At 61.8% G+C, this 57671-nt stretch carries 47 protein-coding genes and 1 pseudogene (2 of these 48 only partly in view); 17 read left to right on the top strand and 31 right to left on the bottom strand.

Annotated elements, in window-relative coordinates; all coding sequences use genetic code 11:
• Positions 1 to 227 carry the end of a C40 family peptidase gene (locus KHO53_RS04700; RefSeq protein ID WP_010221002.1) on the top strand. It extends 274 nt beyond the left edge of the window, so 227 of the gene's 501 nt are visible here — the last part of the coding sequence; the start codon falls outside the window, past its left edge; the stop codon is at positions 225 to 227.
• Here KHO53_RS04700 and KHO53_RS04695 read toward each other — a convergent pair.
• Positions 224 to 3358, bottom strand: a complete 3135-nt coding sequence (locus KHO53_RS04695; protein WP_213570036.1) for a transglycosylase domain-containing protein — start codon at positions 3356 to 3358, stop codon at positions 224 to 226. The genes KHO53_RS04700 and KHO53_RS04695 overlap by 4 nt on opposite strands.
• 437 nt (positions 3359 to 3795) lie before the next feature.
• On the opposite strand from KHO53_RS04695, the gene KHO53_RS04690 reads away from it, so the two are divergent.
• Positions 3796 to 5217, top strand: a complete 1422-nt coding sequence (locus KHO53_RS04690) for an amino acid permease (protein ID WP_010221004.1) — start codon at positions 3796 to 3798, stop codon at positions 5215 to 5217.
• Between the two features lie 63 nt (positions 5218 to 5280).
• On the opposite strand, the gene KHO53_RS04685 is transcribed toward KHO53_RS04690, so the two are convergent.
• Positions 5281 to 6405: an OpgC family protein gene (locus tag KHO53_RS04685; RefSeq protein WP_036996666.1), complete on the bottom strand. Its 1125-nt coding sequence runs from the start codon at positions 6403 to 6405 to the stop codon at positions 5281 to 5283.
• 263 nt (positions 6406 to 6668) lie between these two features.
• Here KHO53_RS04685 and KHO53_RS04680 point away from each other — a divergent pair, with 263 nt between their 5' ends.
• Genes KHO53_RS04680 through KHO53_RS04670 form a run of 3 tightly spaced genes read left to right on the top strand, consistent with a single transcriptional unit; the run spans position 6669 to position 9518 of the window.
• Entirely contained in the window at positions 6669 to 7043 is a 375-nt protein-coding gene (locus KHO53_RS04680; RefSeq protein WP_100782826.1) for a GtrA family protein, read from the top strand.
• Positions 7040 to 8005 carry a glycosyltransferase family 2 protein gene (locus KHO53_RS04675; RefSeq protein WP_213570035.1) on the top strand — a complete coding sequence of 322 codons (966 nt, stop codon included), beginning with the start codon at positions 7040 to 7042 and terminating at the stop codon, positions 8003 to 8005. Before KHO53_RS04680 ends, KHO53_RS04675 begins: the two co-directional genes overlap by 4 nt.
• The gene (locus KHO53_RS04670; RefSeq protein WP_223253869.1) at positions 7992 to 9518 is read left to right on the top strand and encodes a glucosyltransferase domain-containing protein; all 1527 of its coding nucleotides are present in this window, start codon (positions 7992 to 7994) and stop codon (positions 9516 to 9518) included. Before KHO53_RS04675 ends, KHO53_RS04670 begins: the two co-directional genes overlap by 14 nt.
• A 14-nt stretch (positions 9519 to 9532) precedes the next feature.
• Here the strand turns inward: KHO53_RS04670 and KHO53_RS04665 are convergent, their stop codons facing one another.
• Positions 9533 to 11152 (bottom strand): FMN-binding glutamate synthase family protein, encoded by a 1620-nt coding sequence (locus KHO53_RS04665; RefSeq protein ID WP_036996665.1) that lies wholly within the window; start codon positions 11150 to 11152, stop codon positions 9533 to 9535.
• 89 nt (positions 11153 to 11241) lie between these two features.
• Positions 11242 to 15543 (bottom strand): DEAD/DEAH box helicase, encoded by a 4302-nt coding sequence (locus KHO53_RS04660; RefSeq protein ID WP_213570034.1) that lies wholly within the window; start codon positions 15541 to 15543, stop codon positions 11242 to 11244.
• Positions 15544 to 15770: 227 nt separating this feature from the next.
• Between KHO53_RS04660 and KHO53_RS04655 the strand changes: the two genes are divergently transcribed.
• The gene (locus tag KHO53_RS04655) at positions 15771 to 16184 is read left to right on the top strand and encodes an NUDIX hydrolase (RefSeq protein ID WP_010221012.1); all 414 of its coding nucleotides are present in this window, start codon (positions 15771 to 15773) and stop codon (positions 16182 to 16184) included.
• Between the two features lie 22 nt (positions 16185 to 16206).
• The gene (locus KHO53_RS04650) at positions 16207 to 16845 is read left to right on the top strand and encodes a LysE family translocator (protein WP_010221013.1); all 639 of its coding nucleotides are present in this window, start codon (positions 16207 to 16209) and stop codon (positions 16843 to 16845) included.
• Between the two features lie 3 nt (positions 16846 to 16848).
• Here the strand turns inward: KHO53_RS04650 and metR are convergent, their stop codons facing one another.
• Positions 16849 to 17766: a transcriptional regulator MetR gene (gene metR, locus KHO53_RS04645; protein WP_010221014.1), complete on the bottom strand. Its 918-nt coding sequence runs from the start codon at positions 17764 to 17766 to the stop codon at positions 16849 to 16851.
• Positions 17767 to 17876: 110 nt separating this feature from the next.
• Between metR and metE the strand changes: the two genes are divergently transcribed.
• On the top strand, positions 17877 to 20186 hold the full coding sequence (gene metE / locus KHO53_RS04640; protein WP_213570033.1) for a 5-methyltetrahydropteroyltriglutamate--homocysteine S-methyltransferase: 2310 nt from the start codon (positions 17877 to 17879) through the stop codon (positions 20184 to 20186).
• 44 nt (positions 20187 to 20230) lie between these two features.
• On the opposite strand, the gene KHO53_RS04635 is transcribed toward metE, so the two are convergent.
• Entirely contained in the window at positions 20231 to 25831 is a 5601-nt protein-coding gene (locus KHO53_RS04635) for a hypothetical protein (protein WP_213570032.1), read from the bottom strand.
• A 200-nt stretch (positions 25832 to 26031) separates the two neighbouring features.
• Between KHO53_RS04635 and KHO53_RS04630 the strand changes: the two genes are divergently transcribed.
• Entirely contained in the window at positions 26032 to 27024 is a 993-nt protein-coding gene (locus KHO53_RS04630; protein WP_213570031.1) for an alpha/beta fold hydrolase, read from the top strand.
• A 96-nt stretch (positions 27025 to 27120) separates the two neighbouring features.
• Here KHO53_RS04630 and KHO53_RS04625 read toward each other — a convergent pair whose 3' ends face one another.
• The 11 genes from KHO53_RS04625 to KHO53_RS04575 all read right to left on the bottom strand — a co-directional run bounded on the left by KHO53_RS04625 (position 27121) and on the right by KHO53_RS04575 (position 39286).
• On the bottom strand, positions 27121 to 27447 hold the full coding sequence (locus KHO53_RS04625) for a GlpM family protein (protein ID WP_162471122.1): 327 nt from the start codon (positions 27445 to 27447) through the stop codon (positions 27121 to 27123).
• 33 nt (positions 27448 to 27480) lie between these two features.
• Positions 27481 to 28806: a two-component response regulator AauR gene (gene aauR, locus KHO53_RS04620; protein WP_010221019.1), complete on the bottom strand. Its 1326-nt coding sequence runs from the start codon at positions 28804 to 28806 to the stop codon at positions 27481 to 27483.
• Entirely contained in the window at positions 28803 to 30710 is a 1908-nt protein-coding gene (gene aauS, locus KHO53_RS04615) for a two-component sensor histidine kinase AauS (protein WP_159389076.1), read from the bottom strand. Before aauS ends, aauR begins: the two co-directional genes overlap by 4 nt.
• Before the next feature lie 65 nt (positions 30711 to 30775).
• A complete protein-coding gene (locus KHO53_RS04610; protein WP_010221022.1) occupies positions 30776 to 31510 on the bottom strand; it encodes an amino acid ABC transporter ATP-binding protein in 735 nt (244 codons plus the stop codon).
• Entirely contained in the window at positions 31507 to 32175 is a 669-nt protein-coding gene (locus tag KHO53_RS04605) for an ABC transporter permease subunit (protein WP_162471123.1), read from the bottom strand. Before KHO53_RS04605 ends, KHO53_RS04610 begins: the two co-directional genes overlap by 4 nt.
• Positions 32172 to 32918, bottom strand: coding sequence for an amino acid ABC transporter permease (locus KHO53_RS04600; RefSeq protein ID WP_010221024.1), 747 nt, complete (start codon positions 32916 to 32918; stop codon positions 32172 to 32174). Before KHO53_RS04600 ends, KHO53_RS04605 begins: the two co-directional genes overlap by 4 nt.
• Before the next feature lie 99 nt (positions 32919 to 33017).
• Positions 33018 to 33950, bottom strand: a complete 933-nt coding sequence (locus KHO53_RS04595; protein WP_010221025.1) for a glutamate/aspartate ABC transporter substrate-binding protein — start codon at positions 33948 to 33950, stop codon at positions 33018 to 33020.
• A gap of 313 nt (positions 33951 to 34263) precedes the next feature.
• Entirely contained in the window at positions 34264 to 35802 is a 1539-nt protein-coding gene (gene glpD / locus KHO53_RS04590; RefSeq protein ID WP_159389074.1) for a glycerol-3-phosphate dehydrogenase, read from the bottom strand.
• A 183-nt stretch (positions 35803 to 35985) separates the two neighbouring features.
• A complete protein-coding gene (locus tag KHO53_RS04585) occupies positions 35986 to 36741 on the bottom strand; it encodes a DeoR/GlpR family transcriptional regulator (protein WP_010221027.1) in 756 nt (251 codons plus the stop codon).
• 126 nt (positions 36742 to 36867) lie between these two features.
• Positions 36868 to 38367 (bottom strand): glycerol kinase GlpK, encoded by a 1500-nt coding sequence (gene glpK, locus KHO53_RS04580; RefSeq protein WP_010221028.1) that lies wholly within the window; start codon positions 38365 to 38367, stop codon positions 36868 to 36870.
• Positions 38368 to 38434: 67 nt separating this feature from the next.
• A complete protein-coding gene (locus tag KHO53_RS04575; protein WP_010221029.1) occupies positions 38435 to 39286 on the bottom strand; it encodes an MIP/aquaporin family protein in 852 nt (283 codons plus the stop codon).
• Positions 39287 to 39569: 283 nt separating this feature from the next.
• On the opposite strand from KHO53_RS04575, the gene ybaK reads away from it, so the two are divergent.
• Together ybaK and KHO53_RS04565 are read left to right on the top strand one after the other, a co-directional pair.
• Complete coding sequence (gene ybaK / locus KHO53_RS04570) at positions 39570 to 40040, top strand: Cys-tRNA(Pro) deacylase (RefSeq protein WP_010221030.1); 471 nt, start codon at positions 39570 to 39572, stop codon at positions 40038 to 40040.
• Between the two features lie 93 nt (positions 40041 to 40133).
• Complete coding sequence (locus tag KHO53_RS04565) at positions 40134 to 40913, top strand: PhzF family phenazine biosynthesis protein (protein WP_100782834.1); 780 nt, start codon at positions 40134 to 40136, stop codon at positions 40911 to 40913.
• A gap of 72 nt (positions 40914 to 40985) precedes the next feature.
• Here the strand turns inward: KHO53_RS04565 and KHO53_RS04560 are convergent, their stop codons facing one another.
• Positions 40986 to 42095, bottom strand: a complete 1110-nt coding sequence (locus tag KHO53_RS04560; RefSeq protein WP_010221032.1) for an ABC transporter ATP-binding protein — start codon at positions 42093 to 42095, stop codon at positions 40986 to 40988.
• Positions 42092 to 43012, bottom strand: a complete 921-nt coding sequence (gene argF, locus KHO53_RS04555) for an ornithine carbamoyltransferase (RefSeq protein WP_010221033.1) — start codon at positions 43010 to 43012, stop codon at positions 42092 to 42094. Before argF ends, KHO53_RS04560 begins: the two co-directional genes overlap by 4 nt.
• A gap of 377 nt (positions 43013 to 43389) precedes the next feature.
• On the opposite strand from argF, the gene KHO53_RS04550 reads away from it, so the two are divergent.
• Both KHO53_RS04550 and grxD read left to right on the top strand, forming a co-directional pair.
• Complete coding sequence (locus tag KHO53_RS04550; protein WP_213570030.1) at positions 43390 to 45498, top strand: molybdopterin oxidoreductase family protein; 2109 nt, start codon at positions 43390 to 43392, stop codon at positions 45496 to 45498.
• Between the two features lie 92 nt (positions 45499 to 45590).
• A complete protein-coding gene (grxD, locus tag KHO53_RS04545; protein WP_010221035.1) occupies positions 45591 to 45923 on the top strand; it encodes a Grx4 family monothiol glutaredoxin in 333 nt (110 codons plus the stop codon).
• A 68-nt stretch (positions 45924 to 45991) separates the two neighbouring features.
• On the opposite strand, the gene bfr is transcribed toward grxD, so the two are convergent.
• Positions 45992 to 46462: a bacterioferritin gene (bfr, locus tag KHO53_RS04540; RefSeq protein WP_010221036.1), complete on the bottom strand. Its 471-nt coding sequence runs from the start codon at positions 46460 to 46462 to the stop codon at positions 45992 to 45994.
• Between the two features lie 198 nt (positions 46463 to 46660).
• Positions 46661 to 46879 carry a bacterioferritin-associated ferredoxin gene (locus tag KHO53_RS04535; protein ID WP_010221037.1) on the bottom strand — a complete coding sequence of 73 codons (219 nt, stop codon included), beginning with the start codon at positions 46877 to 46879 and terminating at the stop codon, positions 46661 to 46663.
• Between the two features lie 234 nt (positions 46880 to 47113).
• Here KHO53_RS04535 and KHO53_RS04530 point away from each other — a divergent pair, with 234 nt between their 5' ends.
• Positions 47114 to 47716, top strand: coding sequence for a peroxiredoxin (locus KHO53_RS04530; protein ID WP_010221038.1), 603 nt, complete (start codon positions 47114 to 47116; stop codon positions 47714 to 47716).
• Positions 47717 to 47786: 70 nt separating this feature from the next.
• Here the strand turns inward: KHO53_RS04530 and rnt are convergent, their stop codons facing one another.
• Both rnt and pyrC read right to left on the bottom strand, forming a co-directional pair.
• Positions 47787 to 48398, bottom strand: a complete 612-nt coding sequence (rnt, locus tag KHO53_RS04525; RefSeq protein ID WP_249684437.1) for a ribonuclease T — start codon at positions 48396 to 48398, stop codon at positions 47787 to 47789.
• Positions 48399 to 48454: 56 nt separating this feature from the next.
• Positions 48455 to 49501, bottom strand: coding sequence for a dihydroorotase (gene pyrC, locus KHO53_RS04520; protein WP_010221040.1), 1047 nt, complete (start codon positions 49499 to 49501; stop codon positions 48455 to 48457).
• Between the two features lie 130 nt (positions 49502 to 49631).
• Here pyrC and KHO53_RS04515 point away from each other — a divergent pair, with 130 nt between their 5' ends.
• Both KHO53_RS04515 and KHO53_RS04510 read left to right on the top strand, forming a co-directional pair.
• Complete coding sequence (locus KHO53_RS04515) at positions 49632 to 50585, top strand: flagellar protein MotY (RefSeq protein ID WP_010221041.1); 954 nt, start codon at positions 49632 to 49634, stop codon at positions 50583 to 50585.
• Between the two features lie 129 nt (positions 50586 to 50714).
• Positions 50715 to 51932 carry an argininosuccinate synthase gene (locus tag KHO53_RS04510; protein ID WP_010221042.1) on the top strand — a complete coding sequence of 406 codons (1218 nt, stop codon included), beginning with the start codon at positions 50715 to 50717 and terminating at the stop codon, positions 51930 to 51932.
• Positions 51933 to 51996: 64 nt separating this feature from the next.
• Here the strand turns inward: KHO53_RS04510 and KHO53_RS25585 are convergent, their stop codons facing one another.
• Entirely contained in the window at positions 51997 to 52524 is a 528-nt protein-coding gene (locus KHO53_RS25585; protein WP_232531760.1) for a hypothetical protein, read from the bottom strand.
• A gap of 442 nt (positions 52525 to 52966) precedes the next feature.
• Here KHO53_RS25585 and KHO53_RS04500 point away from each other — a divergent pair, with 442 nt between their 5' ends.
• Positions 52967 to 53593, top strand: coding sequence for a response regulator transcription factor (locus tag KHO53_RS04500; protein ID WP_010221044.1), 627 nt, complete (start codon positions 52967 to 52969; stop codon positions 53591 to 53593).
• 62 nt (positions 53594 to 53655) lie between these two features.
• On the opposite strand, the gene KHO53_RS04495 is transcribed toward KHO53_RS04500, so the two are convergent.
• The 7 genes and pseudogenes from KHO53_RS04495 to KHO53_RS04465 all read right to left on the bottom strand — a co-directional run.
• On the bottom strand, positions 53656 to 53832 hold the full coding sequence (locus KHO53_RS04495; RefSeq protein ID WP_036996652.1) for a PA3496 family putative envelope integrity protein: 177 nt from the start codon (positions 53830 to 53832) through the stop codon (positions 53656 to 53658).
• 105 nt (positions 53833 to 53937) lie between these two features.
• A complete protein-coding gene (gene nth / locus KHO53_RS04490) occupies positions 53938 to 54576 on the bottom strand; it encodes an endonuclease III (protein WP_010221046.1) in 639 nt (212 codons plus the stop codon).
• A gap of 4 nt (positions 54577 to 54580) precedes the next feature.
• Complete coding sequence (locus KHO53_RS04485; RefSeq protein ID WP_213570029.1) at positions 54581 to 55105, bottom strand: Rnf-Nqr domain containing protein; 525 nt, start codon at positions 55103 to 55105, stop codon at positions 54581 to 54583.
• On the bottom strand, positions 55098 to 55715 hold the full coding sequence (locus KHO53_RS04480; protein WP_036996649.1) for an RnfABCDGE type electron transport complex subunit G: 618 nt from the start codon (positions 55713 to 55715) through the stop codon (positions 55098 to 55100). Before KHO53_RS04480 ends, KHO53_RS04485 begins: the two co-directional genes overlap by 8 nt.
• Complete coding sequence (locus tag KHO53_RS04475) at positions 55712 to 56698, bottom strand: RnfABCDGE type electron transport complex subunit D (protein ID WP_010221049.1); 987 nt, start codon at positions 56696 to 56698, stop codon at positions 55712 to 55714. Before KHO53_RS04475 ends, KHO53_RS04480 begins: the two co-directional genes overlap by 4 nt.
• Positions 56699 to 56702: 4 nt before the next feature.
• Positions 56703 to 57539: pseudogene (gene rsxB / locus KHO53_RS04470) on the bottom strand (electron transport complex subunit RsxB); the annotation flags it as partial.
• On the bottom strand, positions 57536 to 57671 hold the 3' portion of the coding sequence (locus KHO53_RS04465) for an Rnf-Nqr domain containing protein (protein WP_036996647.1). 446 nt of this gene lie beyond the right edge of the window; the window shows 136 of its 582 coding nt (coding positions 447-582); the start codon falls outside the window, past its right edge — the gene reads right to left on this strand; the stop codon is at positions 57536 to 57538. The pseudogene rsxB and the gene KHO53_RS04465, both read right to left, overlap by 4 nt.

The raw sequence follows: 57671 nt of genomic DNA, 5'->3' as shown, positions 1-57671 counted from the left end.
TGCTCCAGTCCGCTGCCCGGACCATCAGGCAGAGCCAGCTCAAGCGCGGTGATGCAGTATTCTTCAATCGCAACGGCCAGGGCCGGATCGGCCACGTTGGCCTGTATATCGGCGAAGGGCGTTTCATCCACGCCCCCCGCGCCGGCAAGAACATCCGTATCGATTCGCTGCGCAACATCTACTGGAGCAAAAGCTTCATGACCGCCAAGCGCTTTCACGGTGGCTAGCGCTGCACCATCCGCGGCGGTTTGCACAGGGTGTGACTGCCAGGCTCCAGGTACGGCATCAGGAGCGGCGCCATGCCCTTGAGCACCTGCACCGGCAGCGCCGAGGTAAAGCGGAAGGATTCCGCCGCTCTGCCGGGCACGAAGGCGGTGAGGGTGCCGAAGTGGTTTTCGCCGAGGAAAAACACAAAGGTCGCGGTGCGGTTCAACGAGCGTGAGCCAATCAGCCGTCCGCCGGCACCGAAGCTTTCGATGCGGTTGTCACCGGTGCCGGTCTTGCCGCCCATCACCAGCGGGGTGCCGTCGGCCAGTTTGAAGCTGCCCGACACCCGCCGCGCGGTACCGGCATCCACCACTTGCGAGAGGGCGCCGCGCAGAGCCCGGGCGACTTCTACCGAGAGCACCCGTTGGCCGAGGTCGGGGTCGCTGGTCAAGCGGGTTTCGTAAGGGGTATCGGCAGCAAAGTGCAGGGTATCGATGCGCAGCACCGGCAGGCGCACGCCATCGTTCTGGATGATGCCGATCAACTCGGCGAGGGCTGCCGGACGGTCGCCGGAGCTGCCGATGGCTGTGGCCAGCGATGGCACCAGGTGGTCAAAGGGGTAGCCGACGCGTTTCCAGCGTTGATGGATATCGAGGAAGGCTTCGATCTCCACCAGGGTGCGAATGCGGCTGTCGCGCGCACCCTTGTGTCGGCTTTTGAACAGCCAGCCATAGACTTCCTGGCGCTCGAAGTGGCTGGCATCGGCCGCTTGCTGGAAGGTGGCGCTGGGGTGTTGCAGCAGGTAGCCGAGCAGCCACAAATCCAACGGATGGACCTTGGCGATAAAGCCCTGGTCGGGCAGGTCGTAAGCGCCGGGCCGGTAGGCTTCGTACAGATCTTGCAGACGTTTCTCGGTAACGGTGTTCTGCTTGGTGGCCGGGGTCTTGTTTTCGATCCGGTCTTTTTTCAGGTGCGCCTGGACGAAGGCGTTGAAGGTGGCCTGGTCGGCCTCCGGAAACAGATAACGGTGCACCGCGGCCAAGCGGATCGGCGTGACCCGCAGGCTGTCGAGGAAGGTATCCAGACGCTGTTGGGACGTTTTGCGCTGGTACTTCTTCCAGAACCTGCGCATGTAATCGGTGCCTTCCTTGTCGGCAAAGCGTGCCAGGTATTCCTGGCGGCGCGGCTCGGCATCGTCCTTGAGCAGGCTGGCGCTATTACCCGGCTGCTGATAGGTGCTGTAACGCACCAGGTCGCGCATCAGACGAATGAACGGCAGGTTGATCGATTCACGCAGGGCGTCCTTGAGCGTCGGAATGCGGCCGTTGTCTTCCTTGCGAAAGTTGTTGAACACATGCAGGCCACCGCCGGTGAAAAAGGCTTCGCCGGGGCTGGCGGAGTACTTGCGCTCCAGCGCGGCGTTGAGCATGGCGCTGAGGTCGCGGTCCTTGTTCTGGATCAGGTAGTCGATGGCCCAGCGGGTGATGAAGTCCAATTCGGCCACCGGGACTTTCTTAAGCTCCGCAGCCGGGGTGTTGGCGTACTTGTCGTGCAGTTCGCCGATGATTTCCAGGTAGCTGGTCAGTACCCGCAGCTTGGCGGTCGAGCCCAGTTCCAGCTTGCTGCCTTCGTTGATGTCGAACGGTTGGTCGGTGCTGTCGGTCTGCACCCGCACCCTTGAGCCGTCGGCAGTGCGCTCGAGCAGGGTGAAGCTGTAGCGCACCTGGGTGGTACTGGTCGGGGTCAACAGGCGTTCGCCGAACAGGCCCATTTTTTCTGCAAAGGCCGGGTCGGCCAGGTCTTTCAGGTACTGACTGACCTGGCCCTGCAAGTCCGATTGCAGGGTGCTGGTGGCCGACAGATCGAGACGGTCCAGGTCGTACAGCGGTCGGCCGAGGGCCGAAGACAGACGGCTGCGGGCAACGCTGATGCCCTTGTTGGTGACGATCGGCTGAATGGTCGGCTGGGCCACCCAGTTGCGGTAAATGGTCTTGCTGGCCAGGGCGGCATCGGCCAATGGCTTGTCGATGATGTTGCTGGCCGAGAGGACGCGGATATGGCTGTCGGTCAGCAGCGCCAGCTCGGCACGGCCCTTGGATAAAAAGTGCGAGGGCCGGCGCTGGGCGATCATCAGCGACAGCACCTGGCGCAGGGCCAGACCACGGGCAGCCAGGCTTTGCGGATCACTTGCGGTGGACGACAGAGCCTGGTTGACCTGAGCAAAATCGGCGCCGTACCAGACCCGCAGGCCTTCGGCCATGCCATGCACTTCACCATGCCCGGGTACCGCCGACAGCGGCACGCTGTTGAGGTAATCGCGCACGATGCGCTGGCGTGCTTCCAGTGTCTGCGGGCCGCCTTGATAAGCGCGCACGCTGGCGGAAATCATCTGGCGGATCTTCTCGCTCCCCGAGGCCGTCAGGCCGTCGGGCGAATGCCGGTACTTTTCCAACTGGGTCGCCAGGGTGCTGCCGCCCGCCGACTGGCCGGGCAGGGCCAGGTACTTGGCGACCTGGGTGTAGGCCGCCTTGGCAAAGCGCGGCCAATCCACGGCAGGGTTGTTCAGCGGGTCGTTGGGATCAAGCAGGTCGCGGTTCTCGATGAACAGCAGGCTGTGGACGATGATGGGTGGAATCGAGGCGAAGTCCGGGTACAGGTATTGCGGATAGTGGAACTGATACAGCGCATCGCCTTTACAGTCGGTGATCGACAGACCGGCCTGGATCTTCTCGGCGTACGGTACGAAAAAACCGTGGTCAACATAGTCCATAAGCGCAGGCGAAAAGCGCGTCTGCTCGTTGATCACGTAGTCACGCTTCAGCAGGCGCGGTAGGAATTCACCCAGTGAGCTGTAGCCCAGGCGCTTGTCGAACGGGCCGTCGCCGGGGTAGCGGATGGCGTCGCTGGGGCCTGGCTGCATGGAATAACTGAGGGTCGCGGCAAATTGGCTGAATTCCCGTGATTGCAGGCGCGAGGTGTGCATTTCGGCGGTGGCGGCATACCCCAGGGCGATCATGGCGAGCAGCAGCACCAACCACAACAGCCGCCACCACAGACGGCGCTGGCGTGGGCTTTTCGGCAATGGCGAAGGATCGAGGTGTTCAGAGGGAGTTTCCGTACTGTCTGCTTCCGATTGCCACAATGCGCCCATAGTCTTCAGCTCGGCTACGTATTTTCGTCTTGCTTGCCTGAAGCTTAGACGGTGGCCGGGTTTGGTGAAAAATTTGTAGTCATATGGCAGGGATTTCCCAAAACCGTGTCAGAAATGCGCCTTTGGTGGAGCTTGAATTGCCCCGTTTTGGTGCTATGTTAGCCGCCTTGTTTCCTGCAGTGGTAAAAAGCACGGGGAATGCCCCTCCGTAGAAGCGGTTTTTGCCGAGAGTTCTCGCCAAATAACGGGCTTTATATAGTGAAATACCCTGCAGGGGCCTTTCTATACTGCTCGCCCCTTTCGCTCTGCCGGTTTGCACACCCGGCAGACGGGGCCGCTCACAAGGCGGTGCCCGGCGAGGCAGCGCATCCAGCCTATCGGCGGTGCCAGGCCTGCACGAATGGTCATATCCAATAACAAAATGAGGTTGTATTTCTATGCCAGTCGGCAACCACCCTTCTCATGGTGAGACCGCCCAAGGCGGCCCACTCAAGCGAGAACTCGGCGAACGCCACATTCGCCTGATGGCGCTGGGCGCCTGTATCGGTGTCGGCCTGTTCCTGGGTTCGGCCAAGGCCATCGAAATGGCCGGGCCAGCTATCATGCTGTCCTACATCATCGGCGGCCTGGCGATCCTGGTGATCATGCGCGCCCTTGGCGAAATGGCCGTGCACAACCCGGTAGCCGGCTCCTTCAGCCGCTACGCCCAAGACTACCTCGGCCCGTTGGCGGGTTTCCTCACCGGCTGGAACTACTGGTTCCTGTGGCTGGTGACCTGCGTGGCGGAAATCACCGCAGTGGCCATCTACATGGGCATCTGGTTCCCGGAAGTGCCGCGCTGGATCTGGGCCCTGGCAGCCCTGGGCAGCATGGGCGCGATCAACCTGATCGCGGTCAAGGCCTTTGGTGAGTTCGAGTTCTGGTTCGCCCTGATCAAGATCGTCACCATCATCGCCATGGTGTTGGGTGGCGTCGGCATCATCGCCTTCGGTTTTGGCAACGACGGCGTGGCCATGGGCATCTCCAACCTCTGGAGCAACGGTGGCTTCATGCCCAATGGCGTGACCGGCGTGCTGATGTCGCTGCAAATGGTGATGTTCGCCTACCTGGGCGTCGAGATGATCGGCCTGACCGCCGGTGAAGCGCGCAACCCGCAAAAGACCATTCCGCAGGCCATCGGCTCGGTGTTCTGGCGCATCCTGCTGTTCTACGTCGGTGCATTGTTCGTGATCCTGTCGATCTACCCGTGGAACGAAATCGGCAGCCAGGGCAGCCCGTTCGTGATGACCTTCGAGCGTCTGGGCATCAAGACCGCTGCGGGTATCATCAACTTCGTGGTGATCACCGCTGCGCTGTCGTCATGCAACGGCGGCATCTTCAGCACCGGGCGCATGCTTTATAGCCTGGCGCAGAACGGTCAGGCGCCGGCCACCTTCGCTCGTACCTCGAGCAACGGCGTACCGCGCAATGCCCTGCTGCTGTCGATCGCAGCCTTGCTGCTGGGCGTGCTGGCCAACTACCTGGTGCCAGAGAAAGTCTTCGTCTGGGTCACCGCCATTGCCACCTTCGGTGCGATCTGGACCTGGGTGATGATCCTGCTGGCCCAGCTGAAGTTCCGCGCCGGCCTGAGCAACGCCGAGCGTGCAGCCCTGAAATACCGCATGTGGCTGTGGCCGCTGAGCTCCTACCTGGCGCTGGCGTTCCTGATCCTGGTGGTCGGCCTGATGGCTTATTTCGAGGAAACCCGCGTGGCCCTGTACATCGGCCCGGCGTTCCTGGTGATGCTGACGGTGCTGTTCTACGTGTTCAAGCTGTCACCAAGCACCATGGAGCAGCGTGCCGCAGGTTCGGCGTCCTGATCTTCCCGCGATAAGTGAAAAGCCCGTATCTATGGATACGGGCTTTTTTTTTGCCTGCGGTTATCAGGTGGCAACCGCACGCATCGGCTGGGTCAGGCGTTTATTGAAGTCCAGCCAGGCACCGAGCAGGGCCATGATCGCGACGCCCACCAGCGCGGTGAAGATCTGCATGGCAAAGGCATCGCCGGCCATGGCATTGATCATGTCCGCCAAGGGCGCCAGCAGTACCCCCAGGCAAAACACTTCAAGCGAGTAGCGGCCCATGCGGCAGGTTTGCTGCGCCAGCCAGTTCTGCGTCCAGCCGCTGCCCGGCAGCAGCTTGGCCGTGACGTAGGCCAGGGCCAGGAAGTGCAGCAGGCGCACCGGCGACAGATCGGTCTTGCTGATCGGGTAGAGCAGGGTGTTGAGACTGGCCGGCATCAGTGCATCGTGAAGCTCTGGCCAGCGCCAGGACAGGGTAACGATGCCAGCCGCCAGCGAATAGGCGGCTGCCGCCAGAAACAGCGGTTGGCGCCGCAACGGCCGGGTTTGCGGCGGCCGAGCCCGTTGCCCGTAAAGCGCCGCGGCGCCGCCGAGCACAAACAGGAACTGCCAGGTAACCGGGTTGAAGTACCACACGCCATCGGAAAAATTCGCCAGGTTCCAGCCGAGTCCGGGTGCCACCAGGTACACCGCCATCGACACACCAACCACGGCCAGGGTGTTGCGCATCAGCAGCGGCAGCAGCAGAGACAAACCGGCCAGCAGCACGATGTACAGCGGTAGCGGGTCCATCAGGTTGGGTTTGAAGCGCAGCAACAGCTCGTCTGTCAGCGCTTGCTGGGGGTTGGTGATGAAATGCACCAGGCCCATTTCCTCAACCAGGTCGCGGGTCTGCACGTGGCTGTTGGCAAAGAACACGATGCCCATCAGCATCGCCAGCAGAAAGATATGCACCACATACAGCACCCAGGTACGCCGCAGGATCTTCACGCAGGCGATCAGGTAACCGTCTCGCTGCAGGACTTTGCCATAGGCCAGTACTGCGGCGTAGCCGGCGAGAAATACGAAGACTTCAGCGGCATCGCTAAAGCCGATGTTACGCAGGGTGACCTGGCCTAAAGGGTTGTGGGGGACGTGATCCCAGAAAATGAAGATCAACGCCAGGCCTCGAAAAAAATCGATGCGCGGGTCGCGTCCGTTAAACATGGCAGCGGGCTCTTGAACAGTGGGTTTAGTAATGACCGGCGGACGACGGCAATCGCTCGCGCCGCACCTCGGGCGGGGGGCAGGGTGGCGGTAATCGTTGGCAATTGCAAAGGGGGCTTATTACTGAATGTCTCTATTCGCCCGTTGCGCGGCAGACCGTTGATCGAAAATCACCCGTACCTGTCAGTTTGGGTAGTAGACGAATTTCGGCTTACGTGGCCTGCTTGGATTCAGCCGCAACAGCCATCGAGGCGCGACGCGCAATGGCCAACGTATGGAAAGGATTTTCCACCTATGCCGTGATCGGTATTGCCAATACCCTGGTCCATTGGCAGCTTTTTTTCGTGCTCAGGGTAGCGTTCGAGTTCAGCCAGGCCTTGAGTAATTTTCTGGCGTTTTGCGTGGCGGCGACGCTGTCCTTTTACGTCAATGCCCTCTACACCTTCGTCGTCCCGCCCTCGATCGGGCGCTATCTGTTGTTCATGTCCTGCCTGGGAGGTGTCAGCCTGGCAGTGGGGTGGCTGGGCGACCACTGGCGGCTGCACGGGATGATCACAGTCGTGAGCTTTTCCCTGATCAGCCTGACCTGCGGCTTCTTGCTGTCCAAGTGGGTGGTCTTTCACAGGTCCGAGCCATGAAGGTTTCACTGATCGTGCCAGTGTTCAACGAAGAGCAGGCCGTCAGCCTGTTTTACCAGGCGGTGCGTCAGGAGACCTCGTTGCAAGCCCACTGCATCGAAATCGTGTTCATCAACGATGGCAGCAGCGACGGCACGGCTGAAGTCGCCCGCTCCATCGCCCTGGCCGACAGTGACGTGGTGTTGATCAACTTCTCGCGTAACTTCGGCAAGGAACCGGCCCTGTTCGCCGGCCTGGAATATGCCAGCGGCGATGCCGTGGTACCCATGGATGTCGACCTGCAAGATCCGGTTGAAGTGATATCGCAACTGATCGAGCAATGGTGCAAGGGCGCTGATGTGGTATTGGCCAAACGCCGGGATCGCTCCAGCGATGGTTACCTGAAACGCCGCAGTGCCTCGCTGTTCTATCGCCTGCTCAATCGCATCGCCTATACCCATATAGAAGAAAACGTCGGCGATTTCCGCTTGATGGACCGCAAGGTGGTGGACGTGATCAAGACCCTGCCAGAACAGCAACTGTTCATGAAGGGCGTGCTGTCGTGGGCAGGGTTCAACGTTGCCATTGTTGAATACGACCGTGCGCCGAGGGTTGTGGGCCGCAGCAAGTTCAACGCTTGGCGGCTATGGAACCTGGCGCTGGACGGCATTACCTCGTTCAGCACCTTGCCCTTGCGCCTGTGGAGTTACCTCGGCGCGTGCATCTCGTTGCTGGCGTTGCTGTATGCCGGTTACCTGGTGCTGGACAAGATCCTGTTTGGCAATGATGTGCCCGGGTATCCGTCCTTGATGACAGCCATTCTGTTCCTCGGCGGGGTGCAACTGATCGGCATCGGCATATTGGGGGAATACATCGGCCGAATTTACATGGAGGCCAAACATCGGCCCCGCTACGTGGTGAAAGAGATCGTGAAGGCCAATGTCACGACCTATCGAAAGGAGACCAAGCGTGCAGGGGAATGAGCGGGCGTTAAGTCAGAGCCACGTGCTGTTGTTTTTTGTCGTTCTGTCCTTTGTTTACGTGTTCCCCATTGTTCGCGCCGATTATGCCTATGTGGATGATAATTGGCGGGCATTGCTCCAGGCTCAGGACGCCTGGCGCAACCAAGGCAGGATCTTGCTTGAGGGTCTGTACCGGGCGCTGACCTTCAGCGAGGCAACGATCAATATTTTCCCGCTGCCCTTGTTGATCAGCGTTTTTGCCCTGGCCTTGGCGATGGCGCGCCTGACCTTCTGGCTGTTTCCGCGTCCCGGGATTACCAGCTGCCTGGTGATCCTGCCGGTGTTATGCAACCCGTTTTTCCTCGGCAACCTGACCTACCAATATGATGGTCCAGGGATGGTGCTGGCGCTGGTCGCGGTCATTTGTGCAATCACCTGCCGGATTGAGCGGCGCTCTGTTCGCGGGTTGCTGGCGGCCCTGTTGATTGCCGTCGCGCTGAGCCTCTATCAGTTGACCATCAGCCTGTTTATCGGCTTGTGTATTGTCGAGTATGTCCGTGGCGTAAAAGACAAGGTTGCGGTCCAGGCATTGCTGGTGACGCTCGTGGAGCGTGTCGTGCAATTGATAGTCGGCGGCCTCATCTATTTTTTTACCGCTTACCAACTGGCTATCGATACGCGGGGCAACCACCTGCCTTTTGATCAGCAGTGGTTCGAAGTGGTGTGGCAGAAGTTCTGCTTCTCCATGCAGATGCTGGGCTTGCTGACAGCGTCTGCCGGCAATGGAGTCGCGGTTGCCCTGCTACTGGGCGCAAGTGCCGGGTTTGTTTTGCTGATGAGCAATATCCCTCAGATGCAAGGGCGGCTATCAGGCAAGCTTGGTGTTGCACTGCTTTACCTGCTCGGCCTGGTGGTGCTGGTCTGCAGCGTGCCGGGCATGATGCTGTTTGTCGCCGAGCCCAACCTTGAGGCCAGAAACTTCATCGGCTTTGCGGCAGTCCTGGTGTTGCTGTTTTTTCTCAATCACGAGTTGTTTGGGCGGGTCTGGCCGGGATTGCGCTGGTTGTTGATCATGCCAACGCTGTTCATGTTTGCATTCAGCTATGCCTACGGTCAGGTCATCATTGCCAAGAAAGAGCTCGAGTCAGCCATGGCGCATTACATTGCCAATGACCTGGTATCGCGAAGTGAGCTACGCAGCGTAACCAAGTACTACTACCTGAGGGCGCCCGGTGACGGTAACTGGTTGCCTAGAGGTCACGGCGCCATGACCCAAATGCCGCTCCTGAGATACATTCTGAGTGGCTCCAACTCAGTGTTGCACGCTCAGTTTTTCCCGCGCTTGGGGATCAACAATGTCATCGGCGGTGAGCATTCGGTCTTTGCTCAACTGGCGGCGTCAGGACGCGTGGGGGCACCGTTGGTGGACAACAGGTTTTATTCGATCTACGTGGCCGGTGCGCAGGGCTTCATTGTCATGAAGCCCATACAGGAAGATGAAAACTACAATCAGCACTGGCCCGCTGTCCCCTAGCGCATTGCCGGTCCTCAGGCCGCAGCCACCTCCTGTGGCTCGAAACTGTCCGCCCGGGCCATCTGCCACATCCGCGAATAGAATTCGCCATTGACCTCGCCGCTGAGCAATTCCCCCGGTTTGAGGAACACGTGCATCTGCGAGAACAGCTTGATCTCGGTGGCCGAGATGCGCCGCACCAGGTGCTTGGCTTCCAGTTGCGAGGGGTGATCGAGGCCGGCGGCGGCGAGCATTTCGGCCAGGGCCTTGAGGGTGTTGTGGTGGAAGTTGAGCACCCGCTGGGCCTTGTCGGGTACCACCAGGGCGCGCTGGCGCAGCGGGTCCTGGGTGGCGACGCCGGTCGGGCATTTGTTGGTGTGGCAGCTTTGCGACTGGATGCAGCCGATGGCAAACATGAAGCCACGCGCCGAGTTGGCCCAGTCGGCGCCGATGGCCAGGACGCTGGCGATGTCGAAGGCGCTGACGATCTTGCCGCTGGCGCCAAGCTTGATCTTGTCGCGCAAATTCAGGCCCACCAGGGTGTTGTGCACGAACAGCAGGCCTTCGCGCAGCGGCACGCCGATATGGTCGGTGAACTCGACCGGCGCGGCACCGGTGCCGCCTTCCTTGCCGTCGACGACGATGAAGTCGGGGAGGATGCCGGTTTCCAGCATGGCCTTGGCAATACCCATGAACTCCCACGGGTGACCGAGGCAGAACTTGAAGCCCACCGGCTTGCCGCCGGACAGCTCGCGCAACTGGGCGATGAACTGCATCATCTCGATCGGGGTGGAAAACGCGCTGTGACGCGACGGCGAGATGCAGTCTTCACCCATCATCACCCCGCGGGTTTCGGCGATCTCGCGGGTGACCTTGTGCTTGGGCAGGATGCCGCCATGGCCGGGTTTGGCGCCCTGGCTCATCTTGATCTCGATCATCCGCACCTGCGGGTTGCGCGCTTGTTCGGCGAAGCGCTCGGGGTCAAAGCGCCCGTCCGAGGTGCGGCAGCCGAAGTAGCCGCTGCCCAGCTCCCAGGTCAGGTCGCCGCCGTGCTCGCGGTGATAGGGGCTGATGCTGCCCTCACCGGTGTCGTGAGCGAAGTTGCCCAGCTTGGCGCCCTGGTTCAGGGCGCGAATGGCATTGGCGCTGAGCGAACCGAAGCTCATGGCCGAGATGTTGAACACCGACGCCGAGTACGGCTGTGTGCACTGCGGGCCGCCGACGCTCACCCGAAAGCTCGACGGGTCGCTCAGCGGCGCCGGGCGCATGGAGTGGCCGATGAACTCGAAACCGGACTGATAGACATCGATCAGGGTGCCGAAGGGTTTGTCCGATGCTTCGTTCTTGGCCCGCGCATACACCAGTGAGCGCTGCGCCCGGGAAAACGGCAGGGCATCGCTATCGGCTTCCAGCAGGTATTGGCGGATTTCCGGGCGAATGCCTTCGACCAGGTAGCGAATGTTGCCCAGGATCGGGTAGTTGCGCCGTACCGCGTGACGGCTTTGCAGCAGGTCGCCCAGGCCAATCAGGCTGAGCACGGCGGTCACCAGGGTGAACGGCCACAGCCATTCGTGGTGGAGGAAGGGCAGGCTGGCCAGGGTGAACAGCACACAGGCAGCGAAGAAGGCGTAGCGGCTGAGAAGTGACAGGCTCATACGGTTTCCTTGCGATGGCACGGTCAGGCTCAGGGCCTGGACAAACCCCGACCTTAGCCCGGTTGGGGTTTCCAGCGCCAGCCCGCAGCTCACGTCACCAGGGCGGCATCGCGGATCAGGCGGTCGCGCCACTCCCCGTGCTGCGCCCGTTCATCGTCGCCGCTGAACTGAACCTTGCCGGCAATCAGTGTCGCGACCGGCACACCGTCCAGATAGAGCAGGCGATTGCCACTGACGGCGGGTACCTTGTTGCCTGGCAGCAGGGTGCCGACCAGGTTCAGCGGGTCGCTGGCGCTGACCGCGACCAGGCTGGCATCCAGCGGCCGCCGGCGTACTTCACGCAGCAGCGCCACGGCCTCGGGCAAGGCGAACTGCTCGCCGGCCAGGCCGCTGATAAAGCGACCGCCACGGATCTCGCCACGGGCCTCCAGGCGGTGGTAGCAGCGCAGCAGCTCGCGCCAGCTGGGCAGCCAGTCGGCCTCGCGTTCGAGCAAGCGCCAGCAGATCACGCCGTAGCGGCGCAACAAGGTGCGGGCAATGTGTTCGAGGTCGTCGTCACGCTTGTCCCCGGGCTTGCGCAGCAGGGCCCAGCGCCCGGCGTCTTGCATGCCGCCAAACAACGGCCCGCGACCGCGTCGATGGCTGCGGCCCTGGCGTTTGCTGGCCGGGGTGATCAGGGCGCGCAGGCCAGCGAAGCTGTCGGCGCTGATCAACCCGGCGGCCACCAGCTCCTGCAGGGCGCTTTCCAGTTCGCTGGGCAGCAAGTGGGCGTCGTGCACCAGTTCGTCGAAGAACAAGGCGCCGTATTCGCTCAGCACGCTGTGCACGCGCTGGGCACGCAGGCTTAGCGCGCGGCTGTCCAGCGCCGGGCTCAGGGCGCGCCACAAGCCCAGGCGGGTACGTGGCAACAGCACCAGCGGCGTGCTGCGCAGCGTGCTGCTCGCGGCACTCGGGGCCAGGCGCGCCCAGGCGTATTTACCGGCGCGGCAGGCTTCGTCGAGCCAGCGCGGGCTGTAGTTCTTGAGCCGGGTGGGCAGCAGGTCGCTTTCCCAGGCCGCTGCAGCCGCGGGATAGCCTTCGAACTGGTCGAGCACGGCACTCAGCGCCGCCTGGCCTTGCAGGCGAGTGGTGGGCGACAGGTGCTGCCAGTCGAACAGAAAGCGCATGAAGTCCTGCAGGCTGACCGGCTCGATTTCCCGGCGCAGGCGCTTGATGGTGTAGCGATGAATGCGCGCCAGCAGGTGCCGCTCGCACCATTGCAGCGCTTGCTGGCCCGGCTGCTGGCTCGGCTGAAAGTACCCGCGCATCACGTAGCCTTCGCCTTCCAGGCGGGCCAGGGCTTGCTCGATGGCGCTGGCTGACAGGTGCAGCGGGGCGGCAATCTGCTCGCTGGTCAGCGGGCCGAAACCGCTCAGGCGCGCGCGCAGCAGCTCGACCAGCGCCGCCTCGGCGTCCATGGTTTGATCAAAGCCGGGCAGCGCCGCGACCTCGGGTGTCAGGGCCGCCTGCGGGTACAGGGTGCGCAGCAGCACCAGGCGTTCGCGGGCCAGCCACAATGCGTGATCGCTGGCCAGTTGCAGGCGGCAGGCGCGGCCTTCCTTGGCCAGCGCCGCCAGCCAGGCCTGCCAGCCGTGATTGGCCTCGGCTTCGGCCTGGCTGATACAGGCCAGGCTCATCAAGGCTTCATGCATTTCATCGCCGCGGGTGGGTGTGGGCCAGGCTTCGGCTTGCACGGCGGCGATGGCTTGCGGGTCCAGTGCGCCCAGGTCATCGCTGCTCTGTGCCTCGTTCCAGCGCCGGTTGAGCACGGCCTGGGTGCGCCGTTCTTCCAGCGGTGCATCATCCAGAAAGGTATAGGGCCGGGCGTTGAGAATGGCCGAAGCCAGCGGCGAGGGGGCCGGCAGGTCACGGGCAACCAGGGTGATCCGGCCTTGTTCGATACGCCGCAGCAGCGCCAGCCAGCCTTCGCTGTCCATCGCCTCGTGCAAGCAGTCGTCGAGGGTCTGCTCGACCAGTGGGTGATCGGGAATCTGCCGTTCGCCGGCGAGGTTTTCCAGGCAGGCGATCTGGTCGGGGAACACTGCGGCAATCAGGTCTTCGCTTTTCATCCGCTGGATCTGCGGCGCCACCTTGCGCCCGCCGACAAAGCGCGGCAGGGCCAGTGCGGTGCCGGCGTTCCAGCGCCAGCGCACGCCGAACAGCGGCGCATCGAGCAGGGCCTGGATCAGGATCGGCTCGGCGCTGTTGCTGTGCAGGTACCGCCAGACCTCTTCCAGAGCAAAACTGTGGCTGGCCGACAGCGACAGGACAATCGCGTCTTCACTGGCCGCAGCCTGCAGTTCGAAGTTGAAGGTACGGCAGAAACGCTTGCGCAGGGCCAGGCCCCAGGCGCGGTTGATGCGGCTGCCGAACGGTGAATGGATGATCAGCTGGGTGCCGCCGGATTCGTCGAAAAAGCGCTCCATCACCAGGGTTTGCTGCGAGGGCAGGGCGCCGAGCACCTGGCGGGTGTGGGCCAGGTATTCAAGCAGCTGTTCGGCGCTGTCCAGGCCCAGGTCCAATTCTGCAGTGAGCCAGTCGAGCAGCGGTTGCCGCTGGCCATCGGTATCGCTCAGGCGCTGGTCGATCTCGCCTTGCAGGCGTGCAACGCCCGCGGACAGCTCATCACTGCGCCCCGGCGCTTCGCCGAGCCAGAACGGGATGCTCGGCGGCAGGTCCTTGGCGTCCTCGACCCGCACCCGGCCGCTTTCCACCCGCAGGATGCGGTAGGAGGCATTGCCCAGCTGGAAGATATCGCCGGCGATGCTTTCTACCGCGAAGTCTTCGTTGACGCTGCCGATGTTCAGGCCCTGAGGTTCGAGCAGCACGCTGTAGTCGGCGTTATCGGGGATGGTGCCGCCGCTGGTCAATGCCGTCAGTTGGCTGCCACGGCGCCCGCGCAGGGTGCCATTGAGCGCATCGCGGTGCAGATAGGCACTGCGGATGCCCTGGCGGCCATTGAAGCCTTCGCCGAGCATGCGCAACAGCGCCTGGTAATGGCCTTGATCCAGTTCGGCATAGGGCATGGCCCGACGCAGGCAGTCGAACAACGCTTGCTCGTGCCACTCCTGGCTGCTGACTTCGGCGACGATCTGTTGCGCCAATACGTCCAGCGGGGCTTTCGGCACATGCAAGTGGTCCAGCTCGCCGCGGCGCACGCAGTCGAGCAGGGCTGCGCATTCGATCAGGTCATCGCGCGACAGCGGGAACAGCCGGCCTTTGGGGGTGCCTTCGAGCTGATGCCCGGAGCGCCCGACCCTTTGCAAAAACGCGGCAATCGAGCCAGGCGAGCCGATCTGGCAGACCAGCTCGATTTCACCGATATCGATGCCCAGCTCCAGCGAGGCCGTGGCCACCAGTACCTGGAGCTCACCGCGCTTGAGTCGTTGCTCGGCGTCCAGGCGGTGTTCCTCGGCCATGCTGCCGTGGTGCGCGGCCACTGCGTCACGGCCCAGGCGTTCGCTCAAATGACGGGTCAGGCGCTCGGCCAGGCGCCGGGTGTTGACGAACACCAACGTGGTGCGATGCTCGCGGGCCAGGGCCGCCAAGCGGTCGTAAACCCGCTCCCAGACATCGCTGGCCATCACCGCCCCGAGCGGCACCGGCGGCACTTCCAGGCCCAGGTCGCGGGGGCGGGCATGGCCGATATCGACGATGGCGCAGTCGCGCGCCTGGCCCACCAGAAACTGTGCCACCCGCTCAACCGGGCGTTGCGTGGCTGACAGGCCGATGCGCCGCAGTGGCCGCTGGCACAGTGCCTCAAGGCGCTCCAGGCTCAGGGCCAGGTGACTGCCGCGCTTGTTGCCGGCCAGGGCATGGATCTCGTCGACGATCACCGTGTGCACGCTGGCCAGGCCCAGGCGCCCGGAGGTCGAGCCGAGCAACACATACAGCGATTCGGGGGTGGTGACCAGAATGTGCGGCGCCTGGCGGCGCATGGCCGTGCGTTCTTTCTGCGGGGTATCACCGCTGCGCACCGCCGTGCGGATTTCCAGCGACGCGTGGCCTTGTTCGGTCAGGACCGCGTTGATCCCGGCCAACGGCGCCTGCAGGTTGATCTGGATATCATTGGACAGCGCTTTGAGCGGCGAGACGTAGACCACCTGGGTCTGGTCCGGCAGATTTCCACTGGCCAGGCCCTGTTCGAACAGCTCGTCGAGGATCGCCAGGAAGGCCGTCAGGGTCTTGCCTGAACCGGTAGGCGCTGCGACCAGCAAGGATTGCCCGCTGCGAATCAACGGCCAGGCCCGGGCCTGGGCGGCGGTTACCGTCGGGAACTGGCGCTGGAACCAGGTGCGGACCGCGGGGTGGAAAGCGTCCAGTTCCGGGTGCTTGCGGGCGGGGAGGTTCATGGGCTGTTTATGCGGCCATTGATGCGGGGTTGCAAGGGGCGTTCGTCAGACTGGCGTGTGGGAACAGCTGGCTGGAGTGGGAGCGGAATGCACCACCTCTGTTGGAGCGGGCTTGACCCACGATGCAGTCGCACAGGCCAACCTGATCGCGGGGCAAGCCCGCTCCAACATTGAAAGGCCCTCGCCAACATGTGATCCTTGCGCGCTTTCCCGTCCATGAGCGTCCCATGAGCAAAACCATTCGCATCGCCGCCGCCCTTCTGCTCGACCCGCAAGGCCGTACCCTGTTGGTGCGCAAGCGCGGCACCCAGGCGTTCATGCAGCCTGGGGGCAAGATCGAGGCCGACGAGCAGCCGGTCAATGCCCTGGCTCGCGAGCTGTTCGAAGAGCTGGGCCTGGCGATCGAGCCGCAGGACGCCGAGTTTCTCGGCCAGTTCAGTGCCCCGGCGGCCAACGAGCCGGGTTTTGTCGTCCAGGCCGACCTTTTCAAGGTGCACTCCGCCATGCCGGTCGAGCCTGCCGCTGAAATCGAAGAGGTGGTGTGGGTGTCGGCACGCAAGCCGTTGACCCTTGAGCTGGCCCCGCTCACACGGGACTTGATTCTGCCCCTGTACCGGCAGTTAACTACAACCCCTGTCTGATCCCACTTGCAAAGGAATGCCGATGATCCCTACTCACGAATGGTTGCTGTTTATCGGCGCCGCGCTGTTGATGGTCCTGACCCCGGGGCCGAACATGATTTATTTGATTTCCCGTTCGATCTGCCAGGGCCGCACGGCCGGGGTAACCTCGTTGCTCGGGGTGGTGGGCGGTTTTCTGGTGCACATGAGCGCCGCAGCCATTGGCCTGACCGCCTTGTTCATGGCCGTGCCGCTGGCCTACGACCTGCTCAAGTGGGCCGGTGCCGGCTACTTGATGTGGCTGGCCTGGCAGGCAGTCAAGCCCGGTGCCCGCTCGCCGTTCGAGCCCCGTGAACTGGCCCCGGACTCCCCGCGCAAGCTGGTGCTGATGGGCTTTCTGACCAGCGTACTGAACCCCAAGGTGGCGGTGTTCTACCTTTCGGTGCTGCCGCAGTTCATCTCGCCGGAAAACGGTTCGGTGCTGGCGCAGAGCCTGGCCCTGGGCCTGACCCAGATCGCCGTGAGCTTCTCGGTCAACTTGCTGATCGCCCTGTTCGCCGCCGGCATTGCCGGCTGGTTCGTGCGTTATCCGCTGTGGTTGATGCTGCAGCGTTACGTCATGGGCTTCGTCCTGGCTGGCCTGGCGCTGCGCCTGGTGCAGGAGCAACGCCGGGTCGCGTGAGGCTCACCGTACTGCGCTGACGCCGTCGAGGGTGGAGAACGAGGTGTCCTTGGCGGTCAGCAAAAAGTCGCGCATGTACGGCGCATCGAGCATGTCGCTGCGCACTGCCGCGTACAACGTGGCAAACAGGCCCTTTTCACCCAGGCGCTTGGCCTTCACGTAGCCGCGTGAGCTGTACTCGTGCAGGGCCCAGTGCGGCATGCCGCAGACCCCGCGACCGCTGGCCACCAGTTGCATCATCATCACCGTCAGCTCCGCCGTGCGCACCTGCGCCGGCTCCACGTCGGCCGGCTCCAGGAAGCGGGTGAAGATGTCCAGGCGGTCGCGTTCCACCGGGTAGGTGATCAGTGTTTCCGTGGCCAGGTCCTGCGGCACCATGTACGGCTTCTGGGCCAGGGGGTGCTGGTTGGCCACGGCGAGCATGGCTTCGTAGGTGAACAGCGGCACGTAGGTGATGCCGCTGAGCTCCAGCGGGTCGGAGGTCACCACCAGGTCCAGGTCCCCGCGGGCCAGGGCTGGCAACGGCGCAAAGGCAAAGCCCGAGGCCAGGTCCAGCTCGACTTCCGGCCAGGCATCGCGGAACTGGTCGATGGTCGGCATCAGCCACTGGAAGCAGCTGTGGCATTCGATGGCCATGTGCAGGCGCCCGGCGGTACCACCGGCCAGGCGCGCGATGTCGCGCTCGGCGCCGCGCAGCAGCGGCAGGGTGGCATCGGCCAGTTGCAGCAGGCGCAGCCCGGCGCTGGTGAAGCGGATTGGCTTGGTCTTGCGCATGAACAGCGGCATGCCCAGGCGTTCTTCCAGCTCCTTGAACTGATGGGACAGCGCCGACTGGGTCAGGTGCAGGCGCTCGGCGGCCTCGACCAGGCTGTCGGCTTCGCGCAGGGCGTGCAGGGTTTTCAGGTGGCGAATTTCCAGCACCGGGGGGCTCCATGAATAAACTTTGAGATGAACACGAATTTATTGAGTTTGTCTCATGTTGCTCTGGCTGTCGACAATAGCGTCATCTTTTACAGGGAGGACGTTTTCTCATGGCATTGGCCCACAACCTTGGTTTCCCGCGCATCGGCGCTGACCGCGAACTGAAAAAAGCGCAAGAAGCCTACTGGAAAGGCGATCTCGACCAGGCTGGCCTGGAGGCTGTTGGCCGCGAACTGCGCGCCCGCCACTGGCAGTTGCAGAAGGACGCCGGGATCGAGCTGCTGCCGGTCGGCGATTTTGCCTGGTACGACCAGGTACTGACCCACTCGCTGACCTTCGGGGCGATCCCCGAGCGCTTTGCCCAGGTCACGGGCGCCAATGGCCTGCCGACCCTCGACACCTTGTTCGCCATGGCGCGCGGTGCCAGTACCTGCTGCGGCGCCAGCCACGGCCAGACGCAATATGCGCAAGAGCTGACCAAGTGGTTCGATACCAACTACCACTACCTGGTCCCGGAATTCAGCGCCGACCAGCGCTTTTTGCTCAGTTGGGAGCAGCTGTTCGAAGAAGTTGCCGAAGCCCAGGCCCTCGGCCACGCGGTCAAGCCGGTGCTGATCGGCCCGCTGACCTACCTGTGGCTGGGCAAGGCCAAGGGCGGCGAGTTCGACAAGCTCGACCTGCTCGAGCGCCTGTTGCCGGTCTATGGTGAAATCCTCAGCCGCCTGTCCCGCCAGGGCGTGGAGTGGGTGCAGATCGATGAGCCGATCCTTGGCCTGGACCTGCCGCAGGAATGGAAGAATGCCTTCGAGCGGGCCTATCACATCCTCCAGTACTCACCCCTGAAGAAGCTGGTTGCCACCTACTTCAGCGGCCTGGAAGACAACCTCGGCCTGGCCGTCGGCCTGCCGGTGGATGGCCTGCATATCGACCTGGTGCGCGCAGCGGAGCAACTGCCAGCGGTGCTTGATCGCCTGCCGACCTATAAAGTGCTGTCGCTGGGCGTGGTCAACGGCCGCAACGTCTGGCGCTGCGACCTGGACAAGGCCCTGGAGCAACTGCAGCAAGCCCAGCAACGCTTTGGTGCCAACCTTTGGGTAGCCGGTTCCTGCTCGCTGTTGCACAGCCCGGTGGACCTCGGTCGTGAAGACAAGCTCGACGCCGAACTGAAAGGCTGGCTGGCCTTTGCCGTGCAGAAGTGCGAAGAAATCGCCGTGCTGGCCAAGGCCCTGGATGCCCCGCACCTGCCGCAGGTGCAAAACGCCCTGAGCAACAGCCGCGCGGTACAGCAGAGCCGTGTTGAGTCGCCGCGCATTCACAAGCCGCAGGTCCAGGCCCGTCTGGCCGCCGTGACCGCCGCCGACAGCCAGCGCCAGTCAGCCTTTGCCCAGCGGATCGAAGCCCAGCGCCAGCGCCTGCAACTGCCGGCGTTCCCGACCACCACCATTGGCTCTTTCCCACAGACCTCGGCGATTCGCCTGGCGCGTCAGGCCTACAAGCAGGGCAAACTCTCGGCCAACGACTACACCGATGCCATGCACAGCGAAATCCGTCATGCCGTGCAGGTGCAGGAGCGCCTGGGCCTGGACGTGCTGGTGCACGGCGAAGCCGAGCGCAACGACATGGTCGAGTACTTTGCCGAGCAACTGGACGGTTACGCCTTCACCCGCTTTGGCTGGGTCCAGAGCTATGGTTCGCGCTGCGTGAAACCGGCGATCATCTACGGTGACCTGAGCCGCCCGCAGGCGATGACCGTGGCCTGGATCGAATACGCCCAGGGCCTGACCAGCAAAGTCATGAAAGGCATGCTGACCGGCCCGGTGACCATGCTGATGTGGTCCTTCCCGCGTGAAGATGTGTCGCGCAAGGTCCAGGCCGAGCAATTGGCCTTGGCCATCCGCGACGAAGTCCAGGACCTGGAAGCGGCCGGCATCAAGATCGTGCAGATCGACGAAGCGGCGTTCCGTGAAGGCCTGCCGCTGCGCCGGGCGCAATGGCAGGCGTACCTGGACTGGGCTGTGGAAGCGTTCCGCCTGTGCTCAAGCGGTGTACGTGACGAAACCCAGATCCACACCCACATGTGCTACAGCGAGTTCAACGACGTGATCGAGGCCATCGCGGCCATGGACGCCGACGTGATCACCATCGAGACTTCGCGTTCGGACATGGAGCTGCTGGACGCCTTCGAAGCCTTCGACTACCCCAACGACATCGGTCCGGGCGTCTACGACATTCACTCGCCACGGGTACCGGACACCGGCGAGATGGTCAAGCTGATGAGCAAGGCGGTCAAGCGTATCCCGGCCGAGCGCCTGTGGGTCAACCCGGACTGCGGCCTGAAGACCCGCGCCTGGCCGGAGACGGAAGCTGCGCTGGTGAACATGGTGGCGGCGGCGCGGCAATTGCGCAGCGAGCTGGCGTGAGAGACGCAACGGCGAGCCCTCTGGCTCGCCGTTGCAGTTAGAGATTACAGACCGGCGAAGTACCGGTTTGCGGTTCGCTGGTTTATTGCGCCACGCCAGATGTCGTCCGGCGTGCTACTGGCACTTGCCTGGGCTTGCTGCCACTGCGGCCCCTTCTTGCGGTCCACCGCCCGTTTGAGATGGGCGGCACTGAAGTTGTCGAACGGTGTATCCAGGCCACGGTAATGGAAGTGGGCGTACCACAGCACAGGCTCGCCGGCAGATTTCAAGTCACGAATCTCGTACTCCTGCAGGTAATCACGGGCTTTGAGCATCTGGCGCTCTCCCAGTTTGCGAATGCTGATCTGCTGCTGATCATCGAGGTAAGCAAGATGGCCTTCATTGGGGCGAGGGCTGACCTTTATCTGCTCAATGCGCAGCTGGATGCCATCCAGGCGCAACTGTGCCGCCTGGGTGCGCAGTGCTTGCGTATCCGTCGCGTTGCCGCCTAGCGCTTCGATTCGCGCTGCACAGCTTTCAAGCTCATTGGCCTTGGCGATCATCATGTCCTCAAAGTCCGCCGGCAGGGTGTCTGATCTGATATAGCCACGCACCCGCTGACGGAAACTGTCCAGCCCTTGGATCAGTTGTGTAGCGGTCTGCTTGAGGTTGCGCAGTTCATGAGGTCGTGCCGACGTCGCAAGCGCCTGTGGCCGCCACCGTTCACCCACAGGTTCAAAACGCCTGACGGCACTACCTTCAGCGCTATGCACGGTAATCCGCTCGGGAGCATTGCGGCTGGCCGGAGTGTAATCGCCGATGTAGTAGTGGTTGTCCTCTGTCTGGAAAAGGCGCGGACTGCTGTTTTGTCCACGGTTAGGGCGTAGGCCGGGCAAACGCTGGACCGCCTTGTCGCTCTGCAGGATCAACTTGTCGAGATTGTCGTACAGCTTCCCCAGGTAGTGCTCGTCAAACAGTTCCGGAAAGCTGGCGTTGGTGCTTTGCAGTTCTAGTTTGTATTGGCGGTAGATACGCTGGGCTTCGGTTTGGATCGTCAGACGTTGAGGTGCACTGCTTTGTACTTCTGACAATCCCGACAAGGTTCCCTGTATCATTTGCACTTCGTCTTCGATGGTTTGTAGTCGCCCTGTGTAGAACTCTGCGATGACTGAGGTATTGGCGTATCTTTGTGCCAGGACCATCAGGTGCGAGGTGTTGTGGAAGGTAATGAACGCGTCATTGAAGTATATCTCCAGCCGCTGGTACGAGTTTTTGAGGAGCTCGTGACTTTCGACCTCCTGCAGGTACTCTGCCGCGCCCTCAAAGCGTTTTCCCAGGCTTGAGAGTTTTTCCCTGAACTGGCTATTGGCTTCATTCAATCGTGTGTCGAATAGGACGGGGTCGTTCTCGAGGCGTTGAACGGCCTGGATGCTGTCGGAAAACTCCGACTTGATGGTCTCCAGCCGCCTCTTGAAATCTGCGCGATTTTTTATTTCAGGTTGAATTGGAGCTTTTGCCAATGGGAACCAGTTCCCGAGTTCCCGTTTTTGCTCAAGCATCTGCTGCTTGCCATCCACGACCCTCAGCGATTTGCTGCGCAGTTCCCGCAACAGGGGGGCTCGATCAACAAGATCGTTCAGGTCCTGCAGCTGTATGCGAATCGTCAGTGATTCATAGAGGCTGCGCAACGTCTCCTCCCTGGACAGGGTGATCAAATTCAGCGTTCGATCACATATAACTCTGGCTGTACGTGCCTTTTGCGTTAGGGCCCTTTGCTTTTCCGCCTTGAGACTGATTTTTTGTAACTCATCCCAGGTGTTATAAGCCTTTTTCGCCGCTGCTATATCTGCCTGGCAGTTTGCTTTCATTGTCGCCAGTGAAGCCTGCCGGGCTTGTAGGCTGGCGTTCTCGAACACCTCGAAACTAGCGTTGGTGCGTGCCAATGCGGTTTGAAGCCGAGCTTCCTCCTTCAGGGACTCTACCGTCAGCATGCGTTGGCGACGATAGTGGCGGTCCACCCAGGTGCGAGGCAGTCGCTCGCGAATGGCGGTTGGCCAATAGGGCTCCAACACATCGACCATATGTCCGAGTATCTGCCCGCCACCCGAACCGCCGCCACGCAGGTGCACGCCATACAGCGAGAAATGGGTGTCCCATTGGCCGTTTTCATTGAGCGCGATGTTTTTCCGCCAGGTCTTGAACTGGGTGCCGCGCAGACGCCAGGTGTGTTCCGTCTCCAGCCATTCCACCTGGCAGGGGCGGTCGCCCACCAGGATGAAATCACCCTCGGCGTGTTGGTAGATGCCTTTGTATTTGCCGCGGCGGCCCGGCTCAATCCCGGCCAGCGACAACGGCGCCTGATATTCATAGCCTTCAAAGCGCGACAGGCGTCGGGCGCTGCTGGCGCCGCTGGGCGCAAAGCCCGCCGCGGGGCCTGCCTGCAACAGCTGCTGTTGGCGCTGACGGGTAAGCTGGCGGGCGCTCAGGGCCTTGAGGGGCAGGCTTGGCGCCAGGTCGATGGCAGCATCGACGAACGCCAGCAGTACCTGTTGCAACGCCTCCAGCGCCTTGTACACCTCATCCTGGCGCAACGCGCTGACCAGCCGGGCACTGGACTCGAAGAAGTCGTAGACGCTGATGACGGTCCCGATCACCGGAATGAAGCCCAGGGCCATCTTGATGTAGTTGAAGATCATGCCGCTCTGGTAGGCGAAGTTTTCCAGCCACAGGTCGCGGTTCGAGCGCGAGGTCGCGCGATGGGCTTCGAGTATCCGACCACCCTGGGCGTCGAGCAGGTGCTGGGCCAGTGAGGTGGTCGAGGGCCAGGCCGTGCCCAGGCCGATAATGCCGTCGAAGCGATGTTCTATAGCCTGGCGCATCCGCGAGCGGTGGGCATCCGGATTGCCCAATAAGGCGCGCCCGGCCAGGTAGTCGATTTCGCCGCTTTGCTTGCTCAGTTCATACAAGCCCAAGCGGGCGTCTTTCAGGCTGCTGTACTGGCGCACCAGGCGGGTGGGGTGGTCGGGACGGTAGAGCAGGGTGATGCCGCTGTTCTGGTCGCTGACAAAGGTCACCCCGGACAGCGTAGTGCCGTAGCTGTCGGTATCCTTGCCTCCTGCAGTCAGGCGAGCGGGGATCAGGCGTATGTTGTGACCGTCAGCCAGGTAGGCCGCCGCGCTGTCGGCGTCGATGGCGATGTTGAAAATCGTCTGGCCCCTGTCGTCCAGTTCGCCCTTGGCCCTGGCCTGGACACTGTGCAGCTTGAGCATCTGGCGAAAAGGCTCGCCCAGGCATTGGCGCCGGTAGGCCCGGGGGAACGCGCTTTCGTGAGTGCCGCGATACACCTCGGTGATCTTGTTTTCATATTGCTGGGCCAGGTCAAGGTCGATGGCCAGGCCGCTCAGGTAGTTGGTATTGATGCTGTCCTTGAGCTGTTGAGCAAGCACCTGATTCGATGTCTTGAGCTTCAGCTTGAGAAAACTCAGGCGCTCTTTCATGGCCTCGTCGATGTTGTCCAGCAACAGGGTATCCAGCGCCAGGTCGACCCATTTGTTGCTGGGTCTGAGCGTCGGCTTGGGGGCAATGCCCTGGGGGCTGGTGCTTTCAACCAGAAGGGGCACCCACGAGGTGCTCTCTGGCAGGTAGAGGGTGATGGGGCTGTCATCGTAGTCGGGGAAATCCTGCTTCAGGCGTTGGCTGATGAGCTGGCGGCAGAACAGTTCGCGGTGGGGCAGGTCGCGGGCGACCAGGGCCTGGGCGCGGTGCATGGCGGCGATGAAACCGAGGGTACCGGCCTTGAGCGTCGCGCGATCGCTGGCCGACAGCTTGTCCAGCCAGTCCAGGTAAATACCCGTCAACGTGGCACTGGTTTCCTGTGCCTGGATCAGCTTGAACGCGTACTCGCGTGCGGCGTGGCGGGGCACTTGCAGGCGCCGGGCCAGTGCTTCGTTCACCGCCGCGGGCGATTGCTCGGTGGTCAGCGCGGCCTTGGCCTGGCTCAAGTGATGGGCCAGAACCACGGCCAGGACATCGCCGGTCACCGGGCTCAGGCTCAGTGACTGCCCGTTCGGGTCGTTGATGGCGAAGCAGCGGGCAAGTTCCGCTTGGTTGGCGCAGCGCAGCAGCCCGCCGGCTTCACCCGGCCAGTACACCAGCAGGCTCTGCGGGTTGTCATCGTCCTGCAGGGTCACCACCAGGCAATCGTGGAGCGTGGTGCTGGTACGGGTTTCGACGCCATCAACCATTGATGTCGAATCGAGCACTGGATGCGCCGCGACAAGGCTGGAGCCCAGGCGGGGGAAGGTGTCGGGCTGATCGAGAAGGCTTTCGAGCCACCTCAATTCCTCGTTATCGATTTGCCCCAGCAGGTTCTGGAAGCGGGCATGGGCGCGCAAGCCCTGGTGATGAGCCGTGAGCAGCGCAGCACTGGCGGCGGGGGATTCGTCGGTGTGCCAGGTGTCGGCCTTCAGTTGTTGCTCGATGGCCTCTTCAGCCTCTTGGCAGGCCGCACTCAGCGCATTCTGATGGTCCTTGAGCGCTTGCAGGTCGGTTTCGGCAATGGGGGTCATCAGGGCCTGTTGGGCGCTGATCTGTTGCAGGCGGATGGAGTAGGGAATGTCGAGGTTCAAGCTGCCAAAGTCGTAGAACGAACGTTGCGGCGCGTCCTCGCTGTCGGTTGATTCAATGGCAGGCGGCAGGCTGAAGACACTTGGATTGCGCTGTTGGCTATCGACCCAGTGGACCATCGACAGCGCAAGCTCGCCAAACTGGCGGATATCGGCCCCGGGTTTGGAGTCCAGCGCGCTCAAGCGTTCATTAAGCAGGCTGTTGAACAGTGGGGTGAAACCGGCCGAAAGGTTTTCATGGCTTTCATAGCTGATGCTGGAGGCGGTGGTGCCGAGGGTTGTTTCCAGATCCGTCGGCGATGCATGGCTAGTGAAGCCGCTGTCGGGGCGATACAGCATCAGGTGCGATTCGCCTTCGATCTTGAACAGCAGCGCCCCCGGTATTATCTGTTCGTCTCTCGAAACGGTCTGGATCTCGATACCGTGCTGGCTATGCCATTCAGGGTTGTCGAGCACGCCATTGACCGCGCGCTGCTGTTGCGTATCGAATTGGCCGGTTGCCAGCGCCACATCCCAACAGGCCTTGAGCACCTCCAGGTACTGGTTCTGGGCATGGGTACGGCGGCTGACGGCGGTGTCCGAGGCTCGCGCTTGCCAGTAATGATCCCATTGCCGCCGGAGCGCTGCGGGAAGGTCCAGCTGCGCAAGCCTGGCGAGCAGTTGCGTGGGTGTCAGGTGCAAGGTCGGATGATCGGGCCCAGGTCCCGTCACCTGGGCGCGCTGGTCGAGGTCGGCGGGCGGCTGGGGATACTGGCGCGTGTGTACTGCCAGGGCGACCAGGCTGACATCGCTGTCGTGCATAGCGGAGATGCGAAATCGCAGGGCAGTGCTCAGCGGGTCGACTCCCAGCTGTTGGCGTACCAGATCCTGGAGTGTCTGGTACACGCCGGGGGCTTGTGCAAGCAAAGTGGTGAAGGTATCGCGATGATCTTTCCAGCGCTTGTTGGCATCGAGCAGCAAGGTGCTGTCGCGGGGTTTGGCTGGAATGAAATCTATAGGGGAAAAGGTCAGGGGTTCGAAGGTTTCTGGCGAGTCGCTCATGGCAGTATCCCGAATGTGAAGTGATGCCGGGAGTGGCGTTCACATTGGGCGCGAGGTTGAGCCGGTGGGTGCGGTACATAAGTAGGGCGGATTGCCGTCGGGCGGCATTCATCAAATTGTCATGCAAGTGTGGCAGCGCGCTTGAACGAACTTCATCAGACTTGCGCTCTACTGGGGATTTGCATTCTGGTGTTTCGCTCATGCGTTTTTTTTGGTTTTTATTCGTTGTTCTTTTTGCCCAAGGTGTTCATGCGGCATCGCGTTGTGACGTCAATGTGCCGGTCCAGCGCGCCGAGCTCTCGCAGGTCAGCCTGGCTTATCAAAGCATCGGTCGTGAATCGGACCCGGCCCTTCTGCTGGTCATGGGCTTGGGCGGGCAACTGATCCACTGGCCGGATGAAGTGGTGGTCGCGCTCTGTCAGCAGGGCTTTCGGGTGATCCGCTACGATAACCGCGATGTCGGCCTGTCCAGCTGGAACCAGGCGCCCGACGACACCAACCTGGCCTTCGAACTGCTGCGCTACAAGCTCGGCCTGCCGGTGGCCGCGCCTTACACCCTGAGCGACATGGCCGAAGACGGTCTGGGGCTGATGGATGCCCTGCAGGTGCGGCGCTTTCATGTCATGGGCGTGAGCATGGGCGGGATGATCGCCCAGCACCTGGCGGCGCAGGCGCCGGAGCGGGTCGAGAGCCTGACCTTGATCATGTCCAGCTCCGGTGCCCAGGGCTTGCCGGCACCGAGCCCGGCGCTGGTGCAGTTGCTGGCCCGGCGTGGCGCTCCGAATCGCGAGGTGGCACTTGAGCAGCAGGCAGACCTGCTGGCGGCCCTGGGTAGCCCCGAGGTCGAGGATGACCGCCAGGCGCTGCTCGAACAGGCAGCGATTGCCTATGACCGCGCCTTCAATCCCGAGGGGGTCAAGCGCCAGATCATGGCGATCCTGGCCGAGCAAAGCCGCGTCCAGTTACTCAACAACCTGCGCCTGCCAACCCTGGTGGTGCACGGCACCGCCGACCCGCTGCTGCCGGTGATGCACGGTGTGCACCTGGCAGCACATATCAAGGGCAGCCAGTTGCAGCTGATCCCAGGCTTGGCCCATCGCTTTCAGGAGCAGTTCAAAGGGCCGTTGCTGGGTGCGGTGTTGCCCTATCTGAAGACGCAACGGCTGGCCGGTACCCATCTGGCGGTGTACTGATCGCGGGGCAAGCCCGCTCCTACAGGATCGGCATGCACCGGATTTTGTGGGAGCCGGTCTTGCCGGCGATGGGCTACGAAGTAGCCCCCAAGCGCTTTAATGCAGCCTTACCCAGACACCCACCAGCACCGTCGCCGCCACCAGCCAGGCCACGGCCGCCAGGGCCAGCGACGCCTCCAGGCGCAGGCGATCGACCAGCAGGTACAACGCCGCCAGGTAGACGAAGTAGGGGATGATCGACCACATGCCGAACAGGATGGTGGTCTTCAAATCGTCCAGTGACCGGCCCTTGCCGACGATGTAGTGGGCGATCAGGGCGAAGGTCGGGAACAGCGGCACCAGGCCGGCAATATAGTAGTTGCGCGTTTTCGCCAGGGCGGCAAGGATCACCACCACGGCAGCGCCCAGGCAGGCTTTGAGTATCAGGTCCACGTGTCATTCCGTCTCAGCACCGGGTTAGCCCAGGCCATACTTTTTCACTTTGTCGAACAGCGTGGTCTTGGCCATGCCCAGCTCCTGGCTGGCCTGGCTGAGGTTGCCGCCGGTACGCTGCAGGGCATCGCTGAGCAGGTTGCGCTCGAACGCCTCGACCGCTTCGGCAAAGCCCAGGCCCTGGTTGGCGCTGGCCCCGGCCTTTTTGAACGCCGGCAAGCCCAGCGCGTAGCGTTCAGCGACGTTGCGCAATTCGCGCACGTTGCCTGGCCAGTCGTGCGCCATCAGCCGCGACAGGGTCTGGCTGTCCAGTTGCGGGGTTTCCCGGTCGAAGCGCAGGGACGATTGCTGCAGGAAGTGCTCGAACAGTTGCAGGATGTCTTCGCGGCGCTCGCGCAGGGGCGGCAGCTCCAGGGTCACCACGTTGAGGCGGTAGTACAGGTCGCTACGGAACTGCCCGCTGTGGCCCAGGGCGTTGAGGTCGGACTTGGTGGCGGCGATCACCCGGCAGTCCACGGCAATGCTCTGGTTCGAGCCCAGGCGCTCCAGGGTGCGTTCCTGCAGTACCCGCAGCAGCTTGATCTGCAGGTTGAGCGGCATGCTTTCGACTTCGTCGAGGAACAGGGTGCCGCCGTTGGCGTGCTCGATCTTGCCGATCCGGCGTTTGCCGGCACCGGTGAAGGCGTTGGCCTCGTGGCCAAAGATCTCGCTCTCGAACAGGTTCTCCGGCAGGCCGCCGCAGTTGAGCGCCACGAACGGCGCGCCCTGGCGGCGGCTGAAATCGTGCAGGCAGCGGGCGACCAGTTCCTTGCCGGTGCCGGTCTCGCCTTCAATCAGTACGTTGGCTGAAGTATCGGCGACGTTGGCGATCAGTTCGCGCAGGTTCTGCATGGCTGGCGAGCGGCCAATGATCCGCCCTTCAAGGGTGCTTTGCCCGGCCAGTTGGCGGCGCAGGGCGAACACTTCACGGGACAGGCCACGTTGCTCCAGCGCACGACGCACCACTTCGACCAGGCGTTCCGGGGCGAAGGGCTTTTCCATGAAGTCGTAGGCGCCGTTGCGCATGGCGCCGACCGCCATGTCGATATCGCCGTGGCCGGTGATCAGTACCACCGGCAGGCTGCGGTCGCGGGCCTTGAGGCGGCTGAGCAGTTCCAGGCCATCGATGCCGGGCAGGCGGATATCGCTGACGACGATGCCGGCGAAGTCATCACCGATGCGCTGCAGGGCTTCTTCGGCGCTGCCGACGCCTTCGCAGGCGATGTCTTCCAGGGCCAGCGCCTGCTGGCAGCCGAGCAGCACATGCGGGTCGTCTTCGACGATCAGGACGGTAAGGGGCGCTTGGTTCATAGGGACTCGGCTGATTCTGTGGGGGCATTGACCAGCGGCAGGCTGAGCACGAACGCGGTACCGCCGCTGGCGGGGTGTTCGACGCTGAGGCTGCCCCTGGCGGCGGCGGCGAGGCTGGCAGACAGGGTCAGGCCCAGGCCCAGGCCGTGCTCTCCCGGTTTGGTGGTGAAAAACGGTTCGAACAGGTGCTTGCGCGTTTCGTCATCGATGCCGTGACCGTTGTCGCGCACCCGCAGGCGGTACTTGTCACCCTGCAACTCGCCCTCCAGCCACAACTGCGGCATGGGTTGCGCGGCCATGGCATCAAGGGCGTTGCCGATCAGGTTGACCAGGATCTGCTCCAGGCGGGTCTGGTCGATGGCCAGCGTCGGGTCCGCGTAATTGCTGTGCAACTGCAAGTGGCAGCCGGCGATGCGGTTGCCCAGCACCTGCAGGCTGGCCTCGACGGCCTTGCTCAGGGAGGCCTTACCGCTGTCTTCACCGCGGCGGGCGAAGGAGCGCAGGCTGGCAGTGATACGGCCCATGCGGTCGATCAGGTCGTTCATGGTGCGCAGGTTGGTGCTGACGGTTTCCAGCGCGCCGCGTTCGAGGAAGCGCACGCTGTTGCCTGACAAGGTGCGCAGGGCGGCCAGCGGCTGGTTCAGTTCATGGGCGATGCTGGTCGACATCTGGCCGATGGCTGCCAACTTGCCGGCCTGGACCAGTTCATCCTGGGCGTGGCGCAAAGTCTGTTCGGCATGCCGGCGTTCGCGGATCTGGCCCTTGAGGCGTTCGTTGCTGGCGCGCAGGTCGGCAGTGCGTTCGGCGATCTTGCGTTCCAGTTGGCTGTTGGCCTCTTCCAGTGCTTCACGGGCGGCCAGGCGGGTGGCGATCACCTTGCGCCGTTCGTTCCAGGCGATCAGCAAGATCGCGAGCAAGGCCAAGGCAACGCCGACCAGAATGCCCTGGACCATGGATTCGCGGCGCAGGTCCTGCAAGGGCGTGAGCAAGGTAAAGTGCCAGGGCGTGTCGCTCAGGCGCCGGGTTTGCGCCAGATAAGCCACTTCGCGGCGGCCATCGCCGAGTTCGGCATTGGCCGGGAAGCTCAGCTTCTCGACACCGTCGGCGATTTTTTCCCGCGACAGCGGTTGCAGTTCATTCAGCGGCCACCAGTAATATTGCAGGCTGCGGGCCAGGCGTTCCTTGATTTCCGGGGTCAGCGGGCGCACCGACTTGAGTCGCCGCGCCGGGTCGCTGGAGAGGATGATGATGCCGTTCTCGTCGCTGACAAAGGCCTCGAGGCGGGCCCGCTGCCAGCGTTCTTCCATGGCTTCCAGGCGCACCTTGATCACTGCCACGCCAATGATCTTGCCGTGTTCTTCCAGGCCGTGGGCAAGGAAATAGCCAGGCTCCCCGGTGGTGCTGCCAATGCCATAGAAGCGCCCGGGCTGACCGCGTACGGCATCCTGGAAATAGGCGCGGAACGACAGGTCTTCGCCGAGGAAACTGTCGATATCGCGCCAGTTGCTGGTGGCCTGGACCCGGCCGCTGGTGTCCAGGACAAAGATCGCCCGACTGCGGCTGCGCCGGTTCAAGCCTTCGAGGTATTCGTTGACCGCCTGGCGGTGTTCGCCGTCGGGTTCGGTCAGCAGGCTGGAAACGCTGCTTTCCAGTTCCAGCAAGCTTGGCAGGTAGGTGTACTTGCTGATTTCGCTCTCGACCGCGCGCGCGTGCAGCTCGAGCTGGCGCTCGCCGTTTTCGCTCAAGGTGCGGATGCCGTTGTGTTCGCTGATCATGAAGCCGGCCACACCCAGGCCGATCATCAGCAGGATGATCAGTGGCGGTAACAGCAGTTGGCGGATCAGACGGGGTTTCACGGCAAGGGCAGGCTTGGCAGGGCGAAAGAGCGTAGGGTCGCATTTCATCACAGTAGCCTTGGTACGACCAGCACGCTCTGCCGGCGTGCACCGGACAGAGCGTGATGATCACCTCAGTGTTGCAGGATCTTGCTGAGGAAGTGCTGGGTACGCTGGTCGCGTACGCTCTGGTCACCAAAGAATTCTTCCTTGGTGCAGTCTTCGATGATGCTGCCCTTGTCCATGAAGATCACCCGATTGGCGACCTTGCGGGCAAAGCCCATTTCGTGGGTCACGCACATCATGGTCATGCCTTCGTGAGCCAGTTCGACCATTACGTCGAGTACTTCGCTGACCATTTCCGGGTCCAGTGCCGAGGTCGGTTCGTCGAACAGCATGACGATCGGGTCCATCGACAGGGCGCGGGCGATGGCCACACGCTGCTGCTGGCCACCGGACAGTTGCCCCGGGTGCTTCTTGGCGTGGGCACTGAGGCCGACGCGCTCAAGCAGGGCCAGGCCCTTCTTGGTTGCTTCGGCTTCACTGCGGCCCAACACCTTGCGCTGGGCAATGGTCAGGTTCTCGGTGATGGTCAGGTGTGGGAACAGCTCGAAGTGCTGGAACACCATGCCGACCCGCGAGCGCAGCTGCGGCAGGTTGGTCTTGGGGTCGGCAATCGAGGTGCCATCGACGACGATGTCACCCTTCTGGAAGGGCTCCAGGGCGTTGACGCACTTGATCAGGGTCGATTTGCCCGAGCCCGACGGGCCGCAGACCACGACCACTTCGCCTTTCTTGACCTCGGTGTTGCAGTCGGTCAGAACCTGGAAGTCCCCGTACCACTTGTTGACGTTCTTGATGGAGATCATACGGTTATCCTTTTCTGCAGACGCTTGACCAGGAAGGAAGCGGAGAAGCTGATGACGAAGTACACGGCGCCGGCGAAGACCAGGAACTCATTGGAGCGCCCGATGATGTCGCCACTGGCCCGTGCCGAGTTGAGGAAGTCGACCAGGCCGACGGTGTACACCAGCGAGGTGTCCTGGAACAGGATGATGCTCTGCTGCAGCAGCAGCGGGGTCATCTTGCGGAACGCCTGGGGCAGGATGATCAGGCGCATGGTCTGGCCATAGGTCATGCCCAGGGCTTGGGCTGCGCCCATCTGGCCCTTGGAGATCGACTGCACGCCGGCACGGACGATTTCACAGAAATACGCCGCCTCGAACATCATGAACGCCACGACGCAGGAGGTGAAGGCCCCGACCGGGGTGTCTTCGCCGGTGATCCAGCGCAGTACGAACGGCACCGCCAGGTAGAACCAGGTGATGACCAGCAGCAGCGGAATGGAACGGAAGTAGTTGACGTAGGCGCCAGCAACGTTCGACAGCAGTTTGCTCGACGACAGGCGCATCAGCGCCAGGAGGGTACCGAGCACGATACCGCCGACCACACCCATGACCATCAGTTGCAGGGTCATGACCATGCCGTTCCACAGGCCCGGCAGGGCAGGGATGATTCCACTGAAGTCCATTATTTGCCCCCCACGGAGATCAGGCCAGGCACGGCGACTTTCTTCTCGACCATGCGCATCAGCAGCATCAGGCCCATGTTCAGGGTGAAGTAAATCAGGGTGGCCAGGGTGAAGGCTTCAAACAGGTTGGCCGAGAACTCGGCGGTCTGCTTGGTTTGCGCCAGCAGTTCCATCAGGCCGATCAGCGAGGCCACCGAGGAGTTCTTGAACACGTTCAAAAATTCCGAGGTCAGCGGCGGAATGATGATCCGGTAGGCTTGCGGCAGCAGCACGTTCCAGTACACCTGCGGCAGGCTGAAGCCCATGGCGCGGGCGGCGGCTTCCTGGCCGCGGGGCAGCGCCTGGATACCGGTACGCACCTGCTCGCAGACGCGGGCGGCGGTGAACAGGCCCAGGCAGACGACCACGCTGATCAGCGCCGAGGTGGTCGGGTTGAGGTCCTGCTTGTACCACTCCTGCAAGTTCTCGGGCAGCAGGTCCGGTACCAGGAAGTACCAGATGAACAGCTGCACCAGCAGCGGTACGTTACGAAAGAGTTCCACGTAGGCGGTGGCAATGCCCGACACCAGACGGTTCGGCACGGTGCGCATGACGCCGAGTACCGAACCCAGCAGCAATGCGATGATCCAGGCGGCGATGGCAATGGCGATGGTCCAGCCCAGGCCGGTGAGGTACCAGTCCAGATAGGTTTCGCTGCCCACGCCGGTGGACTTGAAGAATACGCCCCAGTCCCAGTTGTAATTCATCGGGATCTCCCCTCAGATCAGTTATTTCACGGGCACCTTCGAGCATCCGGGGGCGCAGGGCGCCCTCGGATGAAAGGTTAGACACTAACTAGCTGGGGATCAGGACTTCTTTTCGTCTGCAGCTTTGTCGGTAGGATTGGCGATCAACGCCTTGAGCTCGTCGCTCATCGGGAACTGCAGGTTCAGGCCTTTAGGCGGGACTGGCTGGTTGAACCACTTGTCGTAGATCTTGTTGATCTCGCCCGACTTGTAGAGGTTGACGATGGCCTTGTCGACCGCAGCCTTGAACGCCGGGTCTTCCTTGCGGACCATGCAGCCGTAGATTTCATAGGACTGCGGCGTACCGACGATGGCCCAGCCCTTCGGGTTCTTGGCCTTGGCCATTTCACCGGCGAGCAGCGCGTCGTCCATCATGAAAGCCACGGCGCGGCCGGACTCAAGCATCTGGAACGACTCGCCATGGTCCTTGGCCGAGATGACGTTCATCTTCATCTGCTTGTCGGCGTTCATGGCCTTGAGGATGCGCTCGGAAGTGGTACCGGCGGTGGTCACCACGTTCTTGCCGGCCAGGTCCGGGAAGTCCTTGTACTTGGCGTTTTCCGGCTTGCCATCTTCGGCCTTGGTCAGCAGGCGAGTACCGACTTCGAAGATGCCGACCGAGAAGGCCACTTGCTGCTGGCGCTCGACGTTGTTGGTGGTCGAGCCACACTCGACGTCAACGGTGCCGTTCTGGACCAGCGGGATACGGGTCTGGGAGGTAACGAGGTTGTATTTGACTTGCAGGTCCGGCTTGTTCAGGTCCTTTTTCAGGGACTCGACGATTGCCAGCTGGATGTCATGGGAGTAACCGACGGGTTTGCCCGAAGCGTCGGCGATGTAGGAGAACGGAATGGAAGCGTCACGGTGCCCCAAGGTAATGGTGCCCGACTCGTTGATCTTTTTCAGGGTGCCGGTCAGTTCGGCAGCGAAGGCTGGCGTGCTGATCAAAGCGGCCGCAACAGCGGCGCCCAACAGATGGGGAACGATACGCATCAAAATTTCCTCGACGTTGTTTTTTTTATGGAGCCGTTGGCGGGCTCTTTCGTTCAGCGAACACTGCAGTGAAGCGTTTTGCGCATTCGGGTACTGAGTGTAGAGCATGACTCGTGCCAAGCCCTGATTTCGATCATAACGCCATGAAAAATCGGGGGATTAATCTTTTTTGACGATTTGCGGGAGGTAGGATTCGTCCGGATGGCCGAATGCGGCGGGGTTTGGCGTTCGGAAAACCGAATAATGAGCCGCGTTCCAGGGCAAGCCTGCTCCCAGTGTAGGAGCGGGCTTGCCCCGCGATGTTGGTCAGCAGCTAGGCAGCTTGTACGCGTGCGCGGTTCAGTTCCAGGCGCTGAAGGTACTCCTGCAAAGCCTGCTGCTCTGTAGCGGTCGTGAACAGGCCCAGCTTGCTCCGGCGCCAGAGGATGTCGTCGGCATTCACCGCCCATTCTTCGCTGCACAGGTAGTCCACCTCACGGCTGAACAGGCCGCCACCAATGGCCTCGCCCAGGTCCTGCGGGCCCTGCACGCCTTCGAGCAAGCGCCAGACGCGGCTGCCGTAGGTGCGTGCCCAACGCTTGGCGATCTCGGCTGGCAGCCAGCCGCAGCGGGCCAGGATGGCGTCGACCAGCGCTTGCGGGGTGCTCATGTCTTCACCGCCCGGTAGTGGCGCGGTAGCCGTCCAGCTGCCGCGCATCTGCGCAAAGAACGGTGCCAGCTCGCTCATCGCCGACTCGGCCAGTTTGCGGTAGGTGGTCAGCTTGCCGCCGAACACCGACAGCAGCGGTGCTTCGCCAGTGCTGGCCGACAGCGCCAGGGTGTAATCGCGAGTGACGGCCGACGGGTTGTCGGACTCGTCGTTGCACAGCGGACGAACACCGGAATAGGTGTGCAGGATATCGGCGCGGCTGAGCTGGTGATTGAAGTGTTCGTTGACCACTTTCAGCAGGTAATCGGTCTCGCCCTCGGTGATTGCCACTTTGGCCGGGTCGCCGGTGTATTCGCGGTCGGTGGTACCGATCAGGGTGAAGCGTTCCAGGTAGGGAATGGCGAAGACGATACGCTGGTCTTCGTTTTGCAGGATGTAGGCATGTTCGCCGTCGTACAACTTGGGCACGATCAGGTGGCTGCCCTGGATCAGGCGAATGCCGTAGGGCGCGTCGAGCTTCAGGTCATCCTGGATGAACTTGGCTACCCACGGGCCAGCAGCGTTGACCAGCGCGCGAGCACGGATCGATTGCTGGCTGCCGTCGGCGTTTTCCAGTTGCACGTTCCATACACCATCGACCCGATGGGCGCTGACGCAACGGGTACGGGTGCGGATGTCGGCGCCTTTTTCACGGGCGGCCATGGCATTGAGCACCACCAGGCGGGCATCGTCGACAGCACAGTCGGCATATTCGAAACCGCGGGTGATTGCCGGCTTGAGCGGATTGCCCGGGCCGAAACGCAAGCTGCGCGAAGCACCGAGCTGCTTGCGCTTGCCCAGGTGATCGTAAAGGAACAGGCCGGCGCGGATCATCCATGCCGGACGCAGGTGCGGGCGGTGCGGCAGCACGAAGCGCATCGGCTTGACGATGTGCGGCGCCTTGGCCAGCAGCACTTCACGCTCGGCCAGGGCTTCGCGCACCAAGCGGAATTCGTAATGTTCCAGGTAGCGCAGGCCGCCGTGGATCAGCTTGCTGCTGGCTGAGGATGTGTGGCTGGCCAGGTCGTCCTTTTCGCAAAGGAACACGTGAAGACCGCGTCCGGCTGCATCGGCGGCAATCCCCACGCCGTTGATGCCGCCGCCGATTACGGCGAGGTCATAAATGTCGGCAAGGGCGGGCGATGACAAGCTGGATTGGGACACGGGTGGCCTCCTGAAGGTCTTTCCGACATCGAATCTGAACATCGATGTTCACTTTCGAAAATACTAGCGCAACAAAATGCTGCTCGCCAGTCACTTTCCATAGAAAATACTGATCAGATGACAAATAAATGAAAAATAACGAACATTCGAGCTGCCATCGTCGCGATGGCAGCTTGTGGCCGCTCAGACCACTTCGAGGCGGATCTTGTACTGGTTGAGTAACTGGGTGAGGGCGGGCACTGGCGCCTGGTCGGTCACCAGGCAGTCGATCAGGCTGATAGAGCCCAGGCGCACCATAGCGTTACGGCCGAACTTGCTTGAGTCGGCGGCGAGGATGACCTGGCGGGCATTGGCGATGATCGCCTGGGATACCCGTACTTCCTGGTAGTCGAAATCCAGCAGGCTGCCGTCTTCATCGATGCCGCTGATGCCGACGAGGGCGAAATCGACCTTGAACTGGTTGATGAAGTCGACACTGGCCTGGCCGACCACGCCACCGTCACGGCGCACATTGCCGCCGGCCAGCAGCACTTCGAAATCATCCTTGGCACTGAGGATCGAGGCCACGTGCAGGTTGTTGGTGATGATCTTCAGGTGGTTGTGGTTGAGCAGGGCGCGGGCGATGGATTCGGTGGTGGTGCCGATGTTGATGAACAGCGAGGCGTGGTCGGGAATCTGCGCGGCGATCGCTTCGGCGATGCGCTGCTTCTCGTCGCGCATCTGGTCGGCGCGCATGGCGTAGGCGGTGTTTTCGATACTGGAGTCGTAAGCCGCGCCACCGTGGTAGCGACGCAGCAGATTAACTTCTGCCAGTTGGTTGATGTCTCGACGGATGGTTTGCGGGGTAACGACGAACAACTGCGCCATTTCTTCGATACTGACATAGCCGCGTTCGCGAACCAGTTCGAGGATTTGTTGTTGGCGAGGGGGCAGATTCATGGGCGGTCCTTTTGGGCAGCCGGGAAAATTGCGCCATGAAAACAGCTCAAGCTGCAAGCTGCAAGCCACAAGATGATTCGCGGCCTACAGGCTTGCAGCTTGTAGCTTACAGCTTGTTTCTACTGCTCACTCGTCGTGTGGTTCCCAATCGCGGGTGCGATCCACTGCTTTCAGCCAGCCGGCGTACAGCTTCTCTTTCTGCACTTCATCCAGTTGCGGGTTGAACTCGCGCTCGATGATTGCCTTGCCGCGCAGTTCATCCAGGCTGCTCCAGAAACCGCAGGCCAGGCCCGCCAGGTAGGCAGCGCCGAGGGCAGTGGTTTCACGCATTTGCGGGCGTTCGACGCAGGTGCCGAGGATGTCGGCCTGGAACTGCATGAGGAAGTTGTTGGCGACGGCGCCACCATCCACCCGCAGCTCGCTCAGGCGTTGGCCGCAGTCCTGTTGCATGGCGTCGAGCACGTCGCGGGTCTGGTAGGCGATCGACTCCAGCGCCGCGCGGATGATGTGATCGACCTTGACCCCGCGGGTCAGGCCAAACAGTGCGCCACGGGCATAGGGGTCCCAGTACGGTGCGCCAAGGCCGGTGAAGGCCGGTACCAGGTACACGCCGTTGCTGTCTTTGACCTTGCTGGCGAAGTATTCGGTGTCGTGGGCGTCGTTGACGATCTTCAGCTCGTCACGCAGCCACTGCACGGTGGAACCGCCGTTGAAAACGGCGCCTTCCAGGGCGTAGGCCACTTCGCCGCGAGGGCCGCAGGCAATGGTGGTGAGCAGGCCGTGGGAAGATTTGACCGCCTTGTCGCCGGTGTTCATCAGCAAGAAGCAGCCGGTGCCGTAGGTGTTCTTGGCCTGGCCCGGTTCCACGCACATCTGGCCGAACAGCGCGGCTTGCTGGTCGCCAGCGATACCGGCAATGGCGATACCGCTCTTGGTGCGGCCGTAGACTTCCGAGGAGCTGCGCACCTGGGGCAGCATCTGCCGCGGGATGTTCAGCACTTCAAGCATCTTCTCGTCCCACTCCAGGGTGTGGATGTTGAAGAGCATGGTGCGCGAGGCGTTGGTGTAGTCGGTGACGTGGACCTTGCCACCGGAGAATTTCCAGATCAGCCAGCTGTCGACGGTGCCGAACAGCAGGTCGCCACGCTCGGCGCGCTCACGGGCGCCTTCGACGTTGTCGAGGATCCACTTGAGCTTGGTGCCGGAGAAGTACGGGTCGGTGACCAGACCGGTGGTTTCGCGGATGTAGTCCTGCAGGCCGTCACGCTTGAGCTGTTCGCAGATCTCGGTGCTGCGCCGGCATTGCCAGACGATGGCGTTGTACACCGGGCGGCCGGTTTCCTTGTCCCAGACCACGGTGGTTTCACGCTGGTTGGTGATACCGATGGCTGCTACCTGGTCGTGACTCAGGCCTGCCTGGGCCAGGGCTTCGACCATGGTCGCGCTCTGGGTGGCGAAGATTTCCATGGGGTCGTGCTCGACCCAGCCGGCTTGTGGGTAATGCTGTGCGAATTCGCGTTGCGAGGTGCCAACCACGTTGGCGTCACGGTCGAAAATGATGGCCCGCGAACTGGTCGTGCCCTGGTCCAGGGCAATGATGTAGTTCTTGTTCTGGGTGTCTGTCATGTCGTTGGCCTTGCACTTAATAGGGTGGAGATCAGGGCGGGGCGAGTCTGGCTCGCCACTGCAGGCATCAGGACGCCTGGGTCTTGCCCTGAGGGTTGGCGTCGGTCTGGGCGCTTTCGCTCTCGGCAACCGGCAGGTTGCGGGCGATCACGCCGCGGTACAGGGCGGCCCCAAGGCTCGCTCCTATGATCGGCGCAAAAATCGGAATCAGGAAATAGGGAATATCACGACCGCCAGTAAAGGCGACTTCGCCCCAGCCGGCGAGGAAGGTCATCAGCTTGGGCCCGAAATCCCGTGCCGGGTTCATCGCAAAGCCGGTCAGCGGGCCCATGGCGCTGCCGATCACGGCAATCAGCAGGCCGATCAGCAGGGGCGCCATGGCGCCGCGCGGCAGGCCGTTGTTGTCATCGGTCAAGGCCATGATCACCGCCATCAGTACGGCGGTGATGATCACTTCGACCAAAAAGGCCTGGCCGGTGGACAGCGCCGGGTGCGGGTAGGTGGAGAACACCGAGGCCAATTCGAGGCTGGCCTGGCTGCCACGGATCATTTCATGGGCCTGTTCGAAATCGAAGAACAGGTTGCTGTATAGCGTGTAAACCAACGCTGCGCCACAGAAGGCGCCGGCAATCTGGGCGACGATGTAGAACGGCAGTTTGTGCTTCTCGAAACCGGCGAACAGGCACAGGGCGATGCTCACGGCCGGGTTCAGGTGCGCACCGGAAACCCCGGCGGTGAGGTAGATCGCCATGCTCACGCCGACGCCCCAGATGATGCTGATTTCCCACAGGCCAAAGCTGGCACCCGCCACCTTGAGCGCAGCGACGCAGCCGGTGCCGAAAAAGATCAGCAGCGCAGTGCCGAGAAATTCGGCCATGCACTGGCTTGAAAGTGTTGGTTGTCTCAGAGCAGTCGTCATTCGTTACCTCGGTTCTTGTTGTTGTGAGGCGCAGTGAGCGCTCGACAAAAGCCCGACAGAAATCCCCATTTCGGTCGGGCGGCGGCAGAAAATGCACCTTATCGGGGCATGACTATATTCAGAATCGAAAAAATATAGACAAGAAACGCTTATGTCAAAGGTCGAAAGTGAACCACCATTCACAATCTGACTATTGGTGACGGTGATGGGCGTTGGTTGCGCTTGGGGTTTTGCCCTAAAGTAGCCAGCGAAATGGCATTCACCCTACTGTCTGGAGCCCTGTATGACCCCCGCCCTGGATCTGCTGAAAAAGGTTCGCGCCGAACACCACATCCACAGTTACGAACATGATCCCAAGGCAGCATCCTACGGGCTGGAAGCGGCGGAGAAGCTCAACCTTGAGCCTGCGCGGGTGTTCAAGACCTTGCTGGCCAGTAGCGAAAAGGGCGAGTTGCTGGTGGCGGTGGTGCCGGTGGTCGGTAGCCTGGACCTGAAGGGCCTGGCCCATGCTGCCGGGGTGAAGAAATGCGAGATGGCGGATCCGGCGGCGGCTCAGCGTTCGACCGGTTACCTGCTGGGCGGAATCAGCCCGCTGGGGCAGAAGAAGCGCTTGCGCACTTTCATTGACGAAACCGCTGAATCCTTTGAAACAATTTTCGTCAGTGCTGGCCGCCGAGGGCTGGAAGTCGAACTGGCGGCTGCGCTGCTGGCCGAGCATACCCAGGGCAAATTCGCCGCCATTGGCCGTGACTGACATCTGTATGTTCAAAATCGGTTGATTCTGTCTCTGTCGGTCTTTGCCGCTTGGCGGGCATGCTCTGTGGCCCGCCATCGAGAGGTCTGTCCCATGCAGCTTGAGTTCCATCAGGTCGATGCCTTCAGCGACCGTCCCTTTGCCGGCAACCCGGCCATGGTCTATCGCCTGGAGCGCTGGCTCGCCGATGAGTTGATGCAACAGATTGCCGCCGAACACAACCTGGCCGAGACTGCGTTCGTCGTTCCCCATGCCGAAGGCTGGCAGATTCGCTGGTTCACCCCGACCACTGAAGTGCCGCTGTGTGGCCACGCGACCCTGGCCAGTGCTCATGTGTTGCTGGAGGTCTATAAAGAGCCGAGTGAGCGGCTGCTGTTCCAGAGTAAATCCGGCCCGCTGAGCGTAAGCCGCGAAGGCGGGCGTTTGCAGCTGGATTTCCCGCGGGTCGAGCCGCAGCCCATGAATGACCGGGTGCCGGTGGCTCAAGCCCTGGGCTGCCCGGTGCTGGAAGTCTGGAAAACCAACGAACTGCTGGTGCGGGTTGAGTCCGAGCAGGTGTTGCGTGCCTGTACGCCGGACATGGCGGCGCTGGCGCAATTACCGGGGCTCGGGGTGATCGTCACTGCGCCCGGTATCGAGCACGATTTTGTCTCGCGTTATTTCGCACCGGGAATCGGTATTCCCGAGGATCCGGTGACAGGTTCTACCCATTGCAGCCTGATCCCGTACTGGGCGCAGCGTCTGGGCAAGCGCGAGCTGCGGGCGTTTCAGTGTTCGAGTCGCGGCGGGGAGTTGTTCTGCCGGCTGGAGGGGGAGCGGGTGAAGATTGCTGGGTATGCCAGGCTGGTGGCCAGTGGGACTTTGATGCTTTGAAAGCATCGCGGGGCAAGCCAGCGCCTACATTGACCTTTGTAGGAGCGGGCTTGCCCCGCGATTGGCCCTGCATCAGACCGTCGAGCTGTACCGGCGAACGCCGTTCTCCGGCACCGGCAACTGCGCCGCCACGCTGCCCGGTACGGCAAACACCACCAGGTGGTCCGCCGCCACTTCAATCCCTACTTCGGCACCGACCTGATGGTCGTTGTGGCTTGGGAAGATCGCTTCCAGCTGGCTGCCGGTAGGCAGTTGCAGGCGATACAGGGTCGCGGCACCGAGGAAGCTCTTGCCCACGATCAACGCCTTCAGTTCGCTGTGCGGCGCATGGATGATGTCATCCGGGCGCAGCAACACGTCCACGGCGCTGCCAGGCGTCAGGGTGTAGGCACGGTTGCCGCGCAGCTCACCGAGTTCGGTGCGTACCGATTCAGGGCTGGTCAACTGGCCGCGAATGAAATAGCCCTGGCCAATGAAACTGGCCACGAATGGTGTCAGCGGTTCGTGGTAGAGGTTGTAGGGGGTGTCCCATTGCTCCAGACGACCTTCCTTGAATACACCGACGTGATCGCTGACGGCAAAGGCCTCTTCCTGATCGTGAGTGACCAGGATCGCGCTGGTGCCACGGCTTTTGAGAATGTCGCGCACTTCATGGCTCAGGCGCCGGCGCAGCTCCACATCAAGGTTGGAGAACGGTTCGTCGAGCAGCAGCAATTGCGGCTCGGGAGCCAGCGCGCGGGCCAGGGCCACACGCTGCTGCTGGCCGCCGGAAAGCTCGTGGGGGTAGCGTTTGCCCAGGCCGCCGAGCTTGACCAGCTCAAGCATCTCTTCGACCACCTGGCGTTGCTGAGGATGCTTGCCGATGCCGAAGGCGATGTTCTCGGCCACGGTCAGGTGCGGGAACAGCGCGTAGTCCTGGAACACCATGCCGATCCGGCGTTTCTCCGGGGCCAGGGTGAACCCGGCCCTGGAGATGACCTCGCCACCCAGCTGGATCTCGCCTTCGTGCACCGGCTCGAAACCGGCAATGGCGCGCAGGGTGGTGGTCTTGCCGCACCCCGAGGAGCCCAGCAGGCAACCGATGTCGCCGGCGTTCAGGTGCAGGTTGAGGTTCTGGACGATGCGCTGCTCGCCATAGCCACAGGCGAGCTCGCGCAGGTTAAGCAGTAAAGGTTGACTCATGCGTGGTGATAGGCCGGTTCAACAAGAAATTCGAGAAGCGCCTTCTGTGCATGCAAGCGGTTTTCGGCCTGGTCCCAGGCGACCGAACGGGGGTCGTCGAGCAGGTCCAGGCTGATTTCCTCGCCGCGGTGGGCGGGCAGGCAGTGCATGAACAGGGCATCGGGTGCTGCCAGGTCGAGCAGTTCGCGGGTTACCTGGTAAGGCGCGAACAAGGCCAGACGCCGTGCAGTTTCCTCTTCCTGACCCATGGAAGTCCAGACATCGGTGCTCACCAGGTGGGCGCCCTGCACCGCAGCCTTGGGTTCACGGAAGATCTGTACGCGGTCACCGGCCTGGGCCAGGAACTGCGCATTGGGCTCGAATTCGGCCGGGCAGGCGATGCGCAGCTGGAAGTCGAACTGGATGGCCGCCTCTATATAGCTGTTGCACATGTTGTTGCCATCGCCGATCCAGGCCACGGTCTTGCCCTGGATGGCGCCGCGGTGTTCGAGGAAGGTCTGCATGTCGGCCAGCAACTGGCACGGGTGCAGGTCGTCGGACAGGCCGTTGATGACGGGCACCCGCGAGTTGGCGGCGAATTCGGTCAGGGTGCTGTGGGCAAAGGTACGAATCATCACCGCATCGAGCATGCGCGACATGACGATGGCGCAGTCGCCGATCGGTTCGCCACGGCCCAGCTGGGTGTCCCGTGGCGAGAGGAAGATGGCCTGGCCACCGAGCTGGATCATGCCGGCTTCGAACGACAGGCGAGTGCGGGTCGAGGATTTTTCGAAGATCATCCCCAGCACGCGGTTTTTCAGCGGTTCGAACAGTACGCCGCGGTTACGCAGGTCCTTCAGCTCGATACCTCGACGGATCACACTGAGCAGTTCGTCGGGTGTGAAATCCATCAGGGAGAGAAAGTGCCTAGCGCTCATGTTTGACTACCTTTTTGCAACAGACCGCAGATCAGCCTTACCGGTTTTTCAAAACAACGGAAGTGACCTGCGGCGAAAGCCGCACGGGGCGACGAATTAGGGGAAGACGCAATACTATAATTAAATGTCGCGTCATACCAAGAGGGGGTTTCGTCGCCGATGTTTCAGGCAGTGTCGTAACCCATTGGACAGAAGCTTTTTTTATACGTTACACAAGGGTTTTACACTGCCTGCCTGCGCCTTGGCAAACCGGGCGGCGGGCCGGTTGCGAATCGCTACGCCTGATGCCCGAAGATTCACGTGACAAACCTCGCTGGTACGTGCGCCGGGCCAGGCTCATAGTCAGTTCATCCCAGACACCCAAGCAAGAGGTGGCCATGAACAAGACCCTGCATCACCGTGCCTGTCATCTGTGTGAAGCCATCTGCGGCTTGACCCTGGAAATCACCCACGAGCCCGATGTCGCCCCGCGCATCACCTCGATAAAGGGTGACCCCGAGGACCGCTTCAGCCGCGGCCACATCTGCCCCAAGGCGGTGGCCTTGCAGGATATCCAGAATGACCCGGACCGCCTGCGGGCGCCGCACAAGCGTGTCGGTGACAGCTGGCAGGCGATCAGTTGGGAAGAGGCCTTCGAACTGGCCGCGCAAAAGCTCTGGGCTATCCAGCAGGCCCACGGACAAAACGCCGTGGCGGTGTATCAAGGCAACCCGAGCGTGCACAACTACGGGCTGATGACCCACAGCAACTACTTCCTCGGGTTGCTCAAGACCCGTAACCGCTTCTCTGCCACCTCGGTGGACCAACTGCCGCATCACCTGACCAGCTACCTGATGTACGGCCATGGCCTGTTGCTGCCGATCCCGGACATCGACAACACCGCGTTCATGCTGATCCTGGGCGGCAACCCGCTGGCCTCCAACGGCAGCATCATGACCGTGCCGGATGTCGAGAAGCGTCTCAAGGCAATCCAGGCCCGTGGTGGCAAGCTGGTGGTGGTCGATCCGCGCCGCAGCGAGACGGCGGCCATGGCTGATCAGCATCTGTTCATTCGCCCCGGCGGCGACGCCGCGTTGCTGTGTGGCCTGCTCAATACGTTGTTCGCCGAAGGCTTGACCCGCCAACCGAGCCTGCCGGTGGAGGGCCTGGGCGAGGTGCAAGCGGCGATCGCGCCGTTCACGCCCGAGGCCATGAGCCCGCTGTGCGGCGTCCAGGTGCAGGTAATTCGCCAGTTGGCCCGGGACTTTGCCGCCGCCGACAAGGCAGTCTGTTACGGGCGCATGGGCATCTCGACCCAGGCCTTCGGCACCTTGTGCCATTGGCTGGTGCAGCTGATCAACCTGGTCAGCGGCAACCTCGACCGCGTGGGGGGTGCCCTGTGTACCGAACCCGCGGTGGATCTGGTGGCCAGTACTTCGGGTGGTCATTTCAATGCCTGGCAGAGCCGGGTCTCGGGGCTGCCCGAGTACGGCGGCGAATTGCCGGTGGCGGCCCTGGCCGAAGAGATGCTAGTCGAAGGTGAGGGGCAGGTTCGCGCGCTGGTGACGGTCGCGGGCAACCCGGTGCTGTCCACGCCCAATGGCCGGCAGTTGGAGCGGGCCCTGGACGGCCTTGAGTTCATGCTCAGCATCGACCTGTACATCAACGAGACCACCCGTTACGCCGACCTGATCCTGCCGTCCACCTCGGCACTGGAAAATGATCACTACGACACCACCTTCAACCTGTTGGCAGTACGCAACGTGAGCCGCTTCAACCGGGCTGTCCTGCCCAAACCCGAAGGCGCCTTGCATGACTGGGAGATCTTCGTCGGCCTGGCCAAGGCTTTTGCCGCCCGCAGTAACAAGCCGTTGAAGCCGACCCTGGCGCCGGCGCAGATGATTGATATCGGCCTGCGCCAGGGCCGATACGGTGAAGCCTCGGCGTTCAAACTGTCGCTTGAGACCCTCGACCAGCACCCCCATGGCATCGACCTGGGGCCGCTGCAGCCCAACCTTGCCGCGCGCTTGAAGACGCCTAACCAACGGATTCAAGCCGCACCGCGGGAGATGCTCGGCGACCTGCAGCGCTTTGCCGGGCAACAGCCGCTGGCGGCGGATCAACTGCTGCTGATCGGTCGTCGCCATGTACGCAGCAATAATTCCTGGATGCATAACTACCACCGCCTGGTCAAAGGCAAGCCGCGCCATCAACTGCTGATGCACCCGGATGACCTGGCCGGTCGCCACTTGCAGGACGGCCAACGGGTGCGGGTCAGCTCGCGGGTAGGCGAAATCGAGGTCGAGGTGCAGGCCAGCAGCGACATGATGCCGGGGGTGGTCAGCTTGCCCCATGGCTTTGGCCATGCCCGTGCCGGAGTGCGCCTGGAGATCGCCCAGGCGCACCCCGGCGCCAGTGCCAACGACCTCACCGATGAGCGCCAGTTCGATGCAGTGTCGGGCAACGCGGCGCTCAATGGCGTGCCAGTGCAGGTGGTTGCGGCCTGATATCGGCAAGGCCGAGCGTCCTGCTTGGCTTTCCGATACAATGCGTCACCGTGCCGACAACCAGGTCGGAAAGTTCAGCCGCGAGGTGCTTCATGGATATTATCGAAACAATCAAAGAGCAGATTGCCAACAACACCATTCTGCTTTACATGAAAGGCTCGCCGAATGCCCCGCAGTGCGGCTTTTCGGCCAAGGCGGCGCAAGCCGTGATGGGCTGCGGCGAGAAATTCGCTTACGTGGATATCCTGCAGAATCCGGAAATCCGCGCCAACCTGCCAAAGTACGCTAACTGGCCAACCTTCCCGCAACTGTGGGTTGCTGGCGAGCTGGTCGGCGGTTCCGACATCATGGCTGAAATGTTTGCCAACGGCGAACTGCAGACCCTGATCAAGGAAGCTGCAGCCAAGGCCGCTGACAAGGCCTGATTCCAGGTTTGGTCAAAAAAAAGCCCCGCCATGCGGGGCTTTTTTTGCCTGTAGGGCAGGGGGGGAACTTACTCGCCCATCTGCGACTGCAGGTAGTTCTCCAGGGTGATCTTGTCGATCAGGCTCAACTGGGTTTCCAGCCAGTCGATGTGCTCTTCCTCGGCTTCGAGGATGTCTTCGAGCAGTTCACGGCTGCCGAAGTCGCCGACGGTCTCGCAGTGGGCGATGGCGGCCTTGAGGTCGACCAGGCCTTTTTGCTCGATCTTCAGGTCGCACTCAAGCATTTCCTTGGTGTGCTCACCAATCAGCAACTTGCCCAGGTCCTGGACGTTGGGGATGCCTTCGAGGAACAGAATACGCTTGATCAGTTTGTCAGCGTGTTTCATCTCTTCGATGGATTCTTTGTACTCGTGCTTGCCGAGCTTCTCCAGGCCCCAGTCTTCGTACATGCGGGCATGCAGGAAGTATTGGTTGATTGCGACCAGCTCGTTTCCGAGGATCTTGTTGAGATGCTGGATGACGCTAACGTCGCCTTTCATGATGGGGTCCTGCCCTGTAAGTGTGTCTATAAAGGCAAGTCTGAGCTTCGCAATTTCTACTGTCAAACCTAAGTTGTTGAATAATAAATAAAAATTAATCGGAATAAGAATGTTTGTGTTCCGCGTTAAACCCCTAACTACTTGAATTACAGGCATAAAAAAACCGGACACTGGGTCCGGTTCTTGGAATTCGCTGAATTATGCTGCCGTAAATTCTACAGGATAGGGCAGGGCAGCCTGGCTGACCTGAAGCTCGGTGAGGGTTTCGCGCACTACCTGCTTGGCCAGGCAGGCACATTTGCCACACTGGCTTGCCACGTTGGTGGCGCTTCTGACTTCCTTGTAGCTGCAGCATCCTTCATAGATCGCATCGCGGATCTGTCCGTCGGTCACACCAACACAAAGACACACATACATAGGGCTGGCCATCGCTGGTTAAGGCTCAATTCGAAGAAGCTTAATGTTAATGAGAATGCTTGTCAAAGCTCTTTCTGCAGGGCGCGGACTAGAGCGACCAACGGCTGATTGTCGAGCGTTCGGACTGAAACTCGGCGAGCGGCTCAGGGCGGTGTATGATGGTCGGCCATTTCGATGCCAGGCCGGTGCATGCTGGCCTGTGCAAGATGATTCCACCCCATCAGGAGATATCGCATGAGCGTACTCGTTGGCAAAAATGCCCCGGACTTCACCGTTCCAGCTGTTCTGGGCAACGGCGAAATCGTCGACAGCTTCAACCTGGCTTCGGCCATCAAAGGCAAGTACGGCCTGGTGTTCTTCTACCCGCTGGACTTCACCTTCGTCTGCCCGTCCGAGCTGATCGCTCTGGACCACCGCATGGCTGAATTCAAGGCGCGCAACGTTGAAGTGATCGCCGTGTCGATCGACTCGCACTTCACCCACAACGCCTGGCGCAACACCCCGATCAATGCCGGCGGCATCGGTCAGGTCCAGTACATCATGGCTGCTGACATGAAGCACGACATCGCCAAGGCCTACGACGTAGAGTCCGAAGGCGGCGTGGCTTTCCGTGGCGCCTTCCTGATCGACGACAAGGGCGTTGTCCGCTCGCAAATCGTCAACGACCTGCCACTGGGCCGTAACATGGACGAGCTGCTGCGTCTGGTCGACGCCCTGCAGTTCCACGAAGAGCACGGCGAAGTCTGCCCTGCCAACTGGAAAAAAGGCGACAAGGGCATGACCGCTTCGCCAGAAGGCGTTGCTGCTTACCTGAGCGAGAACGCTGGCAAGCTGTAATTGCCAGGTATAAAAAAACCGGCCTGATGGCCGGTTTTTTTATGCCTGTAGGAGCGGGCTTGCCCCAGCGTCAGTCGTTGAAGTCCTGCCAGCCGCCCATTTCTTTCCAGCGGTTGACGATGCCGCAGAACAGCTCGGCAGTCTTCTCGGTGTCGTAACGCGCCGAGTGCGCCTCACGGCCATCGAAGTCGATGTCGGCGCTTTGGCAGGCCCGCGCCAGCACGGTCTGGCCATAGGCAAGGCCGGCCAGGGTGGCGGTGTCGAAGCTTGAGAACGGATGAAACGGGTTGCGCTTCATGTCGTGGCGGGCCACGGCGGCATTGAGGAAGCCCAGGTCGAAGCTGCTGTTGTGACCGACCAGGATCGCCCGTTTGCAGCCATTGGCCTTGAGCGCCTTGCGCACGCCACGGAAGATGTCGGTCAGGGCCGACTCTTCGCTGACGGCCATGCGCAGCGGGTGGTCGAGCTTGATTCCGGTGAACTCCAGGGCGGCCTGCTCGATGTTGGCGCCTTCGAACGGCTCGACGCGGAAGAAATAGGTGTGTTCCGGGAACAGGAAACCTTTTTCGTCCATGCCGATGGTGACTGCGGCGATCTCCAGCAGGGCGTCGGTCGCGCAATTGAAACCGCCGGTTTCAACGTCGACCACTACCGGCAGGTAACCGCGAAAGCGCTCAGCCATTGGGTGGCGTGGACCGCCACCATGACCTTCCTGGTCGTCTTCGTACTGATCTTCGCTCACGCAGTTTCCTCCAGCAGGCGCCAGCGCAGTTGCTCACCGGCGCGCAGCGGGATAACGGTCTGCTCGCCGAACGGCAAGCTGCTTGGGGCGGTCCAGCTGTCGCGGACCAGGGTAATCGTATCGGTGTTGGCCGGCAGGCCGTAGAAGGCCGGGCCGTGCAGGCTGGCGAAGCCTTCGAGCTTGTCCAGCGCATTGCGTTGTTCGAACGCTTCGGCGTACATCTCGATCGCGGCATAGGCGGTGTAGCAGCCGGCACAGCCACAGGCCGCTTCCTTGGCGTGCTGGGCGTGCGGAGCCGAGTCGGTGCCGAGGAAGAACTTGCTGCTACCGCTGGTGGCGGCGTCCAGCAAGGCCACCTGGTGGGTGTTGCGCTTGAGGATCGGCAGGCAATAGAAGTGCGGACGAATACCGCCCACCAGCATGTGGTTGCGGTTGTACAGCAGGTGCTGGGCAGTGATGGTCGCGCCAACGTTGGCCGGGGCCTCGTTGACGAACTGCACGGCGTCGCTGGTGGTGATGTGTTCAAACACCACCTTGAGGGTCGGGAAGCGCTCGACCACACGGCGCAGGTGCTCGTCGATGAACAGCTTCTCGCGGTCGAACACGTCGATCTCGCTGCGGGTCACTTCACCGTGCACCAACAGCGGCATGCCGACCTCGGCCATGGCTTCGAGCACCGGGAAGATCTTGTCGACACTGGTCACGCCGGAATCGGAGTTGGTCGTCGCGCCAGCCGGATACAGCTTGGCGGCATGGACAAAACCGGTGGCCTTGGCCGCGCGGATTTCCTCGGGCTGGGTACGGTCGGTGAGGTACAGCACCATCAACGGCTCGAAACGGCTGCCGGCAGGGCGTGCAGCGAGGATGCGCTCGCGGTAGGCACCGGCTTCGGCGGCGTTGCGCACCGGTGGCACCAGGTTGGGCATGATGATTGCGCGGGCAAAGGTGCGCGCAACGTCGCCGACGGTATGCGGCAGTACAGCGCCATCACGAAGATGGATGTGCCAGTCGTCGGGACGCAGGAGGGTCAGGCGGTCGGACATTGGGGATTCCAGGCGGGTCGAACTCAAGGTCAATGCTACCGGAAAAGCCGGTTGCGAGCACTCGCTATCAAGTTTTGCCGCGCCCGACCGATAGCGTGCAGGTATACCGTGAAAATCTGTGGAGCCGCCCGTGCGCCAGCGTTATCTAGCCCTGCTCAGTGTGTTTGCCAGCATGCCCGCCATGGCACTCACCTTCCAGACCCGTCTGGAGAACATCGAGTGGAAGGTCGAAGGCGATCAGTTCGAATGTCGGCTGGTTCAACCCATTGCCGATTTCGGCAGCGGCGAGTTCGTCCGTCGCGCCGGCGAGCAGGCGACTTTCCAGCTGCGTTCAAGCAACAATGTGCTCGGCACAGGCTCCGCCACCCTGCTGGCGGCGGCCGCGCCGTGGCAGCCCGGTCGCGGCGATATCAACCTGGGGGCGGTGCGCATGGCTCGCAGTGGCGTGCTCTTCACCAGCTCCCAGGGCCAGGCCAGCCGCCTTATCAACGGTTTGCTCGATGGTCGCAGCACCGTGGTGCGCAACTATGCCGGTGAAGCCGGGCGGACCATGGAAGTGCGGGTGTTGCCAGTCAAGTTCAACAAGGCCTACGGCGATTATCAGGCCTGTGCGGCAAAGCTCTTACCGATGAACTATGACCAGGTGCGCCAGGCGCAGGTTGGCTTCCCTGGCGGGGGCATCGACCTGGATGCCGATGCCAGGGCACGCCTGGATGTGATCCTCGACTTTCTCAAGGCGGACCCTTCGGTCAACCATATCGAACTCGATGGTCACTCCGACAACAGCGGTAACCGCCTGACCAACCGCGACCTGTCACGGCGCCGGGCGCTGGCGGTGATGGAGTACCTCAAGGCCCATGGCATTCCCGAAGAGCAGATCACCGTGCGCTTCCATGGCGAGCGCTATCCGCTGGCGCGCAACAACAGCGCGACCAACCGCGCACGCAACCGGCGGGTGAACATTCAGCTTGATCGGGTAACGCCGGTCGAAAAACCGCTGGAAAAACCGCTCGAGCCTGCCGTCAAAGCACCAGCCGCACCGGCTGCGGCGACAGAGGCCAGCAAGCCGGTCAGCAAGTCCTGAGCTGCGACAGTCCGTCGCGCTCTCGACAGTTCCTGTCGCTTTGTCGTCACAAGCTGTCGCCCCACTGTAAATTTTGTCGCAAGGTCGGTAGAATCAACGGCTTTCCGTACAACCCCGTGGAGTGATGGCATGGCGGACGTAAAAAAGGTCGTACTGGCGTATTCCGGCGGCCTTGATACTTCGGTGATTCTCAAGTGGCTGCAGGATACCTACAACTGTGAAGTGGTGACCTTCACCGCTGACCTGGGACAGGGCGAAGAGGTCGAACCGGCCCGCGCCAAGGCTCAGGCCATGGGCGTCAAGGAAATCTACATCGACGACCTGCGCGAAGAATTCGTACGCGACTTCGTGTTCCCGATGTTCCGCGCCAACACCGTCTATGAAGGCGAGTACCTGCTGGGTACTTCCATCGCTCGTCCACTGATCGCCAAGCGCCTGATCGAAATCGCCAACGAAACCGGCGCCGATGCCATTTCCCATGGCGCCACCGGTAAAGGCAACGACCAGGTACGTTTCGAGCTGGGTGCCTATGCGCTCAAGCCAGGCGTCAAGGTTATTGCGCCATGGCGTGAATGGGACCTGCTGTCCCGTGAAAAGCTGATGGACTACGCCGAGAAGCACGGTATCCCGATCGAGCGTCATGGCAAGAAGAAGTCGCCGTACTCGATGGACGCCAACCTGCTGCACATCTCGTATGAAGGCGGCGTGCTGGAAGACACCTGGACCGAGCACGAAGAAGACATGTGGCGCTGGACCAAGTCGCCAGAAAACGCCCCGGACGTTCCGACCTACCTGGAACTGACCTACCGCAACGGCGATATCGTTGCCCTGGACGGCGTTGAAATGTCGCCTGCCACGGTGCTGGCCACCCTCAACCGCATCGGCGGCGAGAATGGCATCGGTCGCCTGGACATCGTCGAGAACCGTTACGTCGGCATGAAGTCCCGCGGCTGCTACGAAACCCCAGGCGGCACCATCATGCTGCGCGCCCACCGGGCGATCGAATCGATCACTCTGGACCGCGAAGTCGCTCACCTCAAGGATGAGCTGATGGCCAAGTACGCCAGCCTGATCTACACCGGCTACTGGTGGAGCCCTGAGCGTCTGATGCTGCAACAGATGATCGATGCGTCCCAGGTCAATGTGAACGGTGTCGTGCGCCTGAAACTGTACAAGGGCAACGTCATCGTCACCGGCCGCAAGTCGGACGATTCGCTGTTTGACGCCAACATTGCCACCTTCGAAGAAGATGGCGGTGCGTACAACCAGGCTGACGCAGCGGGCTTCATCAAGCTCAACGCCCTGCGCATGCGCATTGCTGCCAACAAGGGCCGCAAGCTGGTCTGACGCTTGTTACCCCAGAAAACCCCGGCGTGCCGGGGTTTTTTTTGCCTGTTGGTTGCGTGCAGCACTACGCTTTGCTCAATGATTGCCTCATCAGGGTGATTTGCGCGCCCGTGTCGAGGTTGCTCAAGATCCACTTGTTACAAGGCAATCGTGTGGGCTTTAGTGCTTGCAGTACGAAGTACTCTATTAACTCGCTTGCAGCCGGGCCGCGGAATGCGATAGTCACTGTGCTCAGCTCGGACATGTCCGCAAGCACATGCCGTGTTTCAACTTCTTTAACTGGCGTGCTTGGTAAATCAATGTCGGCGACTTCGTGGGTGGGCGGTTCAACCTGGAGGGGGATGTGTGCAGGAGCAGGCGCCGCGGCTGCAGTGAGTTCATTTATTTCGGGGGAATAAAGGGACTTGTAATTGAAATTCAAAGTAAGAAAGAACAATACCGTCAGGAAGAACGGAAAGCCGACCAGAAACCAGGTGTAAATACCTTGGCTATCCTCCCCCAGGAATGGCAGAGAGGCCAGCGCTGATGCTTCGATGATGCCAGCAAAAATCGCAATGATCGTCAGTGGGCTTTTCGGCTCGACTTTACTCATGCAGTTACCCTTGCGCTTGGTGAGTCCGCTCCTATGTTTCCGCAGGTTTAGCATGCTCGGCACAGCCTCGGGCAGCATGGCTCACTTCTCGGGTGGGTAATCTACCCATGAATCATGTAAGGCGGTTTTACATGGCTGAATATTATTGTTTTTATCAAACAGATCTATAGGACTTTTCCTTCAGCTATTAAAGCCGAGTTTCATAGGCGGTTTCTTTGTCTAGTGCTACCTTTATTCAGGAAGTGTGAGGCAGTCTGCACTATGGTTCGAGTGTTGGTTCTTTAGGGACTTTGGTTTTGCTGGCTTGTAGGATAATTCTCTAAAGCCCGTAGGTTGCGTCCTTGTATGCATTTGCTTGTTAACGGCGCAATACAATATGTCGTACAACTAGGCTATTGTGCGAGCTCAAAATAATAGAACAGCGAACAATTGGATTTTGCTCATGAATAAAGTCCTGATCGTGGATGATCATCCGGTCATTCGCCTGGCTGTACGCATATTGATGGAGCGGCATGGTTATGAAGTCATTGCCGAGACAGATAACGGTGTGGACGCATTGCAGCTGGCGCGCGAGCATGGTCCTGATATCGTCATCCTGGACATCGGTATCCCCAAGCTTGACGGCCTTGAAGTGATCGCCAGGTTGACCGCCAACAATGCCAGCATCAAGGTGCTGGTGCTGACCTCGCAGGCGCCCGGGCATTTTTCCATGCGCTGCATGCAAACGGGGGCTGCGGGCTATGTCTGCAAACAGCAGGATCTCACCGAACTGCTCAGTGCCATAAAGGCAGTGCTTTCCGGTTACAGCTACTTCCCCAACCAGGCGTTGCATTCCGTGCGCTCGAACCTGGGTGGCTCGAGCGAGGCGGACATGGTCGAGCGCTTGTCGGGCCGGGAGATGATGGTCTTGCAGCAGCTTGCCCGCGGCAAGACCAACAAGGAGATCGCCGACGGCATGTTCCTCAGCAACAAGACGGTCAGTACCTACAAGACGCGTTTGTTGCTCAAGCTCAATGCTCGCTCACTGGTCGATCTGATCGAGCTGGCCCAGCGTAACGGCCTGGTTTGATACACCCAGAAACAACAAAGCCTCCATCAAGGAGGCTTTTGTGCTTTTACGGCATCATCCCTTCAGAGGTCGAAGTCGTAGTCAGCCAGCTGCTTCTGCAAGCGACGTTCTTCCAGCAGGTTGTCGATGGTGCGGCGTTTGCTCAGGTTGGTTTTCGCCACTTCAACCGGTACATCGTCATCTGCTTCTTCAGTGGCGATGTCATCATCTACAACCAGGTCTTCTTTATCGGTGCTCATAAGTCACTCCAAGCCAAGAGGGCCATTGGCGCACCTTATAGCGAGAATTTCTGAGCGGGTAAAAAAGATTTTTTCAATCGGTTGAGCAGTGTTTTCACTATCTTCTCAATCGTCCGAGGTTTTGTGCTTGTACTCGCACAAATCTTCGATCCGGCAACTCCCGCAGCGGGGTTTGCGCGCCTGGCACACATAGCGTCCATGCAGGATCAGCCAGTGGTGGGCGTCCAGCAGGTAAGCCTTGGGCACGAACTTCATCAGGGCCTTTTCAACCTCCAGGACAGTCTTGCCCGGCGCAATTCCAGTACGGTTGCTGACCCGGAAGATATGCGTATCGACGGCCATGGCCAGTTGCCGAAAGGCTGTGTTGAGTACCACGTTGGCGGTCTTGCGGCCAACCCCGGGCAGGGCCTCCAGCGCTTCGCGGGTTTCCGGCACCCGGCTTTCGTGCTGTTCGATGAGCAGGCGGCAGGTTTCGATGACGTTTTTCGCCTTGCTGTTGTACAGGCCGATGGTCTTGATGTATTCGGACAGGCCTTCGACGCCCAGGGCGTAGATCGCTTCCGGGGTATTGGCGACCGGGTACAGCCTGGCCGTGGCCTTGTTCACACTGACATCGGTTGCCTGGGCCGAGAGGATCACCGCAATCAGCAGTTCGAACGGGCTGCTGTAGGCCAACTCGGTTTTCGGCTCAGGGTTGTCTTCGTGCAGCCTGCGAAAGATCTCCAGGCGTTTGGCGGCATTCATGGGGTCAACGCTTTCCTTGACGACGTGTAGGGGCTGGCCGTCGGCAAACCCGGTTGTAAAGGGCCTGCATCAGGCCCAAAAGTATCAGCGCACCGGGCAACAGGCTGGCCAGGCGCAGGTTGGCAAACTCGCCAAGCCCTTGCCTGAACAGCCCCATGGCCATGCACAACAAAGCGAAACCGCCCAGTGTGGCCGCCCCCGTACGCCAACGGCCGCTGGCGCCCTGGGCGAACTCGAATACCAGGCATTGTACGGCGATCAGTGCCGAATAGGGGCCCAGCGCCAGCGACAGTGGCAGGGCCCAGGCGCGCAGGGTCAACTCCAGGCAGGTGACCAGCAAGGCGGCCAGCAGCACGCTGGCGATCAGGCTGGCGCTTGCCTCCAGCACTTTGTGCAGGGGCGTCATGCACAGCCGGTGCAGGCCGATGATCAACAGGCTGAGCAGCGCAATGGCACTTGCCTGCGCTAACGTCTGTGTGGCCCCCAGCAAGGGCGCCAGGCTTATGGCCGCGAGCCACTGTCTATTCATTGGCGCCCCCTGTCAGCAGTTGCTGGCGATGCTCGTCGAAATAGCGCAGGGCATCATGGGTGGCCTGAATGACTGCCCGGGAGGTGACGGTGGCGCCGGCCAGTTGATCGAACTGACCGCTATCGCGCTTGAGCGCCCAGGCGGTATCGGCAATGGTGTGCCGGCTGCTGCCGACAAAACCTTGCAGCCAGGTGTTGCCGGGTTCGACCAGCTTGCCGCCCAGGCCAGGGGTTTCCTGTTGTTGCAACACCTTTACGCCGATCAGGCGGCCGCTGTCATCGATGGCAATCAACAAGTCCAGCGGGCCGCCATAGCCCTGCGCCTGGCTGTGCAGCACGACCGCGCGGGGCTGCCCCTGCAAGGTCGCCAGATAGCCTGCGAGCAGGCGGCTGTGATCCAGGGGCGCGGCCCCCAGGCGCAGGGGGTGTTGCAGCGGCTGGTTGTCGTAGTGCTGTTCGGGCAGCACGCTGAGCCAGCGTTGGGCCTTGAGCTGCTGCTCGGCGTCCGTGATGCGCTGGGCGGTGAGCTGGTGCCAGAGTACTGTGCCGCCCACGGCCAGCACGGCAAGGGCCAGCAACAGCGCCGTGGAGCGTATCGACGTGGTGTTCATTGCGCTTGCGCCTGCCCGCGCTCTGCCCAGCGCTCCAGCGTGGGAACACAGAGATTCATCAACAAGACCGCGAATGCGGCACCGTCCGGATAGCTGCCCCAGGTTCGAATCAGGTAAATGAGCACGCCCGCGCCGATACCGAACAGCAGCTTGGCTTTTGGGCTTTTCGGTCCTGACACCGGCTCGGTGACGATGAAAAACGCCGCCAGCATGGTCGAGCCAGACAGCAGATGCAGCAGCGGCGAGCCATTGGAGTCCGAGCCCGAGCCATTCCAGCACACCAGGCTGATCAGCAGCAAGCTGGCCAACAGGCCGACCGGGGCATGCCAGCTGATGACCTTGCGCTGTAACAGCAGCAAGCCGCCGAGTACAAAGGCCAGATTGACCGCTTCGCTGCCCCGGCCGCCAAAGTGGCCGAAGCCGGGATGGCTGGCGAACAGCTCATCCATGGTCAGGCTGCGGTTGTTGCGCAGGCCGTCCAGTACCGTGGCTTGCGCCCAGGCATCCGGCTGGTTGCCGGGACCAAGGCCGAATACCTGCTGCAGCGTATCTGCCAGCCCCAGTACCTGGGTGACCGGCCACTGGGTCATATGTTGTGGAAACGACAGCAGCACCAGCACATAGCCGACCATCGCCGGGTTGAACAGGTTCTTGCCGACACCGCCGTAGAGTTGCTTGCCCAGGACAATGGCGCTGCTGGCGGCAATCATTGGCAGCCACCAGGGGGTGTAGGCCGGCAGTGCCGCCGTCAGCAGGACGGCAGTGACCAGGGCGCTGCCATCATTCAGGGCGGGTCGGATCGGCCGGTGTTGCAGTTTCAGCAGTAGCGCTTCACTTGCCAGTGCCGCGCTGGCGCACAGCAGCAGGTTCAAGAGCAGCCCCCAGCCGTGTAGCCACAGCAGGGTCAGTAACCCTGGCGCGCAGGCCAGCAGCACCAGGCCCATGGTGCTGCGCAGGCGTTCGCTGTTATCAGTCGCGGCCATGGTCGGCTGCCGGTTGTAGTGTTTGCAGGCGCGTCTGGGCCTGTTGCGCTTCGCGCTCAAGCTCCGCCAGCTGTGCTTGCTGGGTCTCGCTCGGGGTATCGCCAAAGGCCGCCCTGGCCTTGCTCAATTGCGCCCGGCTCATGGCCGCGGCGATTTTGGCCTGCTTGAGGGCGGCATCGGCGGCCGCGGCTTTCTGTGCCTTGACGCGTTCGATGGCCGCCTTGATCGGGTCGTCGACCGCCGCGCTTGGGGTGGCAGCGGTGGGGTTGGCTGCCCGCTGGCTGCGGGCCAGGCGTTCGGCCTGCTTGCGTGCTTCTTCGCGTTGCAGGCGGTTGTTGCGCTGCTCAAAACGGCGCCGGGCATGGTTGCGCTTATGGCTGCGGGCTGCGAGTGTTTCGGCATCCTGGGCCAGGCCGCCGACAATCGCCACGATGTTGCTGCTGACCGTCAATGGCAGCAGGTCGATGCAGTCCACCGGGCAAGGCGCCACGCACAGGTCGCAGCCGGTGCATTCGGCGCTGATCACCGTGTGCATCAGCTTGGCCGCGCCGACAATGGCGTCCACCGGGCAGGCCTGGATGCATTTGGTACAGCCAATGCATTCGGCTTCGCGAATGAATGCGACCTGCGCCGGAGCACTGCCGCGCTCGGGGTCCAGTTCGATCACCGGCACTTCCAGCAACCTGGCCAGGGCGGCGATGGTCTCGCGGCCACCGGGTGGGCATTTGTTGATCGCTTCGCCCGCAGCCAGGCCTTCGGCGTAAGGCCTGCAGCCTGGGTGGCCACACTTGCCGCATTGGGTCTGCGGCAGCAGGGCGTCGATGCGTTGAATCAGACTCATGGGTTGAATAATCCGTTAAAGCCGAGAAACGCCATGGCCATCACGCCGGCGCCAATCAGCTCGATCGGCAGGCCGCGAAATGCCTCTGGGATGTCGTCGTTGTCGCTGCGTTGGCGCAGGTCTGCGAACAGG

Source organism: Pseudomonas sp. RC2C2, assembly GCF_018390435.1.
Classification (GTDB): Bacteria; Pseudomonadota; Gammaproteobacteria; order Pseudomonadales; family Pseudomonadaceae; genus Aquipseudomonas; species Aquipseudomonas donghuensis.
The sequence above is the reverse complement of the archived record's forward strand: the minus strand, read 5'-3'. Positions and strand labels throughout refer to the sequence as shown.

Bases quoted from the DNA above. Each gene is read 5' to 3' on its own strand.
- pyrC (WP_010221040.1), bottom strand. From the start codon at position 49,501: ATGTCCGACCGCCTGACCCTCCTGCGTCCCGACGACTGGCACATCCAT.
- argF (WP_010221033.1), bottom strand. From the start codon at position 43,012: ATGAGCGCTAGGCACTTTCTCTCCCTGATGGATTTCACACCCGACGAA.
- ybaK (WP_010221030.1), top strand. From the start codon at position 39,570: ATGACCCCCGCCCTGGATCTGCTGAAAAAGGTTCGCGCCGAACACCAC.
- KHO53_RS04560 (WP_010221032.1), bottom strand. From the start codon at position 42,095: ATGAGTCAACCTTTACTGCTTAACCTGCGCGAGCTCGCCTGTGGCTAT.
- aauR (WP_010221019.1), bottom strand. From the start codon at position 28,806: ATGAACCAAGCGCCCCTTACCGTCCTGATCGTCGAAGACGACCCGCAT.
- KHO53_RS04510 (WP_010221042.1), top strand. From the start codon at position 50,715: ATGGCGGACGTAAAAAAGGTCGTACTGGCGTATTCCGGCGGCCTTGAT.
- KHO53_RS04680 (WP_100782826.1), top strand. From the start codon at position 6,669: ATGGCCAACGTATGGAAAGGATTTTCCACCTATGCCGTGATCGGTATT.
- KHO53_RS04650 (WP_010221013.1), top strand. From the start codon at position 16,207: ATGATCCCTACTCACGAATGGTTGCTGTTTATCGGCGCCGCGCTGTTG.
- nth (WP_010221046.1), bottom strand. From the start codon at position 54,576: ATGAATGCCGCCAAACGCCTGGAGATCTTTCGCAGGCTGCACGAAGAC.
- KHO53_RS04500 (WP_010221044.1), top strand. From the start codon at position 52,967: ATGAATAAAGTCCTGATCGTGGATGATCATCCGGTCATTCGCCTGGCT.
- aauS (WP_159389076.1), bottom strand. From the start codon at position 30,710: ATGAAATGCGACCCTACGCTCTTTCGCCCTGCCAAGCCTGCCCTTGCC.
- glpK (WP_010221028.1), bottom strand. From the start codon at position 38,367: ATGACAGACACCCAGAACAAGAACTACATCATTGCCCTGGACCAGGGC.
- KHO53_RS04675 (WP_213570035.1), top strand. From the start codon at position 7,040: ATGAAGGTTTCACTGATCGTGCCAGTGTTCAACGAAGAGCAGGCCGTC.
- KHO53_RS04665 (WP_036996665.1), bottom strand. From the start codon at position 11,152: ATGAGCCTGTCACTTCTCAGCCGCTACGCCTTCTTCGCTGCCTGTGTG.
- KHO53_RS04655 (WP_010221012.1), top strand. From the start codon at position 15,771: ATGAGCAAAACCATTCGCATCGCCGCCGCCCTTCTGCTCGACCCGCAA.
- KHO53_RS04690 (WP_010221004.1), top strand. From the start codon at position 3,796: ATGCCAGTCGGCAACCACCCTTCTCATGGTGAGACCGCCCAAGGCGGC.
- KHO53_RS25585 (WP_232531760.1), bottom strand. From the start codon at position 52,524: ATGAGTAAAGTCGAGCCGAAAAGCCCACTGACGATCATTGCGATTTTT.
- KHO53_RS04550 (WP_213570030.1), top strand. From the start codon at position 43,390: ATGAACAAGACCCTGCATCACCGTGCCTGTCATCTGTGTGAAGCCATC.
- KHO53_RS04485 (WP_213570029.1), bottom strand. From the start codon at position 55,105: ATGAATAGACAGTGGCTCGCGGCCATAAGCCTGGCGCCCTTGCTGGGG.
- rnt (WP_249684437.1), bottom strand. From the start codon at position 48,398: ATGGCTGAGCGCTTTCGCGGTTACCTGCCGGTAGTGGTCGACGTTGAA.
- KHO53_RS04480 (WP_036996649.1), bottom strand. From the start codon at position 55,715: ATGAACACCACGTCGATACGCTCCACGGCGCTGTTGCTGGCCCTTGCC.
- KHO53_RS04530 (WP_010221038.1), top strand. From the start codon at position 47,114: ATGAGCGTACTCGTTGGCAAAAATGCCCCGGACTTCACCGTTCCAGCT.
- KHO53_RS04475 (WP_010221049.1), bottom strand. From the start codon at position 56,698: ATGGCCGCGACTGATAACAGCGAACGCCTGCGCAGCACCATGGGCCTG.
- KHO53_RS04535 (WP_010221037.1), bottom strand. From the start codon at position 46,879: ATGTATGTGTGTCTTTGTGTTGGTGTGACCGACGGACAGATCCGCGAT.
- KHO53_RS04595 (WP_010221025.1), bottom strand. From the start codon at position 33,950: ATGCGTATCGTTCCCCATCTGTTGGGCGCCGCTGTTGCGGCCGCTTTG.
- KHO53_RS04600 (WP_010221024.1), bottom strand. From the start codon at position 32,918: ATGAATTACAACTGGGACTGGGGCGTATTCTTCAAGTCCACCGGCGTG.
- bfr (WP_010221036.1), bottom strand. From the start codon at position 46,462: ATGAAAGGCGACGTTAGCGTCATCCAGCATCTCAACAAGATCCTCGGA.
- metE (WP_213570033.1), top strand. From the start codon at position 17,877: ATGGCATTGGCCCACAACCTTGGTTTCCCGCGCATCGGCGCTGACCGC.
- KHO53_RS04575 (WP_010221029.1), bottom strand. From the start codon at position 39,286: ATGACGACTGCTCTGAGACAACCAACACTTTCAAGCCAGTGCATGGCC.
- KHO53_RS04695 (WP_213570036.1), bottom strand. From the start codon at position 3,358: ATGGGCGCATTGTGGCAATCGGAAGCAGACAGTACGGAAACTCCCTCT.
- KHO53_RS04565 (WP_100782834.1), top strand. From the start codon at position 40,134: ATGCAGCTTGAGTTCCATCAGGTCGATGCCTTCAGCGACCGTCCCTTT.
- KHO53_RS04635 (WP_213570032.1), bottom strand. From the start codon at position 25,831: ATGAGCGACTCGCCAGAAACCTTCGAACCCCTGACCTTTTCCCCTATA.
- KHO53_RS04660 (WP_213570034.1), bottom strand. From the start codon at position 15,543: ATGAACCTCCCCGCCCGCAAGCACCCGGAACTGGACGCTTTCCACCCC.
- KHO53_RS04610 (WP_010221022.1), bottom strand. From the start codon at position 31,510: ATGATCTCCATCAAGAACGTCAACAAGTGGTACGGGGACTTCCAGGTT.
- grxD (WP_010221035.1), top strand. From the start codon at position 45,591: ATGGATATTATCGAAACAATCAAAGAGCAGATTGCCAACAACACCATT.
- KHO53_RS04495 (WP_036996652.1), bottom strand. From the start codon at position 53,832: ATGAGCACCGATAAAGAAGACCTGGTTGTAGATGATGACATCGCCACT.
- KHO53_RS04685 (WP_036996666.1), bottom strand. From the start codon at position 6,405: ATGTTTAACGGACGCGACCCGCGCATCGATTTTTTTCGAGGCCTGGCG.
- KHO53_RS04585 (WP_010221027.1), bottom strand. From the start codon at position 36,741: ATGAATCTGCCCCCTCGCCAACAACAAATCCTCGAACTGGTTCGCGAA.
- KHO53_RS04630 (WP_213570031.1), top strand. From the start codon at position 26,032: ATGCGTTTTTTTTGGTTTTTATTCGTTGTTCTTTTTGCCCAAGGTGTT.